The organism is Stenotrophomonas maltophilia group sp. P373 (genome assembly GCF_053295075.1).
On record NZ_CM129994.1, the window covers coordinates 4,326,196 to 4,380,000 of the forward strand.

Annotated in this window: 41 protein-coding genes, 2 rRNA genes and 1 riboswitch (2 of these 44 cut by a window edge); of the genes, 16 read left to right on the forward strand and 27 right to left on the reverse strand. The window is 66.0% G+C overall.

The genetic code is table 11. The features are described from left to right. A protein-coding gene (locus ACSYHF_RS20050; RefSeq protein ID WP_447575963.1) for an efflux RND transporter permease subunit crosses the window boundary here: on the forward strand, positions 1 to 568 show its 3' end. The gene continues 2,642 nt to the left of window position 1, outside the view; 568 of the gene's 3,210 nt are visible here — the last part of the coding sequence; its start codon lies beyond the left edge, outside the window; the stop codon is at positions 566 to 568. Between the two features lie 96 nt (positions 569 to 664). Here ACSYHF_RS20050 and ACSYHF_RS20055 read toward each other — a convergent pair whose 3' ends face one another. The 9 genes from ACSYHF_RS20055 to ACSYHF_RS20095 form a co-directional block, all read right to left on the reverse strand. Continuing rightward, positions 665 to 2,443, reverse strand: coding sequence for a DUF885 domain-containing protein (locus ACSYHF_RS20055; RefSeq protein WP_447575964.1), 1,779 nt, complete (start codon positions 2,441 to 2,443; stop codon positions 665 to 667). A gap of 283 nt (positions 2,444 to 2,726) precedes the next feature. Further along, positions 2,727 to 3,074: a lipid-A-disaccharide synthase N-terminal domain-containing protein gene (locus tag ACSYHF_RS20060; RefSeq protein ID WP_005420378.1), complete on the reverse strand. Its 348-nt coding sequence runs from the start codon at positions 3,072 to 3,074 to the stop codon at positions 2,727 to 2,729. Continuing rightward, on the reverse strand, positions 3,074 to 3,796 hold the full coding sequence (locus tag ACSYHF_RS20065) for a glycosyltransferase family 2 protein (RefSeq protein ID WP_005420380.1): 723 nt from the start codon (positions 3,794 to 3,796) through the stop codon (positions 3,074 to 3,076). Before ACSYHF_RS20065 ends, ACSYHF_RS20060 begins: the two co-directional genes overlap by 1 nt. A gap of 90 nt (positions 3,797 to 3,886) precedes the next feature. Continuing rightward, on the reverse strand, positions 3,887 to 4,852 hold the full coding sequence (locus ACSYHF_RS20070) for an NAD-dependent epimerase/dehydratase family protein (protein WP_005420382.1): 966 nt from the start codon (positions 4,850 to 4,852) through the stop codon (positions 3,887 to 3,889). A gap of 45 nt (positions 4,853 to 4,897) precedes the next feature. Beyond that, on the reverse strand, positions 4,898 to 5,632 hold the full coding sequence (locus tag ACSYHF_RS20075) for a suppressor of fused domain protein (protein WP_005420384.1): 735 nt from the start codon (positions 5,630 to 5,632) through the stop codon (positions 4,898 to 4,900). Positions 5,633 to 5,754: 122 nt separating this feature from the next. Next, positions 5,755 to 6,678, reverse strand: coding sequence for a ParB/RepB/Spo0J family partition protein (locus ACSYHF_RS20080; protein WP_049415931.1), 924 nt, complete (start codon positions 6,676 to 6,678; stop codon positions 5,755 to 5,757). Then, positions 6,678 to 7,475 (reverse strand): ParA family protein, encoded by a 798-nt coding sequence (locus tag ACSYHF_RS20085; RefSeq protein WP_005420387.1) that lies wholly within the window; start codon positions 7,473 to 7,475, stop codon positions 6,678 to 6,680. The genes ACSYHF_RS20080 and ACSYHF_RS20085 overlap by 1 nt, the downstream gene beginning before the upstream one ends. A 112-nt stretch (positions 7,476 to 7,587) precedes the next feature. Next, a complete protein-coding gene (rsmG, locus tag ACSYHF_RS20090) occupies positions 7,588 to 8,226 on the reverse strand; it encodes a 16S rRNA (guanine(527)-N(7))-methyltransferase RsmG (protein WP_005420388.1) in 639 nt (212 codons plus the stop codon). Positions 8,227 to 8,265: 39 nt separating this feature from the next. Further along, positions 8,266 to 8,865 (reverse strand): 4'-phosphopantetheinyl transferase family protein, encoded by a 600-nt coding sequence (locus ACSYHF_RS20095; protein ID WP_447575965.1) that lies wholly within the window; start codon positions 8,863 to 8,865, stop codon positions 8,266 to 8,268. A gap of 84 nt (positions 8,866 to 8,949) precedes the next feature. Between ACSYHF_RS20095 and ACSYHF_RS20100 the strand changes: the two genes are divergently transcribed. Further along, positions 8,950 to 9,201, forward strand: a complete 252-nt coding sequence (locus ACSYHF_RS20100; RefSeq protein ID WP_005411656.1) for a GlsB/YeaQ/YmgE family stress response membrane protein — start codon at positions 8,950 to 8,952, stop codon at positions 9,199 to 9,201. Between the two features lie 72 nt (positions 9,202 to 9,273). Here ACSYHF_RS20100 and xth read toward each other — a convergent pair whose 3' ends face one another. The 4 genes from xth to ACSYHF_RS20120 form a co-directional block, all read right to left on the reverse strand. Next, complete coding sequence (gene xth, locus ACSYHF_RS20105) at positions 9,274 to 10,041, reverse strand: exodeoxyribonuclease III (protein WP_069138894.1); 768 nt, start codon at positions 10,039 to 10,041, stop codon at positions 9,274 to 9,276. A gap of 162 nt (positions 10,042 to 10,203) precedes the next feature. Beyond that, entirely contained in the window at positions 10,204 to 11,613 is a 1,410-nt protein-coding gene (locus ACSYHF_RS20110) for a coniferyl aldehyde dehydrogenase (protein ID WP_262220806.1), read from the reverse strand. 127 nt (positions 11,614 to 11,740) lie between these two features. Beyond that, a complete protein-coding gene (locus tag ACSYHF_RS20115) occupies positions 11,741 to 12,283 on the reverse strand; it encodes a DUF3304 domain-containing protein (RefSeq protein ID WP_181453243.1) in 543 nt (180 codons plus the stop codon). Between the two features lie 51 nt (positions 12,284 to 12,334). Beyond that, positions 12,335 to 12,889 carry a hypothetical protein gene (locus ACSYHF_RS20120; protein WP_146256595.1) on the reverse strand — a complete coding sequence of 185 codons (555 nt, stop codon included), beginning with the start codon at positions 12,887 to 12,889 and terminating at the stop codon, positions 12,335 to 12,337. Between the two features lie 422 nt (positions 12,890 to 13,311). Between ACSYHF_RS20120 and ACSYHF_RS20125 the strand changes: the two genes are divergently transcribed. Then, entirely contained in the window at positions 13,312 to 13,704 is a 393-nt protein-coding gene (locus tag ACSYHF_RS20125; protein ID WP_447575966.1) for a hypothetical protein, read from the forward strand. Between the two features lie 421 nt (positions 13,705 to 14,125). Beyond that, entirely contained in the window at positions 14,126 to 14,821 is a 696-nt protein-coding gene (locus ACSYHF_RS20130; protein ID WP_447575967.1) for a hypothetical protein, read from the forward strand. Positions 14,822 to 15,806: 985 nt separating this feature from the next. Here the strand turns inward: ACSYHF_RS20130 and ACSYHF_RS20135 are convergent. Together ACSYHF_RS20135 and ACSYHF_RS20140 are read right to left on the reverse strand one after the other, a co-directional pair. Further along, a complete protein-coding gene (locus tag ACSYHF_RS20135) occupies positions 15,807 to 17,468 on the reverse strand; it encodes an MFS transporter (protein WP_005420402.1) in 1,662 nt (553 codons plus the stop codon). Between the two features lie 127 nt (positions 17,469 to 17,595). After that, positions 17,596 to 19,023: a DcaP family trimeric outer membrane transporter gene (locus ACSYHF_RS20140; protein ID WP_053498792.1), complete on the reverse strand. Its 1,428-nt coding sequence runs from the start codon at positions 19,021 to 19,023 to the stop codon at positions 17,596 to 17,598. Positions 19,024 to 19,268: 245 nt separating this feature from the next. Here ACSYHF_RS20140 and acs point away from each other — a divergent pair, with 245 nt between their 5' ends. The 4 genes from acs to ACSYHF_RS20160 all read left to right on the forward strand — a co-directional run bounded on the left by acs (position 19,269) and on the right by ACSYHF_RS20160 (position 23,512). Further along, positions 19,269 to 21,212 carry an acetate--CoA ligase gene (gene acs / locus ACSYHF_RS20145; protein ID WP_053498791.1) on the forward strand — a complete coding sequence of 648 codons (1,944 nt, stop codon included), beginning with the start codon at positions 19,269 to 19,271 and terminating at the stop codon, positions 21,210 to 21,212. A gap of 80 nt (positions 21,213 to 21,292) precedes the next feature. Next, on the forward strand, positions 21,293 to 21,958 hold the full coding sequence (locus ACSYHF_RS20150; RefSeq protein WP_005420420.1) for a response regulator transcription factor: 666 nt from the start codon (positions 21,293 to 21,295) through the stop codon (positions 21,956 to 21,958). A 259-nt stretch (positions 21,959 to 22,217) separates the two neighbouring features. Further along, entirely contained in the window at positions 22,218 to 22,610 is a 393-nt protein-coding gene (locus ACSYHF_RS20155) for a hypothetical protein (protein ID WP_141239386.1), read from the forward strand. 148 nt (positions 22,611 to 22,758) lie between these two features. After that, a riboswitch (yybP-ykoY riboswitch) is annotated at positions 22,759 to 22,848 on the forward strand. Between the two features lie 88 nt (positions 22,849 to 22,936). Next, positions 22,937 to 23,512: a manganese efflux pump MntP gene (locus ACSYHF_RS20160; RefSeq protein WP_095378535.1), complete on the forward strand. Its 576-nt coding sequence runs from the start codon at positions 22,937 to 22,939 to the stop codon at positions 23,510 to 23,512. 79 nt (positions 23,513 to 23,591) lie between these two features. On the opposite strand, the gene ACSYHF_RS20165 is transcribed toward ACSYHF_RS20160, so the two are convergent. Both ACSYHF_RS20165 and ACSYHF_RS20170 read right to left on the reverse strand, forming a co-directional pair. Then, complete coding sequence (locus tag ACSYHF_RS20165; protein WP_095378532.1) at positions 23,592 to 27,038, reverse strand: hybrid sensor histidine kinase/response regulator; 3,447 nt, start codon at positions 27,036 to 27,038, stop codon at positions 23,592 to 23,594. Between the two features lie 135 nt (positions 27,039 to 27,173). After that, positions 27,174 to 29,321: a S46 family peptidase gene (locus tag ACSYHF_RS20170; protein ID WP_111174901.1), complete on the reverse strand. Its 2,148-nt coding sequence runs from the start codon at positions 29,319 to 29,321 to the stop codon at positions 27,174 to 27,176. Positions 29,322 to 29,667: 346 nt separating this feature from the next. Between ACSYHF_RS20170 and ACSYHF_RS20175 the strand changes: the two genes are divergently transcribed. Together ACSYHF_RS20175 and ACSYHF_RS20180 are read left to right on the forward strand one after the other, a co-directional pair. Next, positions 29,668 to 30,156: a hypothetical protein gene (locus ACSYHF_RS20175; RefSeq protein WP_447575968.1), complete on the forward strand. Its 489-nt coding sequence runs from the start codon at positions 29,668 to 29,670 to the stop codon at positions 30,154 to 30,156. Then, complete coding sequence (locus ACSYHF_RS20180; protein WP_065177807.1) at positions 30,153 to 31,253, forward strand: hypothetical protein; 1,101 nt, start codon at positions 30,153 to 30,155, stop codon at positions 31,251 to 31,253. The genes ACSYHF_RS20175 and ACSYHF_RS20180 overlap by 4 nt, the downstream gene beginning before the upstream one ends. A gap of 51 nt (positions 31,254 to 31,304) precedes the next feature. On the opposite strand, the gene ACSYHF_RS20185 is transcribed toward ACSYHF_RS20180, so the two are convergent. The 4 genes from ACSYHF_RS20185 to glyQ all read right to left on the reverse strand — a co-directional run bounded on the left by ACSYHF_RS20185 (position 31,305) and on the right by glyQ (position 40,274). Then, a complete protein-coding gene (locus ACSYHF_RS20185) occupies positions 31,305 to 35,162 on the reverse strand; it encodes a translocation/assembly module TamB domain-containing protein (RefSeq protein ID WP_329846115.1) in 3,858 nt (1,285 codons plus the stop codon). Continuing rightward, entirely contained in the window at positions 35,159 to 36,955 is a 1,797-nt protein-coding gene (locus tag ACSYHF_RS20190) for an autotransporter assembly complex protein TamA (RefSeq protein WP_069138909.1), read from the reverse strand. Before ACSYHF_RS20190 ends, ACSYHF_RS20185 begins: the two co-directional genes overlap by 4 nt. Positions 36,956 to 37,199: 244 nt before the next feature. Further along, entirely contained in the window at positions 37,200 to 39,275 is a 2,076-nt protein-coding gene (gene glyS, locus ACSYHF_RS20195; protein WP_072168859.1) for a glycine--tRNA ligase subunit beta, read from the reverse strand. Positions 39,276 to 39,362: 87 nt separating this feature from the next. Then, entirely contained in the window at positions 39,363 to 40,274 is a 912-nt protein-coding gene (gene glyQ, locus ACSYHF_RS20200; protein ID WP_049412007.1) for a glycine--tRNA ligase subunit alpha, read from the reverse strand. Between the two features lie 83 nt (positions 40,275 to 40,357). On the opposite strand from glyQ, the gene ACSYHF_RS20205 reads away from it, so the two are divergent. From ACSYHF_RS20205 to ACSYHF_RS20215, 3 genes are read left to right on the forward strand one after another with little or no spacing between them, the layout of a single operon-like run. Next, positions 40,358 to 42,193 (forward strand): GspE/PulE family protein, encoded by a 1,836-nt coding sequence (locus ACSYHF_RS20205; protein WP_005420442.1) that lies wholly within the window; start codon positions 40,358 to 40,360, stop codon positions 42,191 to 42,193. Continuing rightward, positions 42,165 to 42,911: a glutamine amidotransferase gene (locus ACSYHF_RS20210; protein WP_262220796.1), complete on the forward strand. Its 747-nt coding sequence runs from the start codon at positions 42,165 to 42,167 to the stop codon at positions 42,909 to 42,911. Before ACSYHF_RS20205 ends, ACSYHF_RS20210 begins: the two co-directional genes overlap by 29 nt. A 49-nt stretch (positions 42,912 to 42,960) precedes the next feature. Beyond that, positions 42,961 to 43,872: a BPSS1780 family membrane protein gene (locus tag ACSYHF_RS20215; RefSeq protein WP_005420447.1), complete on the forward strand. Its 912-nt coding sequence runs from the start codon at positions 42,961 to 42,963 to the stop codon at positions 43,870 to 43,872. A gap of 83 nt (positions 43,873 to 43,955) precedes the next feature. Here the strand turns inward: ACSYHF_RS20215 and tatC are convergent, their stop codons facing one another. From tatC to ACSYHF_RS20235, 4 genes are all read right to left on the reverse strand, one after another. After that, a complete protein-coding gene (gene tatC, locus ACSYHF_RS20220) occupies positions 43,956 to 44,705 on the reverse strand; it encodes a twin-arginine translocase subunit TatC (protein ID WP_005420449.1) in 750 nt (249 codons plus the stop codon). After that, positions 44,702 to 45,151 (reverse strand): Sec-independent protein translocase protein TatB, encoded by a 450-nt coding sequence (gene tatB, locus ACSYHF_RS20225; RefSeq protein ID WP_447575969.1) that lies wholly within the window; start codon positions 45,149 to 45,151, stop codon positions 44,702 to 44,704. The genes tatC and tatB overlap by 4 nt, the downstream gene beginning before the upstream one ends. 15 nt (positions 45,152 to 45,166) lie before the next feature. Beyond that, positions 45,167 to 45,394 carry a Sec-independent protein translocase subunit TatA gene (gene tatA / locus ACSYHF_RS20230; RefSeq protein WP_005420453.1) on the reverse strand — a complete coding sequence of 76 codons (228 nt, stop codon included), beginning with the start codon at positions 45,392 to 45,394 and terminating at the stop codon, positions 45,167 to 45,169. A 75-nt stretch (positions 45,395 to 45,469) separates the two neighbouring features. Beyond that, positions 45,470 to 46,363 carry a lipid-binding SYLF domain-containing protein gene (locus ACSYHF_RS20235; RefSeq protein WP_005420455.1) on the reverse strand — a complete coding sequence of 298 codons (894 nt, stop codon included), beginning with the start codon at positions 46,361 to 46,363 and terminating at the stop codon, positions 45,470 to 45,472. Positions 46,364 to 46,528: 165 nt separating this feature from the next. Between ACSYHF_RS20235 and hemH the strand changes: the two genes are divergently transcribed. The 3 genes from hemH (at position 46,529) to ACSYHF_RS20250 (ending at position 50,739) form a co-directional block, all read left to right on the forward strand. Further along, positions 46,529 to 47,491, forward strand: coding sequence for a ferrochelatase (gene hemH / locus ACSYHF_RS20240; protein WP_095378512.1), 963 nt, complete (start codon positions 46,529 to 46,531; stop codon positions 47,489 to 47,491). Continuing rightward, complete coding sequence (locus ACSYHF_RS20245) at positions 47,488 to 48,342, forward strand: alpha/beta fold hydrolase (protein ID WP_065196770.1); 855 nt, start codon at positions 47,488 to 47,490, stop codon at positions 48,340 to 48,342. The genes hemH and ACSYHF_RS20245 overlap by 4 nt, the downstream gene beginning before the upstream one ends. A 291-nt stretch (positions 48,343 to 48,633) precedes the next feature. Further along, positions 48,634 to 50,739: a methyl-accepting chemotaxis protein gene (locus ACSYHF_RS20250; protein WP_447575970.1), complete on the forward strand. Its 2,106-nt coding sequence runs from the start codon at positions 48,634 to 48,636 to the stop codon at positions 50,737 to 50,739. A 391-nt stretch (positions 50,740 to 51,130) separates the two neighbouring features. Here ACSYHF_RS20250 and rrf read toward each other — a convergent pair. Continuing rightward, a 5S ribosomal RNA gene (gene rrf / locus ACSYHF_RS20255) occupies positions 51,131 to 51,245 on the reverse strand. A 125-nt stretch (positions 51,246 to 51,370) separates the two neighbouring features. Further along, a 23S ribosomal RNA gene (locus tag ACSYHF_RS20260) occupies positions 51,371 to 53,805 on the reverse strand (it continues 445 nt past the right edge of the window).

Sequence of the window (53,805 nt, forward strand, 5' to 3'; positions counted from 1 at the left end):
CGACGTGGCACTGCCGCCGGGTGCCTACCTGACCTGGGGTGGCCAGTTCGAGAACCTGCAGCGCGCGGAAAAGCGGCTGGCGACGGTGGTACCGGTAGTGTTCCTGCTGATCGGCAGCCTGCTGTTCATGGCCCTGCGCAGCGGCAAGGGAGCCATTCTGGTGTTCAGCTGCGTGCCGTTGGCGTTGGTCGGCGGCATCCTCGCGCTGCTGCTGCGGGGCATGCCGTTCTCGGTATCGGCAGCGGTCGGCTTCATCGCCGTGTCCGGCGTGGCGACCTTGAATGGCCTGGTGCTGATGCAGGCGATCCGCGAACGCCTGGATGCCGGCGACCTGCCGCTGCAGGCGGCGATCAACGGTGCCTCCAGCCGCATCCGCGCGGTGCTGACCACGGCGCTTGTGGCGATCGTCGGCTTCATTCCGATGGCGATCGCCAGCGGTTCCGGCGCGGAAGTGCAGAAACCGCTGGCGACGGTGGTGATCGGTGGCCTGATCACCGCCACCGTGCTGACCCTGCTGGTGCTGCCGACGTTTGCGGCACGCGTGGCCAAGCCGCGGGCGGTGGGGTGAGGTGAGAGGGGGGTCGGAGCCCTTTCCACGGGAAAGGGATCCGACCCCGTGACCGGGTCGGATTGCCGGCCAGCGGCCGGCACTACCCGGTACCGGTCAGGCCTTCTTGCGCTCGGCGATGTAGGCCTGGATCTGCTGTTCCAGCACCGGCAGCGGCACCGAGCCCTGCTTGAGCAGGGTGTCGTGGAAGCCCTTGATGTCGAACTTGTCGCCCAGCTCCTTCTCGGCCTGCGCACGCAGGCGCACGATGGCGATCTCGCCCAGCTTGTAGCTCAGCGCCTGGCCCGGCCAGGAAATGTAGCGGTCCACTTCAGTGGTCACTTCATGCTCGCTCAGCGCGGTGTGGTCACGCAGGTAGGCCAACGCCTGCTCGCGGGTCCAGCCCTTGCTGTGCACACCGGTGTCGATCACCAGGCGCGCGGCGCGCCACATCTCGTAGGTCAGGCGGCCGAAATCCTCGTACGGGGTTTCGTAGATGCCCATCTCCACGCCCAGCTTCTCGCAATACAGCGCCCAGCCTTCGCCATAGGCGGAGATGTAGGCGTTGCGGCGGAACTCGGGCAGGTTCTTCTGCTCGGCGGCGATCGCGCCCTGCAGCGAATGGCCCGGATCGGATTCATGCAGGGTCAGTGCCGGCAGGTTGTACAGCGGGCGCGACGGCAGGTTGTAGGTGTTGAGCCAGTAGGTACCCATGCCACCGCGGCCGGCCGTCCAGAACGGTGCGATGTCCGGCGGCACCGGCACGATGGTGAAGCGGGCGCGCGGCAGGGTCATGTACTTGCCCAGCTGCCCATCGGCGCGCTTGGAAATCCACGCGGCGCGCGACAGCAGCTCTTCCGGCGTCTTCGCATAGAACTGCGGATCGGTACGCAGGAAGGTCAGGAACTCGGCGAAGCTGCCCTTGAACTTCACCTGCTTGATGATGGCGTTCATCTCGCCCTGGATGCGTGCGACTTCCTCCAGGCCGATGCGGTGGATCTCGTCCGGCGACAGGTCCAGCGTGGTGTACTCGTGGATCTGCTGCCTGTAGTAGGCCTTGCCATCGGGCATCGCTTCGGCGGCCAGGGTGGTGCGCGCCTGCGGCACGTACTCGTTGACGAAGAAGGTGCGCAGCTGCTGGAACGCCGGCACCACCTTGCCGCTGATCGCTTCACGCGCCTGCGCCTGCAGCCTGGCCTGTTCGGCGGCCGGGATGGCGTTGGGCAGCTTCTTGAACGGCGCGTACAGCGGCGATTCGGTCGGGTCCTTCAGCTCGGCGACGGTGGCGATGGACACTTCGCGGCCATCCAGCACCGCGCGCGGCACGCTGAAGCCGCGCTTCAGGCCGGCGCGCATGTTCTCGGTCTGCTGGCCGAAGTAACGCGGCACATCGTTCAGCCGTGCGATGTAGTTCTGGTAGTCCTGCACGGTCTTCATCTCGCGCCGGGCCATGAAGGACAGGTTGGACCAGAACGAGGAATCGGCGTTGAACGGCATTTCGTAGCCGCGCAGGCGCGTCTCTTCGGCCAGGTTGAACACCTGGTCGCGATAGATCGCGTAGTTGACCTGGTTGTCCGGCGACAGGGTCTTCGGGTCGATCTTCTTCAGTGCGGCCAGGGTCTCGTCCCACACCTTCAGACGCGCCTGCTGCGCGGCCGGGCCGACGTCAGGCATGCGGGTGGCGTTGGCCGGGGCGTCTTCGTCCTCGCTGGCTTCACCACCTCCCTGCTGGCGCCACTTCCATTCCTTCTCGTACAGCGCGCGGAAGGCGGCATCCGCGGGCGATTCGGTGGCCACGCTGGCGGGCGCGGCGGCGGCGGTGGCGGCGGGTGTGGCCACGGCCACGGTGGGGGCGGACAGGGCGATCAACAGGGCAACGGCAAGACGGGTTTTCACGAGCACAGGTTCCCGGGAAGGCAGGCCCCGATCATGGCACCGCCCACGGCCCATGGCATGGGACGAAGGTCCTGCCTGCAGCGCAGGCAGGACCGGGAACCGGCCGCTCTGGTAGATGCCAACCTTGGTTGGCACACGGGGAAACCCAGCGCCGACCAAGGTCGGCATCTACCAGGGCACCGCCGCTGAACATGCAGTAGATCCACGCCATGCGAGGATGCGCCGGGGATCCTGACAGGGGGTCAGAGCCCTTTCCTGCGGAAAGGAATCCGACCCCGCGCCCTCAGTGGCTGGCCCTGTCGCGCTTCCAGCCGCGGTGCTTGATGTCCAGGTGCAGGCTGTACAGCGCGGTGAACGCCGGGAACAGGTTCTGCAATACACCCACCGAGTCCTGCTTGGCCGAGAACAGGAAGTAGCTCAGGGTCATCAGGCTGCCGAGCACGCTCATGTACCAGAACAGGCGCGGGATGACGGGTTTGCCGGCGCGCTTGGAGGCGATGAACTGGACCAGCCAGCGGCCGCCGAACATCAGTGCGCCGGTGTAGCCGATCAGCTTCCAGCCGGTCACATGCAGGCCGGTCCAGTACAGCCAGGTCAGGGGCTGATCCAGCCAGTGCAGCTCCAGATCCATCAGCGCTCCTCCACCGCGGTGCGCTTGCTTCGGGTGATCAGCCAGGCTACGCCACGCAGGTCGCGGATGCCGACCAGCGCGCGGCCGAGGTTGTTGTACTTGGACACGCCGGCGGTACGGTGGCGGTGATTGACCGGCACGCTGGTGGTCTTCCAGCCGGCACGCTGCATCAGCGCTGGCAGGTAACGGTGCATGTGGTCGAAGTACGGCAGGTCGAGGAACGCGCTGCGTTCGAACAGCTTGATGCCGCAACCGGTGTCGGGCGTGTCATCGCGCAGCATGCGCGCACGGATGGCGTTGGCCCATTTGCTGGCCCAGCGCTTGCTGCCGCTGTCCTGGCGGTTGACGCGCCAGCCGGCGAACAGCTTCACCTGCGCCTCGGCGGCGTCGCGTGCGGCAAGCAGCTTGGGAATATCGGCCGGATCGTTCTGGCCATCGCCATCCAGGGTGGCGATCCACGGCGCGCGCGCGTGCTTGACGCCGGTGCGCACCGCCGTGCTCTGCCCGCTCTGGTTCACATGGTGCAGCACGCGCAGTTCCGGGGTGGTTGCCTTCAATCCCTGCAGCACCGCCAGGGTGTCATCACGCGAGTGGTCGTCGATGTAGACGATCTCGAACGGCAGCCGGCCACGCAGCGCAGCGGTGATTTCGGCGACCAGCGGGGCAACATTGTCGCGCTCGTTGAACACCGGGACGACAACGGAAAGCTCGGGTTGGCTCATAAGGCACTCGGCCAAAGGGGGGACAAAGACCGCGCATTCTCCGAAACCGAGGTTATCCGAAGATGAACCCGGCGGCGTGAGGATCCATTCTCAGGCGCGATCACCAAAATACTCGCGGCACCACTGCACCACAGGCGGCAGGCCTTGTTCGATCGGGGTCACCGCATCGAAGCCGAAAGCGTCATGTGCGCGCCGGGTATCGGCCATCGTGCGCACCATGTCGCCGGGCTGCATGGGCTTGTAGACCTTCTGCGCAGGGCGGCCGGCGGCCTGCTCGATCACGCTGATGAAGCGCTCCAGCTCGACCGGTGTATGGTTGCCGAGGTTGAACACCCGGTGCGGCACCGGACCGTCGGCCGGATGCGCGAGGGCGCCGAGGATACCGGATACGATGTCGGAGACATGTGTGAAATCGCGCTGCATGCGGCCTTCGTTGAACACGTCGATCGGCCGACCGGCCAGCACCGCGCGCGAGAACAGCAGCGGTGCCATGTCCGGCCGGCCCCACGGGCCATACACGGTGAAGAAGCGCAGCCCGGTGGCATGCAGGCCGTACAGCTGCGCGTAGGTGTAGGCCATCAGCTCGTTGGCCGCCTTGGTCGCCGCGTACAGCGAGCGCGGCTGGTCCACGCGCTGGTCTTCGGAGAACGGCGGCGTGGCCGAATCGCCGTAGACCGAACTGCTGGAGGCATACACCAGGTGCTGCACGCCACGGTGGCGGCACAACTCGAGCATGTTGACGAAGCCGACCAGGTTGCTGTCGACGTAGGCATGCGGGTTTTCCAGCGAATAGCGCACGCCGGCCTGCGCGGCCAGGTGGATCACCGCGGTCGGCCGCACCTCGTCGAACAGTGCGGCCAGGCCCTGCTGGTCGGTCAGGTCCAGGGTGCGCAGGTCCAGCGCCGGACACAGCGCGGCCACGCGGTCACGCTTGATCTGCGGGTCGTAGTAATCGTTGAAGTTGTCCAGGCCGACCACGGCCTGGCCGGCCTCCAGCAGCGCGCGGGCGGTGTAGGCACCGATGAAGCCGGCAGCGCCGGTGAGCAGGATGGTCATGGCAGGGGCGTGGGAACGAAGTTCAGGCCCCTGATGTTACCGGTCTCAGAACAAACCGAAACGCTTCTTCGCCACGTTGGTGCGGCCGGGCTCGATCACATCGTTGATCTGTTTCGCATCGAAGCGGTCGAGCAGGGCGTCGGCGCCCTTCTTCAGCTTCAGGTCCATCTCTTCGGGGTACAGCGGAACCAGGCTCATGAAGCTGATGGTATTGCCATCCTCCAGCTCCAGCGTGGCGAAGTCCTCCGGGGCGGTCACCGGCGGCAGCACGATGGCACCGTCGAAACCCACGCCCGGCGCATAGGGCTCGCTGGGATGGCCGTTGGGAATGGTGTGGCCGAAGCCCAGCCACGTGTCGTACTCGTGCGGCAACCGCGCCATGCCCTTCAGCAGGCGCACCGGCCAGTAGTTGCGCTCATCCTCGAAGGCGTCCTGGGACATCGGCCAGTCGGCCGGCAGGGTCACCATCAGTTCCATGTAGCGCGGCACGTCCGCATCCACCTCGGCGGGCACGGTCATCGGCAGGTCGCTCATGCCGGAGGTGACCAGGCGCAGGTACGGGCAGTGGTCATTGGCCGGCACCACGTGCACGTCGATGTGCACCAGGTCGGAGATGATTTCATGGAAGACACCGGACACCGGGCCCAGGTGGCGTTCGATGTGGGCGCTGATCGCCTCGATGTGCCGTTCTTCGCCGATGGCGAGCACAAAGTCCTTCTCACGGCGATGTACCAGTATCTGGGTGCCGTCCGGGCTGACGTCCTCGTAGTCGTTGCTCATGTCCTGCTCCCTGGATGAGGCCACGGCCGGAGGTCAGTGCATTCCCGGTGCGCGTGGCGGTGCGTTCCCTGTCATTCGCCGGGCGCGGCAGGAACAGGCCGCCCCCCGACGCGGCGCAGGGCTCAGCCCTGGCGCGTGCGCAGTTTTTCCAGCACGCCGTCCAGGGTGTCCAGGTCGGTGTAGTGGATGATCAGCTTGCCCTTGCCGCCACGGCCGTGGCTGATCGCCACCTTGGCGCCGAGCGCTTCGGACAGCTCGGTTTCCAGCGAGGCGATGTCGGCCTGCTGCACCTTCGGCGTGGCCACCGGACGGCTGCTCGGCACCTTGCCGGCGGCGAAAGCCTGCGCGCGCCGCTCGACCTCGCGTACCGACCAGCCTTCGTCGGCCGCTTCCTGGGCCAGCTTGCCGGCCAGTTCGGGGGCCAGGGTCAGCAGCGCACGGGCATGCCCCATTTCCAGGCGGCGGGTTTCCAGCAGCAGGCGGATCGCCACCGGCAGTTCCAGCAGGCGCAGCAGGTTGGACACCGCCGCGCGCGAGCGGCCGACGGCCTCGGCGGCCTCGGCATGGGTGAGGGTGAACTCGCTGATCAGGCGCTGCAGCGCTTCGGCTTCTTCCAGCGGGTTGAGGTCTTCGCGCTGGATGTTCTCGATCAGCGCCATCGCGATGACGGTGCGGTCTTCCAGCTCGCGCACCACCACCGGCACTTCGTCCAGCCCGGCCAGCTGCGATGCGCGCCAGCGGCGCTCACCGGCGACGATTTCGTAGTTGCCCGCCGGCAGCTGGCGCACCAGGATCGGCTGGATCACGCCCTGCGACTTGATCGAGTCTGCCAGCTCGGACAGCTTGCCCTCGTCCATCTCGCGGCGCGGCTGGTACTTGCCCGGCTGCAGCTGGCCGACCGGCAACTTGCGCAGCACTTCCCCCGGCAGCGGCTCGATCACCGCCGTGGTGGCCTGCACCTGGCTGACCGCGCCCTTCGGGCCCAGCAGCGCGTCCAGGCCACGGCCGAGGCCTCGCTTCTTGGCTGCCGGCTTGCTGCTGGTCATCAGACGGTCTCCACGGCCTTGGTGGCCTTGTTGCGTTCGTTGTTGCGGCGGATGATCTCGCCAGCCAGGCCCAGGTAGGCCACGCCACCGCGCGAGGCGCGGTCGTAGCCGACGATGCTCTGGCCATGGCTGGGTGCCTCGGCCAGGCGAACGTTGCGCGGCACGATGGTGCGGAACACGCGATCGCCGAAGTGCTCGGTGAGCTCGGCCGAGACCGCGTTGGCCAGGTTGTTGCGCACGTCGAACATGGTGCGCAGCACGCCTTCGATCTCCAGCGCCGGATTGAGGTTGGCACGCAGCGCTTCGATGGTTTCCACCAGCGCGCTCAGGCCTTCCAGGGCGTAGTACTCGCACTGCATCGGCACGATCACCGAATCGGCAGCGGCCAGCGCATTGAGCGTCAGCAGCGACAGCGCCGGCGGGCAGTCGATCAGGATGTAGTCGTACTCGTCGCGGATCGGTGCCAGCGCGCGCTTCAGCCGCTGCTCGCGCTCGCTCTGCGCCATCAGCTGGATCTCGGCGGCGGTCAGGTCGATGTTGCCGGGAAGCAGGTCGTAGCCTTCGGCGGTCTGCACGCGTACATCGGCGGCGCTGGACTCGCCCAGCAGCAGATCGTAGGTGGAGGCGGCCAGCTCACGCTTGTCCACGCCACTGCCCATGGTCGCGTTGCCCTGCGAATCGAGGTCGACCAGCAGCACGCGCTTGGGTGCGTTGGCCAGGGAAGCGGCCAGGTTGACGGCGGTCGTGGTCTTGCCGACGCCACCCTTCTGGTTGGCGATGGCGATGATGCGGGCCATGCGGGTGTGCCTCGTCGACGTGTGCTGGGACCGGTCATTATGCGTACAACCGGCCCCTTGCGGAAATCGTGGATCGCCAACCCGTTGTTGCACAAGGGGCTGGCGGCGGGAATCAAGGGCCTGTAACAGTGACCAGGTGGCGTTCGCCGGCCAGGCCGGGCACGCTCAGCGGGGTCACCTCGCGCACCTGCCAGCCAGCCGGCAAGTCCGCGATCTCCTCATGCGGGTAGACGCCCTTCATGGCCAGCAGCACGCCCCCCGGCCGCAGCAGGTGGCCACCGACGCGGACGATGCCGGCCAGGGTATCCATGGCACGGGCGGTCAACTGGTCGTAACGACCGGCCTCGTCCAGCGCCTCGGCGCGCGATTCGGCCACGCGGGCATTGCCCAGGCCGAGTTGGCGCACGGCCTCGCGCATGAAGCGCGCCTTCTTGCCATTGCTCTCGACCAGGGTCACCTGCAGGCCCGGGCAGGCGATGGCCAGCGGGATGCCCGGCAGCCCGGGGCCGGTGCCGAGGTCGGCCAGGCTGCCATCGGCCACGAACGGCTGCATCGCCAGCGAGTCGAGCAGGTGGCGGGTGACCATCTCCTGCGGGTCGCGGATGGCGGTGAGGTTGTAGGTGCCGTTCCAGCGGTGCAGCAGGGCCAGGTAGCGCAGCAGCGGCGGCGCCAGCGCGGCATCCAGGCCCATGCTGGCCAGGCCCTGTTCCAGCGTGGCAGCCACGCTGGCGGGAAGTGGGTGTTCGCTCATGCCGGCATTATCGCCGGTTTTGCGCGCTGATTCCCCGCCTCAGTGCGGATACCAGGCCAACGCCGCCCGGAACTGACCGGTGGCCTGCCATTCGTGCAGGTGCCAGCGCGCGGCCTCGCCCAGTTCCGGGTCGCACCAGCGCAGGTGCAGGGCGCCATCGGCCCCCGGCGCCAGCTGCAGGCGGTGCAGGCCGAACGAGATACCCTGGCCGTGCGCCTTCAGCATCGCTTCCTTGGCGCACCACACGCGGAAGAACCAGTGTTCGCGGTCGGCCTGGTCCAGGCTTTCCAGCCACGCCACCTCCTCCGGGTGGAAGAAGCGCTGCACGATCTCCAGCAGGCGGGCGCGCGGCCGCAGCAGTTCCAGGTCCACGCCCAGCCGCACGCCTTCGCCCAGCGCCACCAGCAGCACCTCACCGCTGTGGCTCCAGCCGGTGCCGTAGTGGGCCAATGCGCCGCTCAGTTCCGGCCGGCCCTTGTCATCACGGACCAGCGGCAGCGTCTCCGGATCGGCCCCGAGGGCCTTCGCCAGCACCTGGCGTGCCTGCGGTTCGCCGCGATGGCCGGGCACGTGCGGGCGCCGCCAGACCGTCACCGGACCAAAGCGCCACGGGCCGTCGAGGGTGGCTGGCAGGCTCATCCGCACGCGCCCGTCACACGATTGCACGACGGGTTCACGGCCGTGCGCGTCAACTGGTCACCGTTCCCCACCGGAGGTTCGATCATGGGCATCATCATCTGGCTGATCGTCGGCGGCATCGTAGGCTGGCTGGCCAGCATCATCATGAAGCGCGATGCCCAGCAGGGCATCATCCTCAACATCGTGGTCGGCATCGTCGGCGCGCTGATTTCCGGCTGGCTGTTCGGCGGCGGCATCAACGAAGCGATCACCATTCGAACCTTCCTGTTCTCGCTGATCGGTGCAGTGATCCTGCTGGCGATCGTCAATCTGTTCACCCGCAAGAGCATACGCTGACACGGCGGTAGCGCCGGCCGCTGGCCGGCGGGCCTTTCAGAACGGGCCCGGCAATCGCCGGGCCTTGTTCATTCAACCGATCTGTACCCACGCCGGCGCATGGTCGCTCGGACGTTCCCAGGTGCGCGGCTCGCGGTCGATGCCCGAAGCCACCGCACCGCTCTTCAGCGCATCGGAGACCAGGGTCAGGTCGATGCGCAGGCCCAGGTTGCGACGGAAGCCGGCGGCGCGGTAATCCCACCAGCTGAAGGTGCCCGCCTCGTCGTTGTGCAGGCGGAAGCCATCGTGCAGGCCCAGCTGCAGCAGCTTGTTCAATGCGCCGCGCTCGGCGGTGGAGGTCAGGATGTGGTTGTCGTTCCACACCTCCGGGTCGTGCACGTCGCGTGCGTCCGGGGCAATGTTGAAGTCCCCCATCACGATCAGCTTCGGGTGGCGCTGCAGTTCTTCGGCGATCCAGGCATGCACCGCCTCAAGCCAGCGTAACTTGTACTCGTACTTGTCGGTACCGATGTCCTGGCCGTTGACCACGTACAGGTTGATTACCCGCAGGTCGCCGAAGGTACCGGCGATGACGCGCTTCTGCTCGTCCTCGAAGCCGGGAATGCCGATCTGCACGTCCTGCGCAGGCTCACGCGACAGCAGCGCCACGCCGTTGTAGGTCTTCTGGCCGGCGAACACGCTGCGGTAGCCGGCAGCGATCAGCGCCGAATCGGGGAACTTGTGGTCCTCCAGCTTGGTTTCCTGGATACCGACGATGTCCGGGCCGAACTCCTTGAGCCACTGTTCCAGGTGCGGCAGGCGGACATTGAGCGAATTGACGTTCCACGAGGCGATTTTCATGCGGGCATTCTACCCGGGTGGGCTTTGGTAGACGCCAACCTGGGTTGGCGCATGGCCGCGCCCGTGCCAACCAAGGTTTGCACCCACCGGTAGTGCCGGCCGCTGGCCGGCAACCCCATGAACCGTCGGCAGGACCCCGCATTTGCCGGCCAGCGGCCGGCACTACCGCAGCAGCAGCTTCAACAAACCCGCAATCTTCGAATACGGCGGCCGCAGCCGGTCGCTGGCCGCCCAGCGCGACTGCCACAGCACCGGCAGCCGCTTGCTCATCGCATCGAACCCGGCCCGGCCGTGGTAGGCGCCCATGCCGCTGGCCCCCACCCCGCCAAACGGCAGGCCATCGGCGGCGAAGTGCAGCAGCGTGTCATTCACCGTCACCCCACCGGCCACCACCTGGCCGAGGATGCGCTCCACCGTCGCGCGGTCGTGGCTGAAGGGATACAGCGCCAGCGGCCGGTCGCGGGACAGCACATCGGCCAGCGCCGCCTCCAGATCCGGATAGGCCCGCACCGGCAGGATCGGCCCGAAGATCTCCTCGCGCATCAGCTCCAGGTCGTCCGGCGGGTCCAGCACCACGGTCGGCACCAGCAGGCGCTCGCGGTCGGCGCGCGCCTCATCCACCTGCGCCAGCGGAATCACCGGCACGCCGCGTTGCCGCGCCTGTGCCAGATAGCCCTGCAGGCGCCGGTACTGGCCTTCATTGATGATGCGGGTGTAATCGTCGGCATCGCTGAAGTCGCCATAGCGTTCGCGCACCTGCTGCTGCAGCGCCTGTACGAACTCGCGCTGGCGGACCGTATCGATCAGCACATAATCCGGCGCGATGCAGGTCTGGCCCGCGTTGAACCACTTGCCGGTGGCCAGCCGCGCGGCGGCTTTGCCCAGCGGAAAATCGCGGCAGACGATGGCCGGCGACTTGCCGCCCAGTTCCAGCGTGACCGGCACCAGATGCTCGGCGGCGGCGGCCATCACCTTGCGGCCAACGGCCGTCGAGCCGGTGAACAGCAGATGGTCCAGCGGCAGCGAGGACACCGCCGCGGCCACATCCGCCCCGCCCTGCACCACCGCCACCCGATCGGGCGGGAACACGCTGGCCAGCAGATCAGCCAGGAACGCACTGGTGCGCGGCGTGTGTTCGGAGGGCTTCAACAGCACGTGGTTGCCAGCGGCGATGGCGGTGGCCAGCGGCACGAGTGCCAGCGTGACCGGGTAATTCCACGGTGAGATCACCCCGACCACACCCAGTGGCGTCGGCCGCAGCTGCGCGCGCGCCGGCCACAGCTTCCAGCCGGCCCGTACGCGCTGCGGCTTCGACCAGCGCCGCAGGTGGCGGCGCAGGTGGTCGATGGCCGACAGCACGCTCATGCCATCGGCCAGTTTCGATTCAACGTGGGCGCGATGGCCGAAGTCCGCGGCGATGGCCTGGGCCATTTCATCCAGCCGCACCTTCAGCGCCTCGCGCAGGCGACGCAGGTCGGCTTCGCGCTGGTCGAGCGTGGGCCGCTGCGACTGCCAGGCGCTGCGCAGGGTGTGGAGAAGGACGGGAAGGTCGGCTGGGGCGGTGGTGGTCATGGGCCGATTGTAGGGTCGAGCCGTGCCCGGCTCGCATGCCAACCTTCACGCCGTGGCACGGGGTCTCATTCGGACACCTCCCGACCGCCTTGCATGCGTTCACCCTCGCATGCAAACCCGTCCATCACTACGTCTTCTGCTGGTCGGTACGTTGTGCCGGGCATGACTGGGGTTCTGGCAACTCAAGCGGAATCTTGATCGGGTATTCGGGGCTGCCGTAGGCGTAACAGGAGGTGGTGACCTGAATGTCATCACAGGGCAGGAAGTGCACGGTGACGCCGCAGACGCTCTGATCGGTGTAATCCGGGACGGGGACGACTTTGCTGTGCGTTCTCTTTTGTGCCTCGATTTGTTGCAGCCAGACGTCGTATTTCGACTCATCTGCAAATCCAGGAAATCCTTTTGAGCCTCCTACCCCGGTTTCCCAATCGACTCGTACCATCATCCCTGGCCGCCACTGATCTGGAACCGTGTAACAGCACCCTCCACCGCCGCCTTGATACGGGCCAATGCTGTCAACGGCCGAACGGCCATCGACACTGAAACGGTTGATCGCCCAATGGGTGTGGTTGACGCCGTAGATCGCACTGGCATCCACAGCGTAGGCAAATAGGAGCAGCGGTGGGCCAGCAAGACATGCCAGCGCCACGCGCTTCAAAACAAACATCATTGAAGCCCCATAATGTATAGCCCTCATACTTTGTCCGAGGGAACGAATGCGCTACTCAGGCGCAAACTCCAGCCGCCAATCACGCAGGAACTCGACCTCCCGCGCGATCATCGCCGCTTCTGCTGCCGGGGCGTCTGAGACGGCTTCACCGGCCATAGGAGTCATCCGAAGCAGCGCGCTCCGGTCATCAATGATGAAGTGGGGTGTAAAGCAGTAGGGAGTATCTCCCATTTGACTGGGTTGCTTCATCAACGTCGCAAACACAGCATTCGTCGGCGCCTTCGGCTTGGCACCTGAGCACCATGGATGCGACGAAAATGTGTCCGGAACGCGCTCCCCATAGCGCTCGAGCTCCTCGACGCTGGACACCTTGCCCAGAGCGACGCGACGTACCCGAGACACATCGCCATCCAATCCTGTTTCGACCAGCCAGCCGGAATTGTCATGCGAGGTGCAACTACAGTCGCAGGTTACTAACGCGGCATCGGGTACGGCGTTGTTCCAGGACAACCAGACTTTCTCCGTCTCGCATGCTTCTTTGATCGCGGGTGATCTTCCCTCTATCTGGACGCGACCTTGTCGATTCTCGGCGATGAGCTTCTTCACTATCCGAGGCTCATTTGGAAGTATCGTGCGCACCTGCGCGTAGTCCAATCCATCTCGGACGCCAGGAACCACGCCGGTGATTACATGTGTTGATGCATTGGCGGCCGGCGCTGCTGCCGCGATAGCCGCTGCAAGAAGAAGGCTGTGCATGATCCATGCCGATTCATGGGCATTCCATTTTACGGAAGACGCTGGCGCAAGAGCCAGTGGCCTTACGCGACATTGATTGTCAGTTCTAGCCGGAAGCCCCGCTCCATGGCGCGGCCAAATACGTCATCTCGTCCCAGGGTTGTAGGAAGATGTGCAAATTCGTACTTCTTTCATGGTCGAGCGGCTTCATCTCCACCAATGTATGCGTCTTCCGTGCCAAGGAGCATTAGGAGATGCGCGGGCTATCCGCAGTTCTAGCTGGCTTGATGCTGATGGCCTTCTCTGCCGGAGCCTCGACCCCGCCTATTGACTACGAGAATGTTGGAATGGTCGGTGTCCAAAGAGTGAAGGGCCAGTGGGTGCGTTACATCGTGCTCAGGGAGGACTCGGCTTGCATCACGGTTCAGATCTTCAAAGCCGCGAACATGGAAGGCCTCGTTCGCCAGAAGGAAATCTGTTCGCTTGGGAAGAAGCATTTCCACAGCGACTTCGCGTTTGTTGACGTGTGGAGGGTCAACTTTGAGTCAGATCGGCTATCGCTGGAGATCGAATTCATCAGACTTCGCGGCAGCGGCCATGAGGTGAGACCGTGTTCAATTGAAATCGGAAAAAGGTCTATCGGAGATCTGGAATGCTCACTCGAGTATGGAAGCGTGTACTACTGACCACGCCATGGGTTGTTCTTTGCGCTGCGTCATCTCTGTCGAGCAGCCCCGCCAACGCCACGGAGCGGCACATCGACTACTCAAAAGTCACGAAAGCCGATGGAGAAATTATCAAAGAGCGCTACTTCAGGTATCTCGTAATCGCCGACGATCCATGCCTGACAATTCAGTCCTTCAGACTCGGCCATCCTCGCGAGTACCACCAGGAAAAGTCCATCTGCTCACTCGGCGGTGCCCGATTTGATCGTGACTTCGCATTGGTCGATTTCAAGACACTTGGCTTCCACAATGACCGTCTTCACGTGGAAGTCGAATTCATTCCCTCACGAAGGGGGCGCAAGGCGGTCAGGTGGTGCTCCTTCGTCCTGCAGCCTGATTCCATTGGCGATCTGGTATGCAACCGATGATGGTGGCGCTAGCGATGGTCGCAGTGCTGTCTCTGTCTTCAGCGTCGAATGCACGTCTGCCGCCCAATGCCCATTTCGCGCTGGATGCAGAGCGCGAGCATGTCCCGGTGGCGGGCGACAGCTTGGCGTCACTTGTGGGCGAGCTTGACGGCGAGTCCATCTCTGGCGCCTCCATCGAGCGGGTGCTGGCCACGTTGGAGGAGCGGCTGAATCGCATCTCATGCAAACCAGCAGACCCAGACGATACTCAGTCGCAGCCACGCGAAGTCACCTGCAACGTACCTGATGCAGAGCGCATATTTCCCTACTACGCAGACCTGCGGCAGGCAGAAACACCGGCGGAACATGATCGGCACGGCCGTCGCTTCCTCGACGCTTATGCGACATTGCTCAAGGATGCGGCGGATGTCGTCATCACTCGACCAAGCGAGGATGAGGCGGTAGATGGCTTGTTACATGTGCTATTCCCGTTCGAGGCCTGGGACGTGAGACTGGACATGCCACGCCCTGACGTGCACTTCCCGTTCGTTCCTGTGTGCAACCTCGTTGCCGATCGCGCTGCGCGCTGCCCGGGAGCCGACCAGTTGCGCAGAAAGATCGAGCAGGCAGGCGATGAGAGTGAACAGCGCTTGTTCTGCCTCAAGGAGTTCTCGAGGCGAAGGCTGGCGGAGAAAGGTGAGTGCCCCGAAATGGCCGCCACAGGCCCCTGATACCCATCGCATGCTCGCGCCCGCAAGTGACGGTTTCCTGGAGAATGAACTTGTTTAGCTTGATCTTCGCCGTGCTCGCAACACTGGTTCCAACAGAGGATACGAAGGCTGACGGCGGAAGATCGGTAACCGCTGGCAGCAACATCTCACTCCGATACGACGGTGAGCAGAACGGTCGCTACCGGAACGTGTCAGTAATGAAGCAGGGCAAGTTGGTGCGCCGCATGGCACTGGGCGAGCGCTCTTACTCCCTATTCGAGCACGCCCCCGATCCCGGCGACGTCCCCTGATGGCCGGTATGTGCTCGTCTCTGATGTGGAATCCGGAGAGGTTGGCATGCCGGATGGGCGCGGTTCTCTGCATGAAAGGCAGTACTGCGGTTTCACCGACACACGAAGCGGCTGCCTGTTCGCGCGTCAGACCGGGCAATTCTGTGGGGGGCAGTTCAACGACGCTGGAGCCTGGGTATCTCCGGCCCTTCCCAACCTGACCATTTCTGAGGAGCTCCCTACCGCAGAAGACTATGCCTCAGGCCGCCTGAGCCCCTCGGATGCGCCCGATGGTTCCATCGATAATCTGCTTCACTGCGACCCGCCAGGTCCAAGCAACAGAGACCACTACAGGAAGCTGATCGATGCGGGGATCTTTGAAGTCACTCCTTCGCAGAGAAAGGCGCTGTACGGCGGGTAGAGCCGACTGTTGATCGACTGCACCAGGCTCTAACGTGCACTGCCTACCGCGATTGGGTCAGAGCCCTTTCGCATGCGAAAGGGTTCCGACCCCGGGCGCGATACGGGCTGTGGCTTCGGATGCATTTCAACCGCGATTTCGACATTGTGCGCTGCCTTTTCGCGTCTGCGGAGTTTTGTGCCGCACGTTGCGCAGTCGCCGAGCATGGCTCGGCGCTACAGGGTAACGAAAAGGCCGCGGTCTGCACCACGGCCCCTGAAACCCGGTGGGTGCCGACCGTTGGTCGGCACGCCGGTTATTTGGTGATATCCACGTTCTTGGTTTCGCGCAGGAACAGGCCGCCGATCACCACCGACATCAGTGCGATCGCAATCGGGTACCACAGGCCGTAGTACAGGTTGCCGGTACCGGCCACCAGCGCGAACGAGATCGCCGGCAGGAAGCCACCGAACCAGCCGTTGCCGATGTGGTACGGCAGCGACATCGAGGTGTAGCGGATACGGGTCGGGAACAGTTCGACCAGGTAGGCGGCGATCGGGCCGTAGACCATGGTCACGTACAGCACCAGCAGCCACAGCATGAAGATGGTGCCGGCGATGTTGATGCGTGCGCCATCGGCCTTGGCCGGGTAGCCGGCAGAGGTCAGGGCGGTCTTCAGTTCCGCGCCGAACGCATCGGCCTTGGCCTTGCCTTCTTCCTTGGTCAGGCCGGCGGCCTCATACGAGGTGACGCTGGCACTGCCCACGTTCACCATCGCCAGCGAACCGGCGGCGGCGGGCTGCACGTCGTACGGCACACCGGCCTTGGTCAACGCGGCGGTCGCCACGTCGCAGGAGCTGGTGAACTTGCGCAGGCCCACCGGATCGAACTGGAACGAGCAGGTGGCCGGGTCGGCGACGACCAGTGCCGGGGAGCTGCTGCGCGCTTCTTCGATGGCCGGGTTGGCGAAGTGGGTCAGGCCCTTGAAGATCGGGATGTAGGTGATGGCCGCCAGCAGGCAGCCGGCCAGGATGATCTTCTTGCGGCCGATGCGGTCGGACAGCCAGCCGAAGAAGATGAAGAACGGCGTGCCCAGTGCCAGCGCTGCGGCGATCAGCAGGTAGGAGGTGGTGGCATCGACCTTCAGCATGCTGCTGAGGAAGAACAGCGCGTAGAACTGTCCGCCGTACCAGACCACGGCCTGGCCAGCCGCTGCACCGAGCAGGACCAGCAACATCAGCTTCAGGTTGCCGCCCTTCAGGCTGTCGCGGAACGGGGTCTTGGAGCCCTTGCCTTCAGCCTTCATCTGCTGGAACAGCGGCGATTCGCTCAGCTGCAGGCGGATCCATACCGAAATGCCCAGCAGCAGGATCGACACCAGGAACGGAATGCGCCAGCCCCAGGCCTCGAAGGCCTCGTTGCCCAGCGTCATGCGGCAGGCCAGGATGATCAGCAGCGACAGGAACAGGCCGAGCGTGGCGGTGCACTGGATGAAGCTGGTGTACAGGCCGCGCTTGTCGTCCGGCGCGTGCTCGGCCACGTAGGTGGCGGCACCGCCGTACTCGCCGCCCATCGCCAGGCCCTGGGCCAGGCGCAGGATGATCAGGATCACCGGTGCGGCGAAACCGATCGAGGCGTAGTTGGGCAGCACGCCGACCAGGAAGGTCGAGATGCCCATGATCAGGATGGTGACCAGGAAGGTGTACTTGCGGCCGATGCGGTCGCCGAGGCTGCCGAAGAAGGCCGCGCCGAACGGGCGTACGAAGAAGCCGGCGGCGAACGCCAGCAGGGCGAAGATCATGCCCGTGGTTTCATTGACGCCACTGAAGAACTGCTTGGCGATGATGGCCGCGAGCGAGCCGTACAGGAAGAAGTCATACCACTCGAACACCGTGCCGAGGCTCGATGCGAAGATGACCTTCTTGTGGCCCTTGGTCAGGGTGCCCGCTTTATGTGCGGTGCTGGGTGTACTGGACATGGGACGCTTCCCCTCCGAAGCAATCGTTGTTGGTGGGTGCCGACCGTTGGTCGGCACTCAATTCGGTAGATGCCGACCTTGGCCGGCACCCCATCTCGGTAGGTGCCGGCCGCCGGCCGGCACGCTCTTAGAAGCTGTACTTCGTAGTGAACTGCAACCGGGTGATGTCACCCTTGTTGCCGTTCTCCACTTCGCGACGGCCATACATCAGCTCGGCGCCGATATCGACCTTGGGCAGCGGCGAATAGAAGATGTTGCCGCGGATGCTCTGCACGCTCTTGGTCACCAGCGGGCCGAGGATGCTGTCGTTGTCGTAGTCGCTGCGCGCGTAGATCAGGTTGGTGCGCAGCTTCGGCGAGAACGCATGCCGCCAGCCGACATAGCCGGCCAGCACGCCGGTCGGGTTGAGTTCGTCGCGGGCCACGTCATAGGCACTGTCGGCAGTGATGCCCAGGCCGATGTAGCGGGCGATGCCTTCGCCACCGGTCAGCTGGTAATGCAGCGAATCGCTGTCACCCATCACCCACTTGCCGCCCAGGGTCAGGCCGCCGGCCACCTTGTCGGCCTTCGCGCCGGTCGCCTGGTTGTCGACCTTCAACTGGCGGACGATGCCGCCGACACCGAAGGTGCCCCAGTCGCCCTTCCAGCCATAGCGCAGGGTCAGATCGGGCAGGCTGCCACGGTCGGAGTTGGCGCTGGCGTTGGTCCAGGCGCCGGTGACCGGGTTGCGGGTGCCGGTGAGGGTGGTGGTTTCCGGGTTTTCCAGTGCGACACTGAAGCCGCCCTGGGTGTAGCGCACCTGCGCTTGGCGCACGAAGATCACGCCGTCGGTGGGGCCGACGAAGTCGACCGCTTCGGGCAGTGCGGCCGCGTCCATGAAGTTGGACCAGGTCTGGCCGGCCAGCCAGTTGTTCCAGTACATGTAGGCGTGGCGCAGGGTCACGCCGTAGGTATTGGTGGCGGTCTGGTTGCCCAGTGAGTTGCCGAAGAAGTCCATCTCGAAGAACGCACCGGCCTTGTTGCCCGATTCGCTGACGTTGTCGATGCCCAGGTTGAAGCGCGAGAACTTGGCATGGGCGTTGAAATCGGTGCCTGAGCGCTTGCCGCTGCCGCCGGCGCCTTCCACCGGGGTCTGGCCCGGCAGGTACAGCGAACGGCCGGTGGCGTCGTCGGCCAGCTGGCCATCGCTGGTCTGGGTGGCCAGGAAGTCGGCCTTGATGAAGCCGCCGATCTTGACCGTGGTGCCCGGTGCCGCGCCCGGGGTGATGGTGGTGACCTGGATCGGCTGCTTGCCGGCCGGCACCTGTGCAACCGGCTTCTGCTCGGCCTGCACCGTGCGCACTTCGGTTACCGCCTGCTGGGTCTGGCTGATCTGGGTCTGTTGTTGTTGCTGCGAAGACAGCAGCAGCTGGACCTGGCGTTCCAGTTCGGCAACGCGTGCTTCCAGTGCCTTCTCTTTGGCGGTCTCTGCGAACGCCATGCCCGGTGCGACCAGGGCGACCAGCAGGCAGGCCGCCAAAGGTGTGCGCACGGCTTTCAACGTACGGTGGCTCATGTTGCCCTCTCTCCCAAGTGGCAAGGTGATGCCGCGCGTGGGGCACGGTCGAGCCGAGACTGCGGGGCGATTATGTATAGCGGCTATTCGCCATTGGTCGAACCCGGCCCTGCAGGGCGCTCACTTTCGACCATGGTCTAACCAGGGTGGTGACGCGGCCGGGGGTGGATGGGGCAAACTGAGGGGGATCGGTCGTTGCGATGCTGCGACCGCACATACAAAGTCAACGTGCAAGTGAGGGTGCCATGGCTGATATCTACCCCGTCGATCCGCAGTTCGCCGCCAAGGCACGCATCGACAAGAAGACCTATGAACAGCAGTACCAGGCGTCGGTGACCGACCCGGATGGATTCTGGGGCAAGGCCGCCGAGCGCCTGCAATGGATGCGCAAGCCGACGAAGATCAAAAACGTCAGCTACGACCTGTCCGACTTCCACATCAAGTGGTTCGAGGATGGCGAGCTCAATGCCAGCGTGAACTGCCTGGATCGCCAGCTCGAGACGCGCGGCGACAAGACCGCCCTGCTGTTCGAGCCGGACGGCCCGGATGCACCGGCCCAGCACGTGACCTATCGCGAACTGTATGAGCGCACCTGCCGCCTCGGCAATGCGCTGCGCAACCTTGGGGTCAAGAAAGGCGACCGCGTCACCATCTACCTGCCGATGATCGTCGACGCCGCAGTAGCCATGCTGGCCTGCGCGCGCATCGGTGCAATCCACTCGGTGGTGTTCGGTGGCTTCGCGCCGAACTCGATCGCCGACCGCGTCAGCGACTGCCAGAGCAAGCTGATCATCACCGCCGACGAAGGCTTGCGCGGTGGCCGCAGGATTCCGCTGAAGGCCAACGTCGATGCCGCGCTGAAGCTGCCGGGCACGAACACGGTTGAAACCGTGCTGGTGGTGCGCCACACCGGCGGCGCGGTGGACATGCAGGCCCCGCGCGACCGCTGGTTCCACGATGTGGTGGACAGCCAGCCGTCCACCTGCGAGCCGGAACGCATGAACGCGGAAGACCCGCTGTTCATCCTCTACACCTCCGGCTCCACCGGCAAGCCGAAGGGCGTGCTGCACACCACCGGCGGCTATCTGCTGTACGCGGCCTACACCCATGAAGCGGTGTTCGACCTGCGCGAGGACGACATCTACTGGTGCACCGCCGACGTCGGCTGGGTCACCGGCCACAGCTACATCGTGTACGGGCCACTGGCCAACGGTGCGACCTCGCTGATGTTCGAAGGCGTGCCAAACTATCCGGACACCTCGCGCTTCTGGAACGTCATCGACAAGCACAAGGTGAGCATCTTCTACACCGCCCCGACCGCCATCCGTGCGCTGATGCGCGAAGGCGAGGAGCCGGTGAAGAAGACCTCGCGCGCGTCGCTGCGCCTGCTCGGCAGCGTCGGCGAGCCGATCAATCCGGAAGCTTGGCGCTGGTACTACGAAGTGGTCGGCGACAGCCGCTGCCCGATCGTCGATACCTGGTGGCAGACCGAAACCGGCGGCATCCTGATCTCGCCGCTGGCCGGCGCGATGGACCTCAAGCCGGGGTCGGCCACCCTGCCCTTCTTCGGCGTGCAGCCGGCGCTGGTCAATGCCGATGGCGAGATCCAGGACGGCCCGACCGAGGGCAACCTGATCATCCGTGACTCCTGGCCGGGCCAGATGCGCACGGTGTACGGCGACCACCAGCGCTTCATCGATACCTACTTCCGCACCTACCCGGGCAGCTACTTCACCGGTGACGGTTGCCGCCGCGACGAAGACGGCTATTACTGGATCACCGGCCGCGTCGACGACGTGATCAATGTGTCCGGCCATCGCATCGGCACCGCCGAAGTGGAAAGCGCGCTGGTCTCGCATCCGAAGGTGGCCGAAGCGGCGGTCGTGGGCTTCCCGCACGACGTCAAGGGCCAGGGCATCTACGCCTACGTCACCCTGGTGGCCGAAGAGGCCCCGAGCGATGAACTGCACAAGGAGCTGATCGCCTGGGTGCGCAAGGAGATCGGGCCGATCGCCACACCGGACCACCTGCAGTGGGCACCGGGCCTGCCGAAGACCCGCTCGGGCAAGATCATGCGCCGCATCCTGCGCAAGATTGCCGAAAACGCGCCGGACCAGCTCGGCGACACCTCGACCCTGGCCGATCCGTCGGTGGTGGCGTCGCTGGTGGACGAGCGCAAGGTGCGCTGATGCAGAACCCGGGGTCGGATCCCTTTCCACCAGGAAAGGGCTCTGACCCCATCTGGTTTCCCCCACGGTTCCCCCCGACCATGACCACCCTCCTGATTGCCGATGACCACCCGCTGTTCCGCGAAGCCCTGCGTGGAGCCGTGCAGCGGGTCATCCCCGGCGTGCAGCTGTTCGAGGCCGACAGCGTGGAAGCGCTGTACGCGCTGGCCGACCAGCACAACGACGCCGACCTGGTCCTGATGGATCTCAACATGCCCGGTGCGCAGGGCTTCAACGCACTGGTGCACATGCGCTCACTGCACCCCCAGCTGCCAGTGGTGGTGGTGTCCGCGCGCGAAGAAGCCACGGTGATGCGCCGCGCGCTCGACCACGGTGCGCTGGGCTTCATCCCGAAGTCTGCGGATTCGGACACCATCGGCCATGCGCTGGGCACCATCCTCGATGGCGAGACCTGGGCACCGCCGGAAGCGCACAACGTGCCGCCCACCGGCAGCGAAGAACGCGAAGTCGGCCAGCGCCTGCGCGAGCTGACCCCGCAGCAGTTCCGTGTCCTGCAGATGCTCGGCGCTGGCCGCTTGAACAAGCAGATCGCCTACGACCTCAACGTCTCCGAAGCGACGATCAAGGCCCACGTCACCGCCATCCTGCGCAAGCTCGGCGTGACCAACCGCACCCAGGCCGTGCTGATGGCCGGCAAGCTGGCCATCGACGACGACGCCATCGTACTGCCGCCCGAAGAAGACTGACGGTAGTGCCGGCCGCTGGCCGGCATTCGCCTGGAACGTCTGAAACCGCCCTGGTAGGTGCCAAGCTTGCTTGGCTAGGTGTATCCGCGGCAACCGCCGGCGCATGAATCATGGCCAATGCCCGGCAATTGGTTCCAAGCGTATGGCGGTGCGACCGATGTGTTTCGCATCTCTCTGCTATCCAAGACGACGCATTTGGCTCTATGGCTGCCACTACTGCAATTGCATACTGCCGCTGCATGGCGACTTGGGCTCGAAAATGAACACTCTGCTCGACACACCCAGAGATGCGTCGCAGCTTCGACCGGAAGAACGGGACGCCATCCGCATGCTGGTTGCCTTCGTCCGCGAAGGCTGTCCGGATGGCCCCAGCCCACCAGGCTTCCCCAATGATCGCGAGGAGGATTTTCGGCGTGCGGCGCTCGAGTACTTCTCCGATCCGCCCGATCCTGCCAATCACTTCCGGATTGATGTTCCCAGCGATGAGTACATCCGCACCCAAGCGCGAATATACAAGCGCCCATCGGGTGCCCAGGTGGAACTGGACCTGTTCGCCGATGGCGAGATGTGTGATCTGACCGCCACCTTCGACCTTGATCGTGAAAGCGTGGTGTTCGGCGGCCCCACGCTGTACAGCATCCATGTGATGTAGCCGGTCGCGTCCGCATTCCTGCCGGCCAGCGGCCGGCACTACCAGGCACCGCTGCGCTCACGATATAGCCATCGCTATACAAACCAGCCCTGCCTGCGCGTTTGCCTGTAAATGCGCCACGCGCGGATCGCAATGCTAAGCTTCGCGTCCCCTTGGGGAGTAGCCGGATTCCTTCGCAGGAATCGTCCACGTCAACATACTCGGCCAGTGCGCCGTGGCGTGGACAACCATGATGGTTGGCGAGACCAGCGGCCCGCGCGCGCAACGTCAGGTTGGGCGCGAGCGCGAGCCGTGCGTCCGTCCTTGCCCGACCTCAGCCGCTGTCCATGTCCCCCATTTCGATCCTCCTGATCGGCTTTGCCATGTCCACCGATGCCTTTGCCGCCGCAATCGGCAAGGGTGCGGCCATGCGCAAGCCGGTGTTTCGCGATGCACTGCGTGCCGGCATCATCTTCGGCGTCATCGAGGCGATCACGCCGATCATCGGCTGGCTGCTCGGCCACGCCGCGCTGCAGTACGTCGAAGCCTTCGACCACTGGATCGCGTTCGGCCTGCTCGGTGCGCTGGGCATCCACATGATCTACAACGGCCTGCGCCCGGACAGCGCCGTGGATGACGAGGATCCCTCGCAGCACCACGGCTTCTGGAAGCTGGCGCTGACCGGCTTCGCCACCAGCATCGACGCGATGGCGGTGGGTATCGGCCTGGCCTTCATGGACGTGCATATCGGCGTGATGGCCGCGGTCATCGGCCTGTGCACACTGACCATGGTGACCGCCGGCATCATGCTCGGCCGCGTGCTGGGCAGCATGGTCGGCAAGCGTGCGGAGATCATCGGTGGCGTGATCCTGGTGATCATCGGCGCGACCATCCTGTACGAACACCTGCACGGCTTGGGGTAACGCATCGGAAGCGAGCGATTGCGTGGTTGCCGGCCAGCGGCCGGCACTACCTGGCGTCGCATCCACGCATGGCGCGGATCTATTGCGCATCCCGCAGCGCGCCCAGGAAGGCGCGCAGCGAGGCCGGCTTGATCGGCTTGGTCAGCACGCGGTAGCCACGCTCGCGTGCCATCCGCTTCAGCTCGTCACGTCCGTCGGCGGTCAGCAGCGCACCGGGCAACGGGTAGCCGGCCGCCTCGCGCAGCGCCACCAGCGCATCCAGGCCATCCATGCGATCGTGCAGGTGGTAGTCCACCAGCATCACCTGCGGTCGCTCGGCGATCTTCTCCAGTGCCTGGTCGACGGTGGCGGCGGTGATCACCTGCACCTGCCAGCGGCCGAGCAGTGCGCGCATGCCGTCGAGGATTTCCTCGTCGTTGTCCACGCACAGCACCCGCAGGCCCGCCAGCGAATCGCTGCGCACCGGTGTGGCCACGGCCTGGGTCGCCTTGGCAGGCTCGGTGTAGCCGGGCAAGGGCGCAACCCGCGGCAGGATGATCGAGAACATCGAGCCACTGCCAACGCGGCTGCGTGCATTGAGGCGATGGTCGAGCAGGCGCGAGATGCGCTGACAGATCGACAGGCCCAGGCCCAACCCCTGCTCGCCCCAGTCGAACGGCTGCTGGTAGCGGTGGAACTCGTCGAAGATCTGCCGCATGTGGTGTTCGGGAATGCCAGGGCCGGTATCCCACACCTGCAGTTCCACCTCGTCGCCGCGCTGGCGCACGGCCAGCACGATGCGCCCCTGGCGTGTGTAGCGCAGCGCATTGGCCAGGAAGTTCTGCAGTACGCGGCGCAGCAGGCGGCGATCGCTGCGTACCCAGGCCGCGCGCGCGAACAGGTCCAGGCGCAGGCCACGGCCTGCGGCGACCGGCGTGTACTGCGCGGCCAGCTCGCGCATCAACGCACTCACATCGAACTCGCCGATCACCGGGTGCAGGCCACCGGCATCCAGCCGCGACACGTCCAGCAGGCCATCAAGCAGTTCTTCGGCAGCGCGCAGCGACGCGTCCACGCGCTCGGCCAGATGCTTCTGCTCGTCGCTGACGTGATCACTGTCGCGCAGTGCCGAAGCGAACAGGCGTGCTGCGTTCAGCGGCTGCAGCACGTCGTGGCTGATCGCCGCCAGGAAGCGCGTCTTCGACTGCTGCGCAACCTCGGCCTCATGCGAGCGCTCGGCCACGCGCTGTTCCAGCGTCTCGTTGGCTTCAAGCAGCGCCCTTTCAGCGTGCTTGTAGTCGGTGATGTCGTTGTAGCTGGTCACGTAACCGCCGCCGGGCAGCGCCTGGCCACGCATCTCGATCACCTTGCCGTCGCTGCGGGTGCGCTCGAACACGTGCGGCGAGCCGGCGCGCATGTAACCGATGCGGCGGTTGATCTGCACTTCGATATCGCCCTCGCCCAGCTCGCCGCGCTCGGCGTTGTAGCGGATCAGGTCGGCCACCGGGCGGCCCACGTAGAGCATGCCGTCGGGGTAACCGAACATGTCCTGGTAGCGGCGGTTCCACGCGGTCAGGCGCATGTCCGGATCGACCACGCTGACCCCGGCGCTGATGTTCTCCAGCGTGGTCGACAGGATCTCGCGGTTGAAGCGCAGTTCCTGCCCGGCTTCGTCCAGCACCGCCACCACTTCCCCCAGGTCCATGCCCGAGCCACGCAGCAGGCTGGTCAGCAGCAGGCGCGCCGATGCCGCACCGATCGAGGCGGCCAGCAGGCGCTCGGTGAACTGCACCCACGGCCGGTCAGCCGGTGCCGAGGATTGCAGCTCACGGCCCAGCGACTGCGCCTGCTCGAAGAACGAACGCCGTGCATGGCGTTCGCCGACCACGCGCGAAGCCAGCGCCAGCAGGTCGCCCACATGCACATGCCCGGGCCAGCCGCCGGCCACCGACGGGCGCTCGGCATACGGGTCGAGGAACGGTGCCGCACGCAGGCGCTCGTCGACGCCGGGCCGCCAGCGTGCGGAAACCAGCATCATCGTGGCCGCATTGACCAGCAGCGACCAGAACGTGCCGTGGGTCAGCGGGTCCCAGCCGGACATGCCGAACAGCTGCTGCGGACGCAGCCACTCGATGCCGAACGGGCCGTGCTGTACCCAGGCGGCGTCGACCCAGCCGGCCATGGTCATCGCCGGCAGCAGCAGGGTGTACAGCCAGGTGGCAAAGCCCAGCAGCATGCCCACTTCGACGCCGCGCCGGCTGGCACCGCGCCAGTACAGGCCGCCGATCAGGCCGGGCGCGAATTGCGCCACCGCTGCGAACGCCATCAGGCCGTACGAGGCCAGCGTGCTGTCGTTGCTGCTGGTGCGGTAGTAGCTGTAGGCCATCAGCGCCAGCAGCAGGATCGCCAGGCGGCGGATCCACAACACGCGCGAGGCGACGTCAGCGGCTTCCTGGTGGTCACCGCTCCGACGCAGCAGTACCGGCATCACCAGATCATTGCTGACCATGGTCGCCAGCGCGATGGACGAGACGATGACCATGCCGGTGGCCGCCGAGAAGCCGCCCACGTAGGCGATCAGCGCCAGCGCATTGCGGCCTTCGGCCAACGGCAGCGCCAGCACCATCGAGTCGTCGGCGACGCTGCCGCCGGTGCCGAACAGGGTCACGCCGGCGGTGGCGATCGGCAGCACCATGCCCGAGATCAGCACCAGGTAACCGCCGAACATCCAGCGCGCGCGGCGCACGTCGCGCACGTCACCGCACTCGACCACCGCCACGTGGAACTGGCGCGGCAGGCAGATGATGGCGAGGAAGCTGAGCAGGGTCTGCGAGATGAAGCCGACCGGCGGCAGGCCGGTGAACAGCGTATGCACCGACTCGACCACCGCGTCGGTGCGGTTGCTCAGCCACAGGTAGGCGAACACACCCACCGCCAGCATCGCCAGCAGCTTGATCACCGATTCAAAGGCAATCGCCAGCATCATGCCGTGGTGGTGCTCGGTGGCATCGACCTGGCGGGTACCGAACAGGGTGGCGAACAGCGCCATCAGCAATGCCACGTATAGCGCCGGGTCGGTGAAGAACCCGGTCGGGCCGGTGTTGCCGGTCAGCACCTGCAGGCTCATCGCCACCGCTTTGTACTGCAACGCCAGGTACGGAATGATGCCGATCAGCGCGATGATCGCCACCAGCGCCGCCAGCCGCCGCGAGCGACCGAAGCGCGAGGAGATGAAATCGGCGATGGAGACCACGTTCTGGCTGCGTGCGATCAGCGCCAGGCGCTCGATGATGCGCCAGCCGAACAACAGCAGCAGCAGCGGGCCGATGTAGATCGGCAGGTAGCCCACGCCATTGCGCACGGCAGTGCCGACCGCGCCGTAGAAGGTCCACGACGAGCAGTACACCGCCAGCGCCAGGCTGTAGACGACCGGCCGCAGCCACGGCCGGTCGGGGTACATCGGCCGACGGTCGCCCCACCACGCCACGCCGAACAGCAGCGCGGCATAGGCAACCGAGACCAGCAGCAGGACCCAACTGGAGACCACGCGTGTGTTTCCGTCGGAGGAACCCGCAGTGTAGGCCAGGCGCGGCCGGGTGTACGGGCTCGTTGGGGGCAACCGCCCCCACCAGTGTGGGGGCTTACGCGGTGCGGGCCACGACCGTGGGTCGTGGCCGGCTTCTTACTGGGCCGGCACGCCCATTTCCTTCAGCAGTTCCGGCGCCGGGTAGACCTTGGCCAGCAGCCAGCGCAGGTAGCGCATGTCCACGTGCACGGCACGCTTGTAGCGCGGGTCGAACCACCAGCTGGCGCTGACCGACTCCCAGTTGCTGTCAAAGTTCAGGCCGATCAGTTCGCCCTTGGCATTGAGCACCGGCGAGCCGGAGTTGCCGCCGGTGGTGTCCAGGTTGGTCAGGAAGTTGACCGTCTGGGTCTTCAGTGCCGGATCGGCGGTGCTGCCGAAGTCACCCTTGGCGATCGCTGCCAGCAGCGGCTTGGGTGCGTCGAACGGATAGGCGTTGGTGTTCTTCTCGACGATGCCGGCCACGGTGGTCACCGGCGAGTAGGTCACGCCATCGCGCGGGTGCAGCGCCTCGACCTTGCCGTAGCTGATGCGCAGGGTGCGGTTGGCATCCGGGTACACAGCGCGGCCCTGCTTGGCACGCCAGGCGAACAGCGCCTGCATGTAGGCCGGGCGCAGGCGCAGCTGCTCGCCCTCGCGGGTCTTGCTTTCGTTCTCGATGCGCAGCTGCGCGGCCACCAGCGGGCCGGCCACGGCGATCAGCGGATCGGCGGCCAGGGCCTTGCCTTCGCGCGCAGCCGCGAAGCGCGACAGGCGCTGCGCCTCGTCACCCAGCTGGGTGCCGGCGTACAGGGTGTCCAGTGCCTTGGCCAGCTGCTGCGGGGTACGGCCGAAGGCGGCGTCGAACTCGGCCACGCGCTGCGCGTCCGGCAGCTGCTGGTAACGGGTCAGCAGGGTGGTCAGCAGGGCCTTCTCGACCTCCGGTGCGTAGCGGCGCTGGACCTGCTTGAGCACGCCTTCGATCATCGCCTGGTCGCGCTGCTGGTAACCGCTCTCGCGCTGCGCGTCCGGTTTGGCCGATTCGATGCGCAGGCGCTCCAGCAGCAGCGCCGAGCGCAGCAACTGGCTCTGTGCGGCCATCTGGTCCAGCAGCAGGTCACGCTCGCCCACCGCCGCGCCCTGTGACACGTTGGCCAGCAGCGCCTTGATGTCGCTCTGGTACCTGCGGTCGGTGGCGGCCAGCATCGCCGTCTCGTCGGCGGCACGCTGGGCCTTGGCGTCGCTGCGCAGCAGACCTTCCAGCTCACCGGCGGCGCGCTTGCGGTTGTTCTTCAGCGACTGCAGCTGCGAGGCGTAACGGGTACGTGCCTGCGCGTCCTTGGCGGTTGCCGCCTCGATGGTGTCGATCATCTGCTGGAACACCGAAACGCGGCGCGGCAGCACGGTGTCGATCTGGCCGGCGAATTCTGCCGCGGTACGGTGGCGGTAGGTGATGCCCGGATAACCGGCCAGCATCGCGTAGTCGCCCTCCTTCGGGCCCTCCACCGACATCTGCAGGTGTGCCGGCGCCTGGTAGGGCACGTTGTCCTTGCTGTAGGCGGCCGGCTTGCCGTCCTTGCCCACATAGGCGCGCAGCAGGGTGAAGTCGCCGGTGTGGCGCGGCCACATGAAATTGTCGATCTCATCGCCATAGTTGCCGATCGCACGCGGCGGCGCGTACACCAGGCGCACGTCGCTGAGTTCCAGCTGGGCGATGCGGTAGAAGTCGGTGCCGTAGTACATGTTGGCCACCGAGCAGCGCACGCTGCCGTCCTTCTCGCACTCGGCCACGATCTGCTTGCTGGCGGCATCGACGGCATCGAAGTAGGCACGGCCGGTCTTGCCGCGGGCCTGCGCCAGCACCTGGTCGGTCACCTTGTCGAAGCCGACGGTGACCAGCACGCGGAAGTCCGGGTTGGCCGGGCGCTCGTCGGCACGGCCGTTGGCGATGAAGCCACCAGTGATCAGGTCGTGCTCGGGCGAGCTGTTGTACTGGATCACGCCCATCGCCACGTGGTGATTGGTCAGCAGCAGGCCGTCGCTGGACACGAACGAGCCGGTGCCGCCGCCCGCGCGCACCACCGCGCTCAGCGGCGGCGCGGTGACATTGGCCAGGTCGGCCGGATTGCCCTTGAAACCTGCGGCCTGCAGCGGCTTGGCCAGCTCCGGCAGCTGCGTCGGCATCCACATGCCTTCATCGGCGTGGGCACCGGCGGCGAGAGTCAGGCCCAGGGCCAGGGCGGTGGGAAGGGCTTTGCGTGGTGACATGAGGCAATCCGGTACGACAGAACAGCCCGGGACCATAGCCGCTGGGGCCGCATGGGGCAACGGCTGATGGTTGGGGGCACCGATGCTGGCTAGAATCAGGCACGGATACTAGGGAAGGACCGATGATCGCAGGAATCGATCTGGGCACCACGCATTCGACAGGGCCATCTGCCGCCGAGGCGCTTGCCGACCGCATCGTCCGCAACGGTCAGCAACGCGATCCGGCAGACTTCGCAGCCTGGCTGCAGCAGTCCAGGGCACTACGCCGTTCCCGCAAGCGAACTTCGAGCAGCTGGCCGACCGCTTCCAGTGGTATGACCGGGACAGTATCCGCGAGTGCTACGACATGGCCGCCCTCGGCCACAGCATGCACCTGTGCTGGTTGCTGGTGCCAGGCAACGAGACCGCGCTCGCCCGTTACATGCGTCTTGAGAATGCGCCGGTCTCGGTGGTGCAGGCCCGCACCCGTGTCGCCCGGCTCAGTGGCCCCTGGCACCCACTGCGCGCGCGCATCCAGGCGCTGTCCGCGCGCACGCGGCACGAAATGCGTGAAACGCTGCATTACCTTGTCGGCGTGCCTGTGATGGCGCACGTGGCGCTCCCACCGCCATTGCAGCGCAGGCAGGTCATGTTCTGGGCGGCCGCATGCGACGCCCTGCACCATTCCGTGCCGTCACGCAGACGCTTCACGCGGCGAACGGTCGCTTTGGCACTGCTTCTGACGTGCGCCCTGCTGGCCGCCATCGCAATCCTCCGCGGGGCATTTTCCAGCTCCCCCGGCAATGCAGACAGTGATCGTTCAAGCCTGCAGCCCCCACACGAGGCAAACCCATGAGCAACTGGATGGACCTGCTGGAGCGCGCCAAATCCACCGACCCGCAACCTTTCGCGGTGTACCTGCAGGGTCTGCGCAGCCAGTGGTCCCTGGACGAGCGCGCTGAAGCCAGTGCTAGGGTGCTGCAGGCGCTGCGCGCGCGGCAGGCGCCCATGAACCTGTCCGAAGCCGCGGCGCTTTACCAGGCCTTCGGCTGGGACGACGCGGGCTGCGGCCTGGCACCAGGCGAACTGCGCGAGCTGGCCGAACACGCCTGGCAGGACTGGCTGCAACTGCCCGCGCAGACCGATCTGCTGGCCCAGCAGATGGAGGCGCGTGGCGGACGCTGGACCAGCCACGATGACGCTGCCAGCCGCCTTCAGCAGCTGCGCGAACCGCGTTCGCACCTGCGCAACCTGATGTCCGCGCTGCCGCTGCGCGTGCCGCGCCAGGCCGCAGCGTTGATGGACGTACTGGGCTGCCAGGAGGACCGTCCTCTGCCGCCCGGCATCGATGCGGGCCAAGCCCGCTTCTGGGCCGGCGCCAGCGATGTCACCCGCCTCACCGCAGCACAGTTGTCATTGCTGCGTGCACTGCTGGCAAGCGTGGCGCTGACGTTGATGGCCTTCATCGCGTTGGCCACCACCCAGATCGCCAACACGCTGCTGCCCTACCAGTCGGAAGAGCAGCGCAGGGCGATCGTGCTGGGCACGGCAGCGCTGGCGCCACTGCTCGGCACGCTGCTGGCCATTGGCCTGCGTCATCTGTTCGTCTGGCAGAGCGCCCCTGAAGACCCGTCCGTGCCGCCTTCCCGGCTGCGTTGGCTGGCCCTGCCGGTCGCCTGCGCAGCCATCGCAGTGGTCGGTACCGCCGTCTACCTGTGGGTGCCCTCGCCTTCGCTGTGGTTGGCACCGCTGTGCTGGCTGCTGGCCTGGACCGTGCTGGCCACGGCATGGATCCGCTACCAGCTGCGCCGGGGCAAGCCCGTCCGCATGGAATTGCCAGTGTCATTCCTGATGATGCTGTCCGTGCTCAGCGTGCTGCCGGCGCTGCTGGGTGCGCTGCTGCTGTGGAGCATGGACCTGTCCGGGCACCGCCAGCGGCTGCGCCGCAGCTGAAGAAGCCGGGGGTCGGACCCTTTCAACGAAAGGGCGCCGCCCCCGACCCGGTCATTTCTCCCGCCGCCAGTTGATCGAACCACGGTTTTCCACCGTGCTCGATTCCACTTCCACATCAAACCCGCGGCGCAGCAGGTACTTCAGCGTGATCACCGAACCGGCGCCCACCAGCGACACGCCGTAACCCACGTAAAGCTTGGGCGAGATGTACTTGCCGACGCCGATCACCGAACCACCCAGCGCGCGCGACTGGCTCACGCCTGCATCATCCAGGCCCAGCTTGGCACCCAGCTGCGAGGCGAGCAGGCCACTGCCAGCCGAGAGCGCCGCCGAGGCCGCGTTGACCTGCTGCGCCTGGTCGCTGCTGGCGCCGGTCAGGCTGCGTCCCAACACCAGATAGGCCAGTGCCTCGGACTGCGACATCGCCGGATCGGACCACACGTCGGCACGCGGTTGCTGGGCACGCCCGGTCACGTCGATGCCGGCGGTGACATCACCGATGCGGCGCTCGGCGCGGATGTTGATGCGCGGGTCGGACACCGCGTTGTAGTTCCAGTTGAGGTTGCCACGGGTGATGGTCAGGTCCTGCCCATACGCCTTGTAGCGGCCGCTCACTTCCAGGCCGCCATTGGCGGTCATTTCGCGGCCGGGCTTGGCCCAGACCTGCATCTTGCCGGTCAGCGCGCCCTTCAGGCCGAACCCGGTCATCTTCACCTTGTCGCCCAGGCTGACCGTCAGGTCCATGTCCAGCGGCGAGGTGCGCGACTCTTCCGGATCGGCCGGGTCGAGCACCACCACGTCTTCGGACACCGAGGTGCCGCGGTCCAGGCGTTCCAGATCGATGTCGGCCTCGGGCACGTGCACGGTGCCGCGCAGCTCCATCGCCGCCTTGGCCAGGGTGAAGTCGAGGTTGGGGTTGGCGACGATGCGCAGTTCGCTGGTGTTGGACAGCAGCACGTTCTCGCCATGGATCTTCAGCTGCAGCGGCTGCGCATCGCCGAACCACGACAGGCCACCGTCCACGTACAGCGTGCCCTGGCCCGAGTTGGCCTGCGCGGTGATCTTGGCCGAACCATCGGGCTGGGCCACGAAGCTGCCCTTGCCCTGGTCGAAAGTCAGGCCCAGCGCGGGGAATTCGCCCTTGAAGTTGCTCAGCTGTGCGTCACCGCCCAGCGACGGCTGGCCTCGCGTCCCGCGCAGGCTGACGTGGCCTTCGATCAGGCCGGTCGGGCGCACGATGTCCGGCGAGAACAGCTCCAGCCAGTACAGCCGCGACATGTTGAGGTAGAGCTCACCATTAAGCGGCGCACTGGCTTCCCAGCCGGTCTGCATCTTGGCGTCGACGAAGCCATTGCCCTGGAAGCCCATGCCCAGGTAGCCCTTGATGCTGGCCGGGGTCATGTCGAGCTTCAGCGAGAACTGGTCATAGCGCACCAGCTCGCCGCGGGTGGTATCGCCCACGGTGTTGCGGTTCTCGCCCAGGCGCACGCCGCCTTCCTTCGAGCGCACTTCCACATGGCCTTCCCAGGCGTTGCCGCGCGGGCGGATCTGCGCGTCCAGGCTGACATCGCCGCGAAGGTAGATGCGGCGGCCGGACTGCGGCGGCAACCACGGCTGCACCAGCGCCAGTGGCAGCGCGTCGCTGCGCACCACCAGGCCTTCGCGCGGCCAGTTGGCCTGTGCGCACAGCGCGCCGCTGCTGGCCGCGGCCAGGCAGGCTTCGGACAGCGTGTAGGTGCTGCCGTTGATCGCGAACGCCGCCGGTGCACGCAGCGCCCAGGCATCGCCCTTCACCGGTGCGATGCGCAGCGACGCCAGCTCGCCACGCCACTGCGTGCCCTGCTGGCGCACGCTGCCCTGCAGCTCGACCGCACCCATCTCGTTGCGGGTCTGCGCGGCCAGGCGCAGGTTGGACACACTGCCCTGTGCGTCGATGTTCAGCCGCTCCAGCAACATGCCCGCGTTGACCTGCTGGCCCTGCACGGCCAGCGTGCCGCTGTCGCCGCGCCACGGCAGGCGGCCCTTGATGCTCACGCTCTCGGCGCCGTAGCCGTCCCAGTTGAGGTTGTTGCCGACCAGGTCGGCGGTGATGTCCGGCGCATCGCGCGGGCCCTTCACCTGTACCTGGCCACGCAGGCCACCGTCTGCGCCCGGCAGCAGGTCGCTCAACTGCAATGGCTCGAAACGCGCATCGATGTCGAGGCGGTCGCCGACCTTGCCCGACGCGGTCACCCGGCTGCTGCCCAACGCCAGTTTCAGGTCACCTTGGCCCTGCGCGCCCTGCAGCGCGAACTTGCCCTGTGCGTCGAGATTGCGCTGGCGCAGCATGCCCTTCAGCGAGGGCAGGTCCACCGTGGCTTCCAGCGTACCGGCGGTGCCAGGTGCGGCATTGGCCGGCGGCGGCAGCTGGCGGCCCTTGGAGGCCAGGTTGCCGGACAGGCGGCCGTTCCAGCCCGGCACGAAATAGCCGGGGTCGAAGTCCTTCAGCGTGGCCTTGGCGTCCCAGTCCAGCTGCGGCGCCCACGCCACCTGGCCTTCCACCTGCAGCTGGCCACCGGGCGTCTGCGCCTGCAGCTGGTGGATCGACGCGGCCTGATCGTTGCCACGCACATCGAAGTGCAGCTGCGCCTTCTGCTTTTCGCGTTCGACCTCGGCGCGGCCGATCGCCGCCCAGGCCTTCAGGGTACCGGCCAGGCCGAAGCGTGCTTCCTTCAGAGTGACCGGCACCGGTGCGCTGCCGGCGGTGTTCGGATCAGGCGCCGGTACATAGGTCAGGTCCCGCGCGACCACCGAGAAGTTGAGCTTCTGCTGGTTTTCCTGGCTGAAATCGGCGGTGCCCTCCAGGCGGGCTTCGCCACCGAGGCCCTTCAGCAGCAGCGGCGAGACCTTCAGTACCTGGTCCTGCAATGACACCATGGACGGTGCAAGTTCCAGTTCCTGCTCGCCCTGCTTCACCCTGCCACGCAGGTTGGCATTGCCGCCCTTGCCAGCAGCGGTGAAATCCAGCGACAACGGCGTGATCGCCGAGCTGGCCAAGGCCGGCGACAGCAACGCCAGATCCAGCTCGTCGCTGCGCACGCTGGCGTTCCACGTCGGGTCGGTGCGGCCATCGAACACCAGCATCGCGTGCAGCGGCTTCGGTGCACGCCCGGCCACCGCCACTTCCATGTGCGACAGGTCACCGCGGGCGACCAGGCCGACGGTAGCGGCTGTGCGCCCACGCGGTGCCGGCAACACCGCCGTCACCGTCACGTCGGTGTCGTAGTCCTTGGCCGGGATGTAACGGCCCTGGGCAGTGAAGTTGCCCATGTCACTGTCCACCACCAGCTTGTGCGCCTGGAACTCGCCGTTGGCGATCTCGATGCCGCCGCGCACGCGGCTGATGTCGATCACCGGTTCGTTGGCCTGGCTGATGCGGAAGCCATCGATGGCGATGGCATCGGCCTGGATCGCCAGCGGCATCTCGATCTGCGGCAGGGAATCGGGCCACGACGGCAGCTTGAACGGCTCATCGCTCTTGGCCAGGTTCAACGTCGCGTTGGTCAGCTCCAGCTTGTCCAGCAGCAGCTTGCGGCCCAACAGCGGGCGCAGGTCCGGCTCCAGGTGGGCACGCTCGGCGTGGAAATGGATGTCGTCATAGCGGAAGTCGACGTTGTACAGGGTCAGCGGTCCGGCCACCGGGCCGTCCACCTTGTCCCAGGTGAAGCTGGCGCCCACCGGCAGCCGCGCCACCACCTGCGCCAGCAGTACGTCACGGCCAGCCACGGTCTGTAGCAGCCAGTAGACCGCCAGCAGGGCAAGCAGCACCAGGCCCAGCACGCCCACACCCGACCATGCCCAGAAGCGGCGACGGCGATAGAAGCGCACGCGTGGCGGCGGGGTGTTCGGGGTCGGTGCGGACGCGCTCACAGGTCCGCTCCGATGTTCAGGTACAGCTGGAACTGCGAATCCGGGTTGTTCAGGCCGTGCGCCACGTCGATGCGCACCGGGCCCACCGGCGATTTCCAGCGTACGCCGAAGCCGACGCCGGTATGCAGGTCGATGGTGTTGTCGAAGGCACTGCCGGTATCGACGAACACCGCCGCACCCCAGGGGCCACCGTTGAAGTAGTGCTCGTACTCGGCCGAGCCGATCACCAGGTTCTTGGCACCCAGCGCGTACTTGTCCGGCTTCGGCGTACGCGGGCCGACCTCACGGTAGGCGTAGCCGCGGATGCTGCGGTCACCACCGGCGAAGTAGCGCAGGCTCGGCGGCATCGCCACCAGATCGCTGGTCCAGGTGGTGCCGCCCTCGCCGCGCAGGATCAGGCGATTGCTTTCACCCACCGGGATGTACCAGCGCAACACGGCGTTGGCCTGCACGAAGCTGGTATCCGAGCCGGCGCCTTCCACGCCGGCACGCACCGTCGCAGCGCCGCTGATGCCCTTGCGCGGGAACATCTCGTCGTCGACGTTGACGTAGTCGGCAACCATCTGCGGGTACACCAGCGTCGAGGTGTTGTAGACGGCGTCGGTGAATTCGGTGCCGGAGGCATAGCGCCAGCGCTCGCGCAGCGCGTTGATCGAGGCGATCGCGGTCCAGTGTTCGTTGATCTCGCCGCTGCGGCTGGCGATCAGCTTGAAGTTGCGCAGGTCGATGTAGTCGGTCTGCTCGTCATACGCGCTGGCAGCGAAGGTGTACCAGCCATCAAGCCAGTTGAAGGCCGGAATGCGGTAACTGGTAACCAGGCTCTTGCGCTTCTGCGCATAGTCCAGCTGCGTGTTCATCTTGTGGCCGCGGTTGTTCAGGAACCGCCGCTCGATGCCACCGCGCACACCCGGGCCGCTCTCGCTGCCGTAGCTCAGGCCTGCGGTGTAGATGGTGCGCTTGGCCCGGGTCAGCTTCACGTCCACCGGCACTTCGCCGTTCTCGTCGGCCTGGTCCGGGCGCGGCTGGATGTCGATCACGCTGAAGTAGTCCAGCTTGGTCAGCGACTCGCGCAGCCGGTCCAGCTTGCCCTCGTGGTAGTAGCTGCCCTCGTCCCAGTACACCAGTGGATCGAACAGCTTGTCGACGAAGTAATCCTGCTCGAAGCGCACCGGGCCCATGTTGTAGCGGCGGCCGCTGTCCCAGGTCAGGTCGATGTCGGCGGCGTTGTCGGCGCGGGTGATCTGCACCTGGCGCTGGGTGTAGTCGGCATCGAAGTAGCCGCGCTCGGCCAGGCGCCGGGTGATGGTGATCTTGCTGGCTTCGTACTGGGTGTGCTCGAAGCGCTGGCCCTTGCGGGGCTTGAAGGCGGCCAGGTCGTCCTGCAGGTACTGGTCGTACATCGCCGGGCCGGTGATGTCGATGTGCTCGCGGCGCACGGTCACCGGGGCGCCCTTGTCGACATGGATCAGCACGCGCACGTGCTCGTCCTCACGCGGCGCCTCGACCTTGATCACCGGGTTGTAGTACCCGAACGGCTCCAGCGCCTGGCGGGTCTGCCGCTCGGCCTGCGACAGCAGGTACTCCAGGCGCGATTCGCCCTGCTCCTTGCCGATCGTGTCGTACAGCGACAGCGATTCCTGGATGTTCTCGATGATTGCGGCGTCGTCGCCCTTGTCCAATCCCTTGATGTCCACCTTGTCGATGGTGCCGCGCGCATGGACCACGGAAGTGGCGGCCAGCGACAGGACCATCAGCGGCAGGGCGTATTTCTTTGGCTGCATGCGGCACAGCATACCGACCGGAGGTGACGATGCGAAATGCATCACGTCATTGCGGATCGGTTGTTAAGTGGCGGTCAAAATACACCGCAAAGTGTCGATTGTCGCAACCGACCAATCAGGATGCCGGCATCGTCCACGATGTCGGCAATGACCCCGATAGACAACGCCGGCGATGTTCCGGTAGTGCCGGCCGCTGGCCGGCACCCCACAGATCGGGGGCAATGCCGGCCAGCGGCCGGCACTACCGATACGGGCGTCAGCTCGACAGATGCTCGATCGCCGCCACCTTGCCCAGGCGCTCGCCCAGCATCGTCAGCAGCGCCAGGCGGTTGCCACGCAGTGCCGGATCTTCCGCGTTGACCATCACGCCATCGAAGAACGCGTCGACCTGCGGACGCAGGCGCGCCAGGCGTGCCAGCACCGCCACATAGTCCTTCTGGTGCAGGCTGGCGCCGGTGTCATCGATGGCGGCGGTGACCGCTTCGGCCAGCGCGCGCTCGGCATCTTCCTGCAGCAGTGCCGCGTCGATCTGCGCCGGAATCTCGCCCTCGGCCTTGCGCAGGATGTTGCGGATGCGCTTGTTGGCCGCAGCCAGCGCCTCTGCCTCCGGCAGCGCGGCGAAGGTGCCGATCGCATCCAGGCGGCGATCGAAGTCGTACAGCGAGGCCGGCTTCAACTCGGCCACCGCGTTGAAGTGCGTGGCCGGCACGCCCTTGTCGCCGTAGTAGCCCTTCAGGCGGTCGAGGATGAAGTCGTACAGCTCGCCGATATCGGCCTGCACGTTGCGCGCGGCCAGGCCGGCATTGGCGCTGGCCATCAGCGCGCGCAGGTCCAGTTCGAAGCCGCTTTCGATGATCGTGCGGGCCAGGCCCAGCGCGTTGCGGCGCAGCGCGAACGGGTCCTTGTTGCCGGTCGGCTTCAGGCCTGCAGCGAAACCACCGGCCAGCGTATCCACGCGTTCGGCGATGGCCAGCACCTTGCCCAGCGGCGACAGCGCGATGTCGTCACCACCGAAGCGTGGCTGGTAGGCCTCGTCGATGGCCAGCGCCACGTCGGCCGATTCGCCACCGGCCACGGCGTAGTGGCGGCCGGCGATGCCCTGCAATTCCGGGAATTCGTTGACCATGCGCGACTGCAGGTCGTTCTTGGCCAGCTCGGCAGCCCGCTTGGCCTGCGCCGGATCGGCACCGACCTGGGCTGCGATCACTTCGGCCAGTGCGGCCACGCGCGCCACCTTGTCGGCCACGCTGCCCAGCTTGGCCTGGTAGGTCACCGTCTTCAGGCCGTCGCCCATCGACACCAGGCCCTGCTTCAGGTCCTCGTCGAAGAAGAATTTGGCATCGGCGAAGCGCGGGCGGATCACCCGCTCGTAGCCCTTGGCCACTTCGGCCACGTCCTTCGATTCGATGTTGGCAATGCCGATGAACTTCTCGGTCAGCGTGCCGGCGGCATCCAGCACCGGGAAGAACTTCTGGTTGATCTCCATCGTCTCGATCAGCGCTTCCTGCGGCACCGCCAGGAACGCGCGTTCGAAGCTGCACAGCACCGCCGACGGCCATTCGACCAGGTTCACCACCTGCTCCAGGTTGTCTTCGGTGATGCGGGCGCTGCCACCGGCCTTGGCCGCAGCGGCCTCGACCTCGGTGACGATGCGCGCGCGGCGCTCGCTCGGGTCGACCAGCACGAACGCGGCGCGCAGCGCTTCAACGTAGTCCTGCGGCTGCGCCAGCGACACGGCCTGGTCGTGGTGGAAACGATGGCCACGGCTGGCGCGGCCGGCCTGCAGGCCGAACAGTTCGGCCTCGACCACGTTGGCGCCGTGCAGCAGCACCAGCCAATGCGCCGGGCGGGCGAAGCCCCAGGCGTGGTCGCCCCAGCGCATCGGCTTGGGAATCGGCATCGCCGCGATCGCCTCGCGCAGGATGTCCGGCAACAGGCTGGCGGTGCTCGCGCCCGGGGTCACCGCGCGGTGCACGAAGCGCTCGCCCTTGTTGTCGGTGGTCTTCTCCAGCGCGGTCCAGTCGATCCCGGCCTTGGCGGCGAAGCCCTGCAGGGCCTTGGTCGGCTGGCCTTCGGCGTCCAGCGCGATGTTCAGATACGGGCCCAGCACTTCGCTGTGCTGTTCCGGCTGTTCCAGGCCGACGCCCGGCAGCAGCACGGCCAGCCGGCGCGGGGTCGACAGCGGGCGGGCATCGCCCAGCTCCAGCGCGACGCCACGCTTGCGCAGGCCTTCGACAACACCGTCGAAGAACGCCTGGGCCAGGCCCGGCAGCGCCTTGACCGGCAGCTCCTCGGTGCCCAGTTCGATCAGCAGGGGGGACAGTTGGCTCATCGGTTCGATCCTGTGGTGGGGGCGCAGCGCGCAACGCGTCCGGCGCCCCGGGTAGTTGATGAAAAGCGGGACGGTGCAGGAAGGCGGTCAGGCCTTCTTCGCACCCGGGAAGCCCAGCTTCTCGCGCTGCTCGTAATACGCCTTGGCCACCGCCTGGGCCAGCGCGCGCACGCGCAGGATGTAGCGCTGGCGCTCGGTCACGCTGATCGCGCGGCGCGCATCGAGCAGGTTGAAGGTGTGGCTGGCCTTCATCACCTGCTCGTAGGCCGGCAGCGGCAGGCCCACTTCCACCAGCTTCTGCGCTTCACGCTCGCAGGCATCGAAGCGGTGGAACATTTCGTCCACGTCGGCGTATTCGAAGTTGTAGGTGCTCTGCTCCACCTCGTTCTGGTGGTAGACGTCGCCGTAGGTCACCGGCTGGCCGTCCGGGCCGTAGGTCCAGACCAGGTCATAGACGTTGTCGCAGTTCTGCAGGTACATGCACAGGCGCTCGAGACCGTAGGTGATCTCGCCCAGCACCGGGCGGCACTCCAGGCCACCGGCCTGCTGGAAGTAGGTGAACTGGGTCACTTCCATGCCGTTGAGCCAGACTTCCCAGCCCAGGCCCCACGCGCCCAGCGTCGGCGATTCCCAGTTGTCCTCGACGAAGCGCAGGTCGTGCACCAGCGGATCGATGCCCAGTGCCTTCAGCGAATCCAGGTACAGCTGCTGGATGTTGTCCGGCGCCGGCTTCATCGCCACCTGGTACTGGTAGTAGCGCTGCAGGCGGTTCGGGTTCTCGCCGTAGCGGCCGTCGGTCGGGCGGCGCGACGGCTGCACGTAGGCCGCGTTCCAGCTTTCCGGCCCGATCGCCCGCAGGAAGGTGGCCGGGTGGAAGGTACCGGCGCCCACCTCCAGGTCGAGCGGCTGGATGAGCACGCAGCCCTGCTGGGCCCAGAACTGGTTCAGGGTCTGGATCAGGCCCTGGAAGGTGATCGGAACGGTCGGGGTCGCGGACATGCGTACGAGTCTTGGCCGGCAAGGGGGTGCGCTAGTATAACGGCCGACCTGCGGGGCATTCCGTACCCGGGAGGAGCAGGCAGATGGAACATCGGCTGCCGGTGGGCACGCCCGGCGAGCCAGGCGGCGTCCCGCTGCCGTGGGGCCGCCTGCATTTCGAGCAGGTGGGTGCGGCGCTGCTGGCCGACGGCCTGGTCGCCGAGCACGAGGGCGAGCGCATGCGGTTTTCCGCACAGGGCGCGCGCAATGCCAGTGAAGTGCACCCGCTGGTGCTGCTGTCCAACCTCAAGCTGGCCACCCGCGACGGCGGCGAACTGACCCTGGAACGCCTGACCGAATGGCTGGCCCAACGCACCGGCAACCGCTACCTGCGCATCGATCCGACCCGGGTCGACGTCGCTGCGGTCACCGCGCTGGTCTCCCACGCCTATGCCCGTCGCCACCGCTTCCTGCCGCTGGCAGTGGATGCCGAACGGGTGCTGGTGGCCACCAGCGAGCCGCTGGTGCAGGAATGGCGCCGCGACCTGCAGCACCTGACCCGCCGCCGCATCGAGCTGGCGGTGGTCAATCCGCTCGACCTGCACCGCTACACCATGGAGTTCTACGGGGTGACCCGTTCGGTGCGTGGCGCGCGCGGCGACGTCCGCGGCGAGGCCAACACCACCCTGCCCAGCTTCGAGCAGCTGGTCGAGCTGGGCCGCACCGGCGACGTCAATGCCGACGACCAGCACATCGTGCACATCGTCGACTGGCTGCTGCAGTACGCCTATGAGCAGCGCGCCTCGGACATCCACCTGGAACCGCGCCGCGAGATGGGACGCATGCGCTTCCGCATCGATGGTGTGCTGCACAAGGTGTTCGAGGTGCCGCCGGCAGTGATGACCGCGGTGGTCAGCCGCATCAAGGTACTCGGCCGCATGGACCTGGCCGAGCGCAGGCGCCCGCAGGACGGCCGCATCAAGACCCGCTCGCCGGGTGGCCGCGAGGTCGAGATGCGCCTGTCTACCATGCCCACCGCCTTCGGTGAGAAGTGCGTGATGCGCATCTTCGACCCCGATGCCGCCTTCAAGAGCATCGACCAGCTCGGCTTCAGCCCGCAGGAGGCCGCTGGCTGGAATGCACTGGTCGAGCGCCCGCACGGCATCGTGCTGGTCACCGGCCCGACCGGCTCGGGCAAGACCACCACCCTGTATTCCACGCTGAAGCGGCTGGCCACGCCGGACGTGAACGTGTGCACGGTGGAGGACCCGATCGAGATGATCGCGCCCGAGTTCAACCAGATGCAGGTGCAGGCCAACATCGACCTGGACTTCGCCAGCGGCGTGCGCACCCTGCTGCGGCAGGACCCGGACATCATCATGATCGGCGAGATCCGCGACCTGGAAACCGCGCAGATGGCGGTGCAGGCCTCGCTGACCGGCCATCTGGTGCTGTCCACCCTGCACACCAACGATGCACCGTCGGCGGTCACCCGCCTGCTCGACCTGGGCGTGCCGCACTACCTGCTGGCCAGCACCCTCAACGGCATCCTCGCCCAGCGCCTGGTGCGTACCCTGTGCCCGCACTGCAAGCAGCCGCACACCCTTGGTGCTGCCGACTGGGCGGTGCTCGCTGATAGCCAGGCTGCATATCCAGATGCCGCCACGCCCTGTCGACCGGTCGGTTGCCTGGAGTGCCGGCGCACCGGATTCCTCGGCCGCATCGGCCTGTATGAGTTGCTGCCATTGGGCTCGCGGCTGCGCGGGCAGATCCGCGCCGACATGGATCTGGCCGGTTTCACCCGTGCCGCGCGCGCTGAAGGGCTGCGAACCCTGCGCCAGGCCGGGCTTGAAAAGGTGGCGCAGGGGCTGACTACAATCGAGGAAGTCCTGTCAGTGCTGCCGCCCCCGGATGAACCCAGCCCCCTTCCTGATCCTTGAAACCGGCCGCCCGGTACCGTCGCTGCGCCGCTACGGGCGCTTTCCGCACTGGATCCGCGTCGCCGCCGGGCTGGAGGAACATGAGACGGTGGTGGTCGATGTCGAACACGGTGGCGCCCTGCCCGATCCGCACGGTTTTGCCGGGGTACTGGTGACCGGTTCGGCCGCCTTCGTTACTGACCACGCCGACTGGAGCGAGCGCAGCGCGGCGTGGCTGCGCCAGACCGCCCACGCTGACCTGCCGGTGTTCGGCATCTGCTACGGCCACCAGCTGCTGGCGCATGCGCTGGGCGGTGAGGTGGCCTACAACCCGGCCGGGCGCGAGTCCGGCACGATCGAACTGGAGCTGCAGCCACAGGCGGCACAGGATCCGCTGTTCCAGGGCCTGCCGCGGCACTTTGCCGCCCACGCCACCCACCTGCAGACCGTGCTGCGCGCGCCCGACGGTGCCGAGGTGCTGGCACGCTCGCCGCTGGATGGCTGCCACGCGTTCCGCTGGGGGCGCCAGGCCTGGGGCGTGCAGTTCCACCCCGAATTCGCCACCCACCACATGCGCGGCTACGTGCGCGCCCGCGCCGACTGCATCGGCCGCCACGGCGGCTGTGCGCGCAGCATCGAGCGCGCAGTCAGCGCCGCACCGCTGGCCCGCCAGCTGCTGCGCCGCTTCGTCCGACAGGCGTGGCTGTCTTCAGCCCAGCCGGCGGCAAAACAGGGATAATCAGCGGCACGGGCAACCGCCCGTCCCCTCCTGTCCTTCCCGGATGTCCATGAAAGAGATTCGCAAGCTGCCGGCCTCGGCGGGCGCCCAGTGGTTGCTGGATACGTTCTCGCTGTATCGGCGTGCGCCGCTGCAGCTGGCCCGGATCGGCCTGGCCTGGCTGCTGGTGAGCTGGGTGGTCACCCTGTTGTCGACGCTGATTCCCGGCGCCGCCGGCATGGCCGTGCAGCTGATGACCCTGGCCATCTCGCCGATCATGTTCGGCGGCATGCTCTACGCCGTGGGTGAGATCGACGAAGGCCGCCCGGGCCTGTCCTCGCACCTGCTGCAGCCGATCCGCGACCACCGCGTCAGCCACCTGCTGGTGCCGCTGGCGATCCAGGTGCTGGCGGTGCTGCTGCTGGGCGCGTTGCTGTTCATGATGATCGGCCGCGAAGGCTTCACCGCCTTCAGCGAGGTCATGACCAAGATGGAAGAGATCAGCCGCAGTGGCCAGCAGATCAAGCCGGACGATGCCGCGGCGCTGGTGGCCAACCTGCCGGCCAAGCGCATCGCGCTGTGGATGCTGCTGGTGTTCCTGAGCGCGGTCGCACTGTCGCTGGCAATGTTCACCCAGCCGGCGCTGGTGGTGTTCGACAAGCAGAGCGGCATGCACGCGCTGCGCCTGAGCCTGCAGGGCTGCATCGAGAACATCGGCGCGATGATCGTGTTCGCCGTGCTCGGCCTGATCGCCGCGTTCTGCATCTACATCCTGTTCGTGATCGTGATCCAGATCGCGATGCTGATCGGTGGCCCGCTGGCCGCCGCCTTCATCGCCCAGCTGGTGCTGACCACGGTGCTGATGCCGCTGTATGTCGGCGCGGTCTATGCCGCGTGGAAGCAGATGTTCGTGCACCGTGGCAGTCGCGCCGCACCGCCGGTCCCGACCACCCCGACCTCAAGCGACATCTTCCACGCCTGACGAAAAAGGGGACGGAGGGGATTAAGTCGTTTGTGCCACTGTGCCGATAACGACTTAATCCCCTCCGTCCCCTTTTGTTTTTTTCAGGCGGCGGGTTTCTTCACGGCCGACGACGGCACCAGCCAGCGTGCGGCGTGGATGCCCAGCTCGTAGAGCAGGCACATCGGGATCGCCAGCATCAGCTGCGAAACCACGTCCGGCGGGGTCAGCACCGCCGCCAGCACGAAGATGCCGACGATCGCGTAACCACGTCCTTCCTTGAACTGCTGCGGCGTCACCCAGCCCAGCAGGACCAGGATCACCATCGCCACCGGCAGTTCGAAACTGCCACCGAAGGCGAAGAAGATCGCCAGCACGAAATCCAGGTAGGCATTCGCATCCGGGGTGATCGCGATCACGTCCGGGCTGAAGGTGGTCAGGAAATGGAACACCGCCGGCAGCACCAGGAAGTAGGCGAAGGCACAGCCGGTGTAGAACAGCAGTACCGAAGACACCAGCAGCGGCACCGCCAGGCGCTTCTCACGCGCGTAAAGCCCCGGGGCGACGAAGGCCCACAGCTGGTACAGCAGCCACGGCACCGCCACGAACAGGGCAACGAAGAAGGTCAGCTTCAACGGCGCGAAGAAGGCGCCGGCCGGATTGGTCGCGATCATCGTCTGCCCGTTGGGCAGCTGCGAGACCAGCGGTTCGGCCAGCGCGTTGTACAGCTTCTGGGTAAACGGCAGCAGCGCCAGCAGCACCACGCCCAGGCCCAGCAATGCGCGCACCAGGCGGCCGCGCAGTTCCACCAGATGTTCGACCAGCGAGCTTTCGCCGAAATCCTGTTCACTCATGGCTGGCGCTCCGTGCGCTGCGGCGTCGGAGCACCGGCTTCAGGGGGTGTCGCCGGCATCGGCTCTGGCGCAATGCCCTCCTGTACCGGTGCATCGGCAGGCGGCAGGCCGCCCATATGCGGCGGCGGATCCGCAGGCGCCGGCGCGCGTACTTCCTGCGCCAGCGCATCGCCCTGCTGCTGCGCTTGGCGACGGATCGCCTCGCCGCTGGCGCGCAGCTGGTTCTCGGTGTCCTGCATGCCCTGGCGCACCTCCTGCATTTGCCGCTTGATGTCCTCGGCCTGCAGTTCGCGTTCCAGTTCCTGTTTCACCGAATCCCACTGATTGCGGGCACGGCGCACCCACAGGCCAGCGAAGCGGGCCGCCTTGGGCAGGCGCTCGGGACCGAGCACCACCAGGGCGACCACCGCGATCACCAGCAGTTCGCTGAAGCCGATATCAAACACCGCAACCGCTCCGGATCAGCGAGCGTTACGGTCGTGCTCGTCCTGCGCGGTGCGCGAGGCGTCCTGGCTGCGCGACTCATCGCCCAGCTGCGCGTTCGGCTTGTCTTCGTCGCGCATGCCCTTCTTGAATTCCTTGACCGCCGAGCCGAGGTCCTTGGCGCCACTGGTCAGGCGCTTGGTGCCGAACACCAGCAGGACGATGGCCAGCACGACCAACCAATGCCAGATGCTGAAACTGCCCATAAAGACGCTCGTTACGTTAGTGATCAGGCTGTCGAGCATAGCGCACCGGGTGTCAGCCGGCGCGCGTGACGAAAGTCAGTTTCCGCCCAGCGTTTCCGTGCGGATTTCGCCGTCGTTGACCGGCTGGAAGCCCTGCTGCTGCGGCGGCGGGTTCTGCGGCACGTTCTGCAGCGGCGCGGTGGTGGCTTCGGTTGGGGCGGCCGGCGCTGCCTGAACAGGCGCCGGCGCAACCGCCGGGGTCGCCGCCGGACGCGGTGCACTGCCACCGTTGCCGTTGCGATTGTTGCGGGCGGCGTAGGTGGCCTCTTCCAGACGATCACGGAAGGCGACCACGTCCATCGACGGCGAACCGGCGGCGCGACCTTCGAAGATCATGCGCGGCGTGGTGTTGCTGCCGTAGGCGTCAAGGTTGGCGGCATCGTCGATCTGCAGCACCGCACCATCCAGCGCGACGCCCGCGAACAGCCCACGGGCACGCGACCAGGACCAGATCTCGGCCTTCAGCTGGCCGTCGGTGGCGGCGGCGGCATTGCGGCCGACCGGACCGGCGGCAACGCCGGCATCGGCGCCGAGCGTGAACTTGCCGTTGACCAGGTTGTCCAGGCTGCGGTCGTTGCGGAACACCAGCACCACATCCGAAGATTGCACGCCGGCCTGGAAGCCGATGCTGCCACCGGTGAGCTTCACGAACACCGGGTTGGACCATGCGCCATTGGGCATGCGCACCGACATCAGGCCGTGGCCACGACGACCGCCAATGACAAGACCGGCCTTGATCGTGTCGGGAATGACGATGACCGCGCGGCCTTCGTCGAGCAATTTATCCGGAATGCCCTGTTCAGGAATTTCCTGGATTTCGGCCAGCACGCGCACGGCGTTGCGGGCGCGCTGGTCTTCCTGCGGTCCGGCCATGGCCTGGCTGGACAGCAGGCTGGCGGCGATCAGCAGGGCTTGGATCGGGCGACGCATGGCAGGCTCCAGAAGTCAGTCCATAGGAAGATATAGCAAGTGACTGAAATTAGTGGTGTTGTCATGAATCCCCAATGAGCGTTCCCTGCCCGCATTGATGCGCGCTATGCCTGCAATCCGAACCCTGCATCCCGGTGCGGCGCCGGATAGGCGACAATACCGCCCATGCTCGACGCACCCGATACCGCCGTGCTGGCGGTCAACCTAGGCACGCCCGAGACGCCGACGGCCCCCGCCGTACGCCGTTACCTGGCCGAATTCCTGTCCGACCCGCGCGTGGTCGCGATTCCGGCACTGCTCTGGCAGCCGCTGCTGCGCGGGCTGATCCTGCCGCTGCGAAGCGGCCGGTCGGCGGCCAAGTACGCCCAGGTCTGGCTGCCCGACGGCTCACCGCTGATGGTATATACGCGCCAGCTGGCGCAGGCCATGCAGGCCCTGCTGCCGACCCTGACGGTACGCCATGCGATGCGTTACGGTGAACCGGCGCTGGCCGGCGAGCTCGACCGTCTTGCCGCCGACGGCGCGCGCCGGATCGTGGTGTTGCCGCTGTACCCGCAGTACTCCACCACCACCACCGCCTCGGTCGAAGACCGGGTCGATGCGTGGCAGCGCCGCAACCCGGGCGTGACCGTGAGCCTGGTGCGGGATTACTCGGTCGATCCCGGCTGGGTCGAGGCCATAGCCGGATCGATCCGCCGCTACTGGGAACAGCACGGTCGCGGTCAGAAACTGATGTTCTCCTTCCATGGTATCCCGCAGCGCCTGGCCGACGCGGGCGACCCGTATCCGCAGCGCTGCGAGGCCAGTGCGCAGGCCATCGCCAATGCACTGGGCCTGGTCAAGGACGACTGGCAGATGGGTTACCAGTCGCGCTTCGGCCGGGAGCGCTGGTTGCAGCCGTATGCCGAGCCCAGCCTGTGGGCGCTGGCCGAATCCGGCGTGAAGCAGATCGACGTGGTCTGCCCCGGATTCGCCACCGACTGCCTGGAGACGCTGGAAGAGGTTGCGCTGGGCTTCACCGAAACACTGGCCGAGCGCGGTGCGACGATGCGCTACATCCCCTGCCTCAACGCCGAGCCGGAGCATGCACGCGCCCTGGCACGGCTGGCCGTGTCCTCGCTGGCATGAGCCTGCAACCGTTTGAACTCCAGGTCGGTGGCGCACGCGTCGCCGGCCTGCGCAACCACGGCGGCGGCCCACGCGTGCTGGCCCTGCATGGCTGGCTCGACAACGCCGCCAGCTTCGTTCCGCTGGCGCCGCACCTGTCGGCGTTGCAGCTGGTTGCCATCGATCTGCCCGGCCACGGTCACAGCGCGCACCTGCCGATGGGTGCCAGCTACACCACGGCCGCCGCGATCTGCCACGTACTCGATGTCGCCGACGCGCTGGGCTGGGACCGATTCAGCCTGCTCGGCCATTCGATGGGTGCCGGCATCGCCAGCCTTACCGCCTCGGTCAGCGACCGTGTTGATCGGCTGGTGGCGATCGAAGCACTCGGCGGCCTGCGCGGTCCCGAGGAAGAAACGGCGCATCGCCTGCGCGAGCATGTGAACGCCACGCGCGCGTTGGCACGCAAGCAGCTGCGCGTGTTCCCCGATCTGGCAGCGCCGATCCGCGCGCGGATGATGACCAACCAGCTCAGCGAACCCTGCGCACGGCTGCTGGTCGAGCGCGGCGTGGAACCGGTCGAAGGTGGCTACCGCTGGTGCAGCGACCCGCGCCTGATGCTGCCCACTGCGATCCGCCTCAGCGAAGGCCAGATCGACAACCTGCTGCAGGCCATCACCTGCCCGACGCAGGTGATCTATGCCACGCCGGCGCAGTCCTACTATCCCGAGCCGATGCGCAGTGATCGCCTGCAGCACCTGCGTGATGGACGGCTGGCCGTGTTTCCCGGCAACCACCACCTGCATATGGAAGACCCGGCACGCATCGCCGAGGTGATCCTGCGCTTCCTCGGCAACGACAACGCCGGCTGAGTCGCAGCGTCCGCTGCACTTCATTCTGCGCACTTCCGGCCGATACATCAGTTGCGGGCCACTGCGTCCGCAGCACGTGGGCCCGGTCGGGCCTGCGGCGTGTGTCTGGTCCTGCAAGGAAGTCCGCATGCCCGCTCCATTGCTCCGTCACCCACAGGATGTGGTCACGGCGCCCCGTCTGCGCGACGTTGATTGCGTCGCATTCCCCGAATTCCCGGTCCATGCCCTGGCCACGCACTCGTGCGTGCGTCACCGTGTGGCCGTTGTCGTCTGCTGATCCAGGAGTCGCCGATGTCCGCTGCATCCACTCGCCCCCCCGATACCGCCCGCCTGCCGCATCTGCAGCGGCTCGCCCACCGCGCTGACCGCCGATTGCTGATCGGCAATGCGGCACTGGCGGTGGCCGGCCTGGTGCTGGCCCTGCGCGGGCCTCATGTCCTGACCGCCTCGCTGGTTGCGGCCGCTGTGCTGCCTGCCATCTGGCTGGCCGGTCCCAAAGCGGGCCATAGCGCCACCCGCAATGGCCTGGCGCTGTTGTTGTCGCTGCAGCTGGCAGGGCTGTGCGCGATCGCGGGCTTGTCACCGGCGTTGCCGATTGCACTGCTGCTGGGCGTGCTGTTGAGCCATCGTGATCGCCTGCCGGTATGGCTGGCCGGCGGCATCGGCACGCTCGCGCTGTTGGCGCCGCTGCTGCAGGGCGCAGCAGTGGGACCTACGTTGCTGCAGGCGGGCCTGTTCGCCGGGCTGACGGCATTCCTCGGCCAGATCGCGCTGCGCCTGCGCCAGCAGACCGAGGCGCTTGGCCACGGCCCGCGCCGGCTGGCTGCGCTGGCCCGCGACATCGCCACGGGCACCGACCTGGGCGCACATGCCGACACCGCATCCTATGCACCCGGCTCGTTGGCCCATGCGCTGGCCGATACCGCGCGCCACGTCCAGGCCCAACGTGGGCGTGAGGCTGAGGCGCATGCCGAGAATGCGCAGATCCGTCAGGCGCTGGATGCCTCGCGCACCGCGATGATGATCGCCGACAATGATCACGTGATCCGCTATGTCAACCGCTCGGTGGTGGCTCTGCTGCGCAACCAGCAGGCGACACTGCGCCAGGCCTTCCCTGACTTCGATGCCGAACGCCTGGTCGGCAGCAGCATCCATCGCTTCCATGCCAACCCGGACCGCATCCGCGCCATCCTCAATGGCCTGCAGGCCAGCCACAACGGCAAGGTACAGATCGGCCCGGTGCACTTCGCCCAGGTGGTCACCCCGGTGTTCGATGCACAGGGCATGCGCCTCGGTTTCGCCGTCGAATGGCATGACCGTACCCAGGAGCTGGCGCTGGAGAACGCCGTGGCCGGCATCGTCGCTGCTGCCGCTGCCGGCGATCTCGGCCAGCGCCTGCAGGCAACCGAAGGCGCCAGCTTCCTCGATGGCCTGACCGGTGGCATCAACCAGCTGCTCGATACGCTGGGCAGCACCGTCAACGACGTGCGGCAGATGCTTTCGGCGCTGGCCAACGGCGATCTCGATCGGCGCATGCACGGTGAGTACCACGGTGCCTTCGCCGCGATCCAGCGTGATGCCAACGCCACCGCCGGCCAGCTGGCGCGCATGGTGGGCCGCATCCAGCAGTGCGCGGCCTCGATCAGTACCGCCGCCAGCGAGATCGCTGCAGGCAATGGTGCGCTGTCCGAGCGCAGCGAGCGCCAGGCGGCGCACCTGCAGGAAACCGCAGCCTCGATGGAGGAGCTGACCGCCACCGTGCGCCAGAACGCTGCGCATGCGCGCGAGGCCAGTGAGCTGGCTGCGTCCACGCAGAACGCCGCCAGTGATGGCAACACCGCGATGCAGCGGGTTGTCGACACCATGCAGGCGATTGAAGGCGCCTCAAAGCGGATCGGCGACATCACCGGCGTGATCGATGGCATCGCCTTCCAGACCAATATCCTCGCGCTCAATGCGGCGGTGGAAGCCGCACGTGCCGGTGAGCAGGGCCGTGGCTTCGCCGTGGTGGCCAGCGAGGTGCGCGTGTTGGCGCAGCGCTCCGCCGCCGCCGCACAGGAAATCAAAAAGCTGATCGATGAGGCAGGCCGACAGGTGGGCGAAGGTGCCCAGCTGGTGGCCGACGCCGGCCAGCGGATGCAGGGCATTGTCGGCGGCGTGGAGAATGTCAGCCATCTGATGCGTGAGATCTCGGCGGCCTCGCAGGAGCAGTCGATCGGCATCGAGCAGATCAACCAGACCGTGGTGCAGATGGATCAGGCCACGCAGCAGAACGCGGCGCTGGTGGAAGAAGCCACCGCGGCCGCACGCGAGCTGCAGACGCAGGCGGGGACGCTTACCGAGGCAGTATCGGTGTTCCGCCAGCAGGAACCGCACGAGGTCCCGCGGGCCGCCTGATCCGGGCCTGCAATGCGATCCTGATCAAGACGGCGCCCGCAGGGCGCCGTTTTTTTGCCTGCATTTGCGTGATGGGTCAGGAAAAGTCCGCTTCCGGACCTGCCGTGAGGAGCGGCCAACCCTGTTTGGCGCCGCATCCACACACGGCGTGGGTCTACCGGTAATGCCGGCCGCTGGCTGGCAATTACGGCCTCGCCCACTGTCTGACCTCCCGCCGGTAGCGGCCAACCTTGGCTGGCGCTGTGGCTGCCCGCAGAGAATATCCACGCATCGCGTGGATCTACCGGCCGGTGTGCAGCCATGGCGGTGCCGGCCAGCGGCCGGCACCACCCGCATTTCCTGCGCACAAAGAAAAACCCCGCTGCGTCAGCAGCGGGGTTTTGGGTGTAAACCCTGGCGATGACCTACTCTCGCATGGCTTGAGCCACACTACCATCGGCGCAGCTGCGTTTCACTTCCGAGTTCGGGATGGGATCGGGTGGTTCCACAGCGCTAATTTCACCAGGGAGGCTTTTGGAGTGTCGCACTCGTCCCGGGGGACAAGGCGCCAGCCTCGCATAGTTCTTGTGACGTAGCGTGCACTTGGATGCTCTTACGACGCTGTCGTAAAGCCAAGGCAACTTGAGGTTATATGGTCAAGCCGCACGGATCATTAGTATCAGTTAGCTCAATACATTGCTGTACTTACACACCTGACCTATCAACCACGTAGTCTACATGGTTCCTTCAGGGGGCTTGTGCCCCGGGAGATCTCATCTTGAGGCGCGCTTCCCGCTTAGATGCTTTCAGCGGTTATCGCTTCCGAACATAGCTACCCGGCAATGCCACTGGCGTGACAACCGGAACACCAGAGGTTCGTCCACTCCGGTCCTCTCGTACTAGGAGCAGCCCCTCTCAAATCTCCAACGCCCATGGCAGATAGGGACCGAACTGTCTCACGACGTTCTGAACCCAGCTCGCGTACCACTTTAAATGGCGAACAGCCATACCCTTGGGACCGACTACAGCCCCAGGATGTGATGAGCCGACATCGAGGTGCCAAACACCGCCGTCGATATGAACTCTTGGGCGGTATCAGCCTGTTATCCCCGGAGTACCTTTTATCCGTTGAGCGATGGCCCTTCCATACAGAACCACCGGATCACTAAGTCCTAGTTTCCTACCTGCTTGATCCGTCGATCTTGCAGTCAAGCACGCTTATGCCTTTGCACACAGTGCGCGATGTCCGACCGCGCTGAGCGTACCTTCGAGCTCCTCCGTTACTCTTTAGGAGGAGACCGCCCCAGTCAAACTACCCACCATACACGGTCCCCGACCCAGATAATGGGCCCAGGTTAGAACGTCAAGCACGACAGGGTGGTATTTCAAGGATGGCTCCGCCACAGCTAGCGCCATGGTTTCATAGCCTCCCACCTATCCTACACAGACGAACTCAACGTTCAGTGTAAAGCTATAGTAAAGGTTCACGGGGTCTTTCCGTCTTGCCACGGGAACGCTGCATCTTCACAGCGATTTCAATTTCACTGAGTCTCGGGTGGAGACAGCGCCGCTGTCGTTACGCCATTCGTGCAGGTCGGAACTTACCCGACAAGGAATTTCGCTACCTTAGGACCGTTATAGTTACGGCCGCCGTTTACTGGGGCTTCGATCAAGAGCTTCGCCTTGCGGCTGACCCCATCAATTAACCTTCCAGCACCGGGCAGGCGTCACACCCTATACGTCCACTTTCGTGTTTGCAGAGTGCTGTGTTTTTGATAAACAGTCGCAGCGGCCTGGTTACTGCGACCCTCTTCAGCTATAGCTCGCACGAGCCACCAAAAAGGGTGCACCTTCTCCCGAAGTTACGGTGCCATGTTGCCTAGTTCCTTCACCCGAGTTCTCTCAAGCGCCTGAGAATTCTCATCCTACCCACCTGTGTCGGTTTACGGTACGGTCTGCGTAAGCTGAAGCTTAGGAGCTTTTCCTGGAAGCGTGGTATCAGTGACTTTGCCATAAAGGCTCGTCTCGGTGCTCGGTCTTAAAGGATCCCGGATTTGCCAAAGATCCAAACCTACCGCCTTTCCCCAGGACAACCAACGCCTGGTACACCTAACCTTCTCCGTCCCTCCATCGCACTTACGCGAGGTGCAGGAATATTAACCTGCTTCCCATCGACTACGACTTTCGTCCTCGCCTTAGGGGCCGACTCACCCTGCGCCGATTAACGTTGCGCAAGGAAACCTTGGGCTTTCGGCGTGCGGGTTTTTCACCCGCATTATCGTTACTCATGTCAGCATTCGCACTTCCGATACCTCCAGCAGACTTCTCAATCCACCTTCAACGGCTTACGGAACGCTCCTCTACCGCGCATAACAAAGTTATGCACCCCAAGCTTCGGTTCTGTGCTTAGCCCCGTTAAATCTTCCCCGCAGACCGACTCGACCAGTGAGCTATTACGCTTTCTTTAAAGGGTGGCTGCTTCTAAGCCAACCTCCTGGCTGTCTGTGCCTTTCCACATGGTTTTCCACTTAGCACAAAATTTGGGACCTTAGCTGTGGGTCTGGGTTGTTTCCCTTTTCACGACGGACGTTAGCACCCGCCGTGTGTCTCCCATACAGTCCGTCTCGGTATTCGGAGTTTGCAATGGTTTGGTAAGTCGCGATGACCCCCTAGCCATAACAGTGCTCTACCCCCGAGAGGATACATATGAGGCGCTACCTAAATAGCTTTCGAGGAGAACCAGCTATCTCCGGGTTCGATTAGCTTTTCACTCCTAATCACACCTCATCCCCTACCTTTGCAACGGGAGTGGGTTCGGGCCTCCAGTGCGTGTTACCGCACCTTCACCCTGGGCATGACTAGATCACCCGGTTTCGGGTCTACTGCCCGCGACTATGCGCCCTTATCAGACTCGGTTTCCCTTCGCCTCCCCTATACGGTTAAGCTTGCCACGAACAGTAAGTCGCTGACCCATTATACAAAAGGTACGCAGTCACTCCTTGCGGAGCTCCTACTGCTTGTACGCACACGGTTTCAGGTTCTATTTCACTCCCCTCTCCGGGGTTCTTTTCGCCTTTCCCTCACGGT

What these genes read in the sequence shown, in the direction of transcription:
- ACSYHF_RS20060 (WP_005420378.1), bottom strand. Translation starts at nt 3,074, where the DNA reads ATGGATCTGGAGCTGCACTGGCTGGATCAGCCCCTGACCTGGCTGTAC.
- ACSYHF_RS20065 (WP_005420380.1), bottom strand. Translation starts at nt 3,796, where the DNA reads ATGAGCCAACCCGAGCTTTCCGTTGTCGTCCCGGTGTTCAACGAGCGC.
- ACSYHF_RS20070 (WP_005420382.1), bottom strand. Translation starts at nt 4,852, where the DNA reads ATGACCATCCTGCTCACCGGCGCTGCCGGCTTCATCGGTGCCTACACC.
- ACSYHF_RS20075 (WP_005420384.1), bottom strand. Translation starts at nt 5,632, where the DNA reads ATGAGCAACGACTACGAGGACGTCAGCCCGGACGGCACCCAGATACTG.
- ACSYHF_RS20080 (WP_049415931.1), bottom strand. Translation starts at nt 6,678, where the DNA reads ATGACCAGCAGCAAGCCGGCAGCCAAGAAGCGAGGCCTCGGCCGTGGC.
- ACSYHF_RS20085 (WP_005420387.1), bottom strand. Translation starts at nt 7,475, where the DNA reads ATGGCCCGCATCATCGCCATCGCCAACCAGAAGGGTGGCGTCGGCAAG.
- rsmG (WP_005420388.1), bottom strand. Translation starts at nt 8,226, where the DNA reads ATGAGCGAACACCCACTTCCCGCCAGCGTGGCTGCCACGCTGGAACAG.
- ACSYHF_RS20095 (WP_447575965.1), bottom strand. Translation starts at nt 8,865, where the DNA reads ATGAGCCTGCCAGCCACCCTCGACGGCCCGTGGCGCTTTGGTCCGGTG.
- ACSYHF_RS20100 (WP_005411656.1), top strand. Translation starts at nt 8,950, where the DNA reads ATGGGCATCATCATCTGGCTGATCGTCGGCGGCATCGTAGGCTGGCTG.
- xth (WP_069138894.1), bottom strand. Translation starts at nt 10,041, where the DNA reads ATGAAAATCGCCTCGTGGAACGTCAATTCGCTCAATGTCCGCCTGCCG.
- ACSYHF_RS20110 (WP_262220806.1), bottom strand. Translation starts at nt 11,613, where the DNA reads ATGACCACCACCGCCCCAGCCGACCTTCCCGTCCTTCTCCACACCCTG.
- ACSYHF_RS20115 (WP_181453243.1), bottom strand. Translation starts at nt 12,283, where the DNA reads ATGATGTTTGTTTTGAAGCGCGTGGCGCTGGCATGTCTTGCTGGCCCA.
- ACSYHF_RS20125 (WP_447575966.1), top strand. Translation starts at nt 13,312, where the DNA reads ATGGCCTTCTCTGCCGGAGCCTCGACCCCGCCTATTGACTACGAGAAT.
- ACSYHF_RS20130 (WP_447575967.1), top strand. Translation starts at nt 14,126, where the DNA reads ATGGTCGCAGTGCTGTCTCTGTCTTCAGCGTCGAATGCACGTCTGCCG.
- ACSYHF_RS20135 (WP_005420402.1), bottom strand. Translation starts at nt 17,468, where the DNA reads ATGTCCAGTACACCCAGCACCGCACATAAAGCGGGCACCCTGACCAAG.
- ACSYHF_RS20140 (WP_053498792.1), bottom strand. Translation starts at nt 19,023, where the DNA reads ATGAGCCACCGTACGTTGAAAGCCGTGCGCACACCTTTGGCGGCCTGC.
- acs (WP_053498791.1), top strand. Translation starts at nt 19,269, where the DNA reads ATGGCTGATATCTACCCCGTCGATCCGCAGTTCGCCGCCAAGGCACGC.
- ACSYHF_RS20150 (WP_005420420.1), top strand. Translation starts at nt 21,293, where the DNA reads ATGACCACCCTCCTGATTGCCGATGACCACCCGCTGTTCCGCGAAGCC.
- ACSYHF_RS20155 (WP_141239386.1), top strand. Translation starts at nt 22,218, where the DNA reads ATGAACACTCTGCTCGACACACCCAGAGATGCGTCGCAGCTTCGACCG.
- ACSYHF_RS20160 (WP_095378535.1), top strand. Translation starts at nt 22,937, where the DNA reads ATGTCCCCCATTTCGATCCTCCTGATCGGCTTTGCCATGTCCACCGAT.
- ACSYHF_RS20170 (WP_111174901.1), bottom strand. Translation starts at nt 29,321, where the DNA reads ATGTCACCACGCAAAGCCCTTCCCACCGCCCTGGCCCTGGGCCTGACT.
- ACSYHF_RS20175 (WP_447575968.1), top strand. Translation starts at nt 29,668, where the DNA reads ATGGCCGCCCTCGGCCACAGCATGCACCTGTGCTGGTTGCTGGTGCCA.
- ACSYHF_RS20180 (WP_065177807.1), top strand. Translation starts at nt 30,153, where the DNA reads ATGAGCAACTGGATGGACCTGCTGGAGCGCGCCAAATCCACCGACCCG.
- ACSYHF_RS20190 (WP_069138909.1), bottom strand. Translation starts at nt 36,955, where the DNA reads ATGCTGTGCCGCATGCAGCCAAAGAAATACGCCCTGCCGCTGATGGTC.
- glyS (WP_072168859.1), bottom strand. Translation starts at nt 39,275, where the DNA reads ATGAGCCAACTGTCCCCCCTGCTGATCGAACTGGGCACCGAGGAGCTG.
- glyQ (WP_049412007.1), bottom strand. Translation starts at nt 40,274, where the DNA reads ATGTCCGCGACCCCGACCGTTCCGATCACCTTCCAGGGCCTGATCCAG.
- ACSYHF_RS20205 (WP_005420442.1), top strand. Translation starts at nt 40,358, where the DNA reads ATGGAACATCGGCTGCCGGTGGGCACGCCCGGCGAGCCAGGCGGCGTC.
- ACSYHF_RS20210 (WP_262220796.1), top strand. Translation starts at nt 42,165, where the DNA reads ATGAACCCAGCCCCCTTCCTGATCCTTGAAACCGGCCGCCCGGTACCG.
- ACSYHF_RS20215 (WP_005420447.1), top strand. Translation starts at nt 42,961, where the DNA reads ATGAAAGAGATTCGCAAGCTGCCGGCCTCGGCGGGCGCCCAGTGGTTG.
- tatC (WP_005420449.1), bottom strand. Translation starts at nt 44,705, where the DNA reads ATGAGTGAACAGGATTTCGGCGAAAGCTCGCTGGTCGAACATCTGGTG.
- tatA (WP_005420453.1), bottom strand. Translation starts at nt 45,394, where the DNA reads ATGGGCAGTTTCAGCATCTGGCATTGGTTGGTCGTGCTGGCCATCGTC.
- ACSYHF_RS20235 (WP_005420455.1), bottom strand. Translation starts at nt 46,363, where the DNA reads ATGCGTCGCCCGATCCAAGCCCTGCTGATCGCCGCCAGCCTGCTGTCC.
- hemH (WP_095378512.1), top strand. Translation starts at nt 46,529, where the DNA reads ATGCTCGACGCACCCGATACCGCCGTGCTGGCGGTCAACCTAGGCACG.
- ACSYHF_RS20245 (WP_065196770.1), top strand. Translation starts at nt 47,488, where the DNA reads ATGAGCCTGCAACCGTTTGAACTCCAGGTCGGTGGCGCACGCGTCGCC.
- ACSYHF_RS20250 (WP_447575970.1), top strand. Translation starts at nt 48,634, where the DNA reads ATGTCCGCTGCATCCACTCGCCCCCCCGATACCGCCCGCCTGCCGCAT.